Annotated in this window: 51 protein-coding genes and 1 tRNA gene (2 of these 52 cut by a window edge); 21 read left to right on the top strand and 31 right to left on the bottom strand. The window is 53.1% G+C overall.

The genetic code is table 11. From position 1 onward, the window contains the following. Window positions 1-206, bottom strand: the start of a protein-coding gene (locus tag BB497_12710) for an HNH endonuclease (protein AVI63498.1). 814 nt of this gene lie to the left of the window's left edge; 206 of the gene's 1,020 nt are visible here — the first part of the coding sequence; the start codon lies at window positions 204-206; its stop codon lies off the left edge, out of view. 118 nt (window positions 207-324) lie between these two features. Between BB497_12710 and BB497_12715 the strand changes: the two genes are divergently transcribed. Both BB497_12715 and BB497_12720 read left to right on the top strand, forming a co-directional pair. Next, window positions 325-603, top strand: coding sequence for a transposase (locus tag BB497_12715; GenBank protein ID AVI63499.1), 279 nt, complete (start codon window positions 325-327; stop codon window positions 601-603). A gap of 56 nt (window positions 604-659) precedes the next feature. Then, the gene (locus BB497_12720) at window positions 660-1,478 is read left to right on the top strand and encodes a transposase (protein AVI63500.1); all 819 of its coding nucleotides are present in this window, start codon (window positions 660-662) and stop codon (window positions 1,476-1,478) included. 66 nt (window positions 1,479-1,544) lie between these two features. On the opposite strand, the gene BB497_12725 is transcribed toward BB497_12720, so the two are convergent. From BB497_12725 to BB497_12795, 15 genes are all read right to left on the bottom strand, one after another. Then, window positions 1,545-3,647 carry a hypothetical protein gene (locus BB497_12725; GenBank protein AVI63501.1) on the bottom strand — a complete coding sequence of 701 codons (2,103 nt, stop codon included), beginning with the start codon at window positions 3,645-3,647 and terminating at the stop codon, window positions 1,545-1,547. Window positions 3,648-3,687: 40 nt separating this feature from the next. After that, window positions 3,688-6,909, bottom strand: a complete 3,222-nt coding sequence (locus BB497_12730) for a DEAD/DEAH box helicase (protein ID AVI63502.1) — start codon at window positions 6,907-6,909, stop codon at window positions 3,688-3,690. After that, window positions 6,906-7,943, bottom strand: a complete 1,038-nt coding sequence (locus tag BB497_12735; protein ID AVI63503.1) for an Appr-1-p processing protein — start codon at window positions 7,941-7,943, stop codon at window positions 6,906-6,908. Before BB497_12735 ends, BB497_12730 begins: the two co-directional genes overlap by 4 nt. A 9-nt stretch (window positions 7,944-7,952) precedes the next feature. Next, window positions 7,953-8,591, bottom strand: coding sequence for a hypothetical protein (locus BB497_12740; protein AVI63504.1), 639 nt, complete (start codon window positions 8,589-8,591; stop codon window positions 7,953-7,955). Beyond that, complete coding sequence (locus BB497_12745) at window positions 8,588-9,850, bottom strand: type I restriction endonuclease subunit S (GenBank protein ID AVI63505.1); 1,263 nt, start codon at window positions 9,848-9,850, stop codon at window positions 8,588-8,590. The genes BB497_12740 and BB497_12745 overlap by 4 nt, the downstream gene beginning before the upstream one ends. Continuing rightward, window positions 9,847-11,406, bottom strand: coding sequence for a hypothetical protein (locus tag BB497_12750; protein ID AVI63506.1), 1,560 nt, complete (start codon window positions 11,404-11,406; stop codon window positions 9,847-9,849). Before BB497_12750 ends, BB497_12745 begins: the two co-directional genes overlap by 4 nt. Before the next feature lie 324 nt (window positions 11,407-11,730). Next, the gene (locus tag BB497_12755; GenBank protein ID AVI63507.1) at window positions 11,731-12,405 is read right to left on the bottom strand and encodes a hypothetical protein; all 675 of its coding nucleotides are present in this window, start codon (window positions 12,403-12,405) and stop codon (window positions 11,731-11,733) included. Then, the gene (locus tag BB497_12760; protein AVI63508.1) at window positions 12,389-13,951 is read right to left on the bottom strand and encodes a hypothetical protein; all 1,563 of its coding nucleotides are present in this window, start codon (window positions 13,949-13,951) and stop codon (window positions 12,389-12,391) included. The genes BB497_12755 and BB497_12760 overlap by 17 nt, the downstream gene beginning before the upstream one ends. Next, window positions 13,944-14,360: a hypothetical protein gene (locus tag BB497_12765; protein ID AVI64354.1), complete on the bottom strand. Its 417-nt coding sequence runs from the start codon at window positions 14,358-14,360 to the stop codon at window positions 13,944-13,946. The genes BB497_12760 and BB497_12765 overlap by 8 nt, the downstream gene beginning before the upstream one ends. A 52-nt stretch (window positions 14,361-14,412) precedes the next feature. After that, a complete protein-coding gene (locus BB497_12770) occupies window positions 14,413-14,682 on the bottom strand; it encodes a hypothetical protein (GenBank protein AVI63509.1) in 270 nt (89 codons plus the stop codon). Continuing rightward, on the bottom strand, window positions 14,682-14,900 hold the full coding sequence (locus BB497_12775) for an AlpA family transcriptional regulator (GenBank protein ID AVI63510.1): 219 nt from the start codon (window positions 14,898-14,900) through the stop codon (window positions 14,682-14,684). Before BB497_12775 ends, BB497_12770 begins: the two co-directional genes overlap by 1 nt. Before the next feature lie 113 nt (window positions 14,901-15,013). Continuing rightward, window positions 15,014-15,610 carry a hypothetical protein gene (locus BB497_12780; GenBank protein ID AVI63511.1) on the bottom strand — a complete coding sequence of 199 codons (597 nt, stop codon included), beginning with the start codon at window positions 15,608-15,610 and terminating at the stop codon, window positions 15,014-15,016. Next, window positions 15,607-16,887, bottom strand: coding sequence for an integrase (locus BB497_12785; protein ID AVI63512.1), 1,281 nt, complete (start codon window positions 16,885-16,887; stop codon window positions 15,607-15,609). The genes BB497_12780 and BB497_12785 overlap by 4 nt, the downstream gene beginning before the upstream one ends. 160 nt (window positions 16,888-17,047) lie before the next feature. Beyond that, a tRNA-Ser gene (locus BB497_12790) sits at window positions 17,048-17,138 on the bottom strand. Between the two features lie 58 nt (window positions 17,139-17,196). Continuing rightward, a complete protein-coding gene (locus tag BB497_12795) occupies window positions 17,197-18,903 on the bottom strand; it encodes a K+/H+ antiporter (protein AVI63513.1) in 1,707 nt (568 codons plus the stop codon). A 151-nt stretch (window positions 18,904-19,054) separates the two neighbouring features. On the opposite strand from BB497_12795, the gene BB497_12800 reads away from it, so the two are divergent. Both BB497_12800 and BB497_12805 read left to right on the top strand, forming a co-directional pair. Next, window positions 19,055-20,203 (top strand): ABC transporter substrate-binding protein, encoded by a 1,149-nt coding sequence (locus BB497_12800; protein ID AVI63514.1) that lies wholly within the window; start codon window positions 19,055-19,057, stop codon window positions 20,201-20,203. A gap of 33 nt (window positions 20,204-20,236) precedes the next feature. Further along, window positions 20,237-21,661 (top strand): DNA polymerase III subunit epsilon, encoded by a 1,425-nt coding sequence (locus BB497_12805; protein ID AVI63515.1) that lies wholly within the window; start codon window positions 20,237-20,239, stop codon window positions 21,659-21,661. Here the strand turns inward: BB497_12805 and BB497_12810 are convergent. The 3 genes from BB497_12810 to prpE all read right to left on the bottom strand — a co-directional run bounded on the left by BB497_12810 (window position 21,642) and on the right by prpE (window position 25,209). Next, window positions 21,642-22,448 (bottom strand): alpha/beta hydrolase, encoded by an 807-nt coding sequence (locus BB497_12810; GenBank protein ID AVI63516.1) that lies wholly within the window; start codon window positions 22,446-22,448, stop codon window positions 21,642-21,644. The genes BB497_12805 and BB497_12810 overlap by 20 nt on opposite strands. Before the next feature lie 16 nt (window positions 22,449-22,464). Beyond that, entirely contained in the window at window positions 22,465-23,133 is a 669-nt protein-coding gene (locus BB497_12815) for a hypothetical protein (GenBank protein AVI63517.1), read from the bottom strand. A gap of 159 nt (window positions 23,134-23,292) precedes the next feature. Continuing rightward, complete coding sequence (prpE, locus tag BB497_12820; protein ID AVI63518.1) at window positions 23,293-25,209, bottom strand: propionyl-CoA synthetase; 1,917 nt, start codon at window positions 25,207-25,209, stop codon at window positions 23,293-23,295. Window positions 25,210-25,506: 297 nt separating this feature from the next. On the opposite strand from prpE, the gene BB497_12825 reads away from it, so the two are divergent. Then, a complete protein-coding gene (locus BB497_12825) occupies window positions 25,507-25,827 on the top strand; it encodes a transcriptional regulator (protein ID AVI63519.1) in 321 nt (106 codons plus the stop codon). 49 nt (window positions 25,828-25,876) lie between these two features. Here the strand turns inward: BB497_12825 and BB497_12830 are convergent, their stop codons facing one another. Then, entirely contained in the window at window positions 25,877-26,941 is a 1,065-nt protein-coding gene (locus tag BB497_12830; GenBank protein AVI63520.1) for a protease SohB, read from the bottom strand. 196 nt (window positions 26,942-27,137) lie between these two features. Between BB497_12830 and BB497_12835 the strand changes: the two genes are divergently transcribed. Next, window positions 27,138-27,449 carry an SCP-2 family sterol carrier protein gene (locus BB497_12835; GenBank protein ID AVI63521.1) on the top strand — a complete coding sequence of 104 codons (312 nt, stop codon included), beginning with the start codon at window positions 27,138-27,140 and terminating at the stop codon, window positions 27,447-27,449. A gap of 54 nt (window positions 27,450-27,503) precedes the next feature. Here the strand turns inward: BB497_12835 and BB497_12840 are convergent, their stop codons facing one another. From BB497_12840 to BB497_12855, 4 genes are read right to left on the bottom strand one after another with little or no spacing between them, the layout of a single operon-like run. Next, window positions 27,504-28,277 (bottom strand): NADH pyrophosphatase, encoded by a 774-nt coding sequence (locus BB497_12840; protein AVI63522.1) that lies wholly within the window; start codon window positions 28,275-28,277, stop codon window positions 27,504-27,506. Continuing rightward, window positions 28,270-29,007 carry a DNA polymerase III subunit epsilon gene (locus BB497_12845; protein AVI63523.1) on the bottom strand — a complete coding sequence of 246 codons (738 nt, stop codon included), beginning with the start codon at window positions 29,005-29,007 and terminating at the stop codon, window positions 28,270-28,272. The genes BB497_12840 and BB497_12845 overlap by 8 nt, the downstream gene beginning before the upstream one ends. Continuing rightward, window positions 28,995-29,474 (bottom strand): ribonuclease HI, encoded by a 480-nt coding sequence (locus BB497_12850; protein ID AVI63524.1) that lies wholly within the window; start codon window positions 29,472-29,474, stop codon window positions 28,995-28,997. The genes BB497_12845 and BB497_12850 overlap by 13 nt, the downstream gene beginning before the upstream one ends. After that, a complete protein-coding gene (locus tag BB497_12855) occupies window positions 29,467-30,267 on the bottom strand; it encodes a methyltransferase type 11 (GenBank protein ID AVI63525.1) in 801 nt (266 codons plus the stop codon). Before BB497_12855 ends, BB497_12850 begins: the two co-directional genes overlap by 8 nt. A 193-nt stretch (window positions 30,268-30,460) precedes the next feature. Between BB497_12855 and BB497_12860 the strand changes: the two genes are divergently transcribed. From BB497_12860 to BB497_12885, 6 genes are read left to right on the top strand one after another with little or no spacing between them, the layout of a single operon-like run. Further along, window positions 30,461-31,228 carry a hydroxyacylglutathione hydrolase gene (locus BB497_12860; GenBank protein AVI63526.1) on the top strand — a complete coding sequence of 256 codons (768 nt, stop codon included), beginning with the start codon at window positions 30,461-30,463 and terminating at the stop codon, window positions 31,226-31,228. 29 nt (window positions 31,229-31,257) lie between these two features. Continuing rightward, window positions 31,258-32,520 carry a lytic transglycosylase gene (locus tag BB497_12865; GenBank protein ID AVI63527.1) on the top strand — a complete coding sequence of 421 codons (1,263 nt, stop codon included), beginning with the start codon at window positions 31,258-31,260 and terminating at the stop codon, window positions 32,518-32,520. Window positions 32,521-32,561: 41 nt separating this feature from the next. Next, the gene (locus BB497_12870) at window positions 32,562-34,466 is read left to right on the top strand and encodes a hypothetical protein (protein AVI63528.1); all 1,905 of its coding nucleotides are present in this window, start codon (window positions 32,562-32,564) and stop codon (window positions 34,464-34,466) included. Window positions 34,467-34,486: 20 nt separating this feature from the next. Further along, entirely contained in the window at window positions 34,487-35,560 is a 1,074-nt protein-coding gene (locus BB497_12875; GenBank protein AVI63529.1) for a microcin ABC transporter permease, read from the top strand. Window positions 35,561-35,562: 2 nt separating this feature from the next. Then, a complete protein-coding gene (locus tag BB497_12880) occupies window positions 35,563-36,636 on the top strand; it encodes an ABC transporter permease (GenBank protein ID AVI63530.1) in 1,074 nt (357 codons plus the stop codon). Further along, window positions 36,629-38,227 carry a microcin ABC transporter ATP-binding protein gene (locus BB497_12885; GenBank protein ID AVI63531.1) on the top strand — a complete coding sequence of 533 codons (1,599 nt, stop codon included), beginning with the start codon at window positions 36,629-36,631 and terminating at the stop codon, window positions 38,225-38,227. Before BB497_12880 ends, BB497_12885 begins: the two co-directional genes overlap by 8 nt. 158 nt (window positions 38,228-38,385) lie before the next feature. Here BB497_12885 and BB497_12890 read toward each other — a convergent pair whose 3' ends face one another. Together BB497_12890 and BB497_12895 are read right to left on the bottom strand one after the other, a co-directional pair. Then, a complete protein-coding gene (locus tag BB497_12890) occupies window positions 38,386-39,090 on the bottom strand; it encodes a 16S rRNA pseudouridine(516) synthase (protein AVI63532.1) in 705 nt (234 codons plus the stop codon). Further along, window positions 39,090-39,905, bottom strand: coding sequence for an amidohydrolase (locus BB497_12895; GenBank protein ID AVI63533.1), 816 nt, complete (start codon window positions 39,903-39,905; stop codon window positions 39,090-39,092). Before BB497_12895 ends, BB497_12890 begins: the two co-directional genes overlap by 1 nt. 71 nt (window positions 39,906-39,976) lie before the next feature. On the opposite strand from BB497_12895, the gene BB497_12900 reads away from it, so the two are divergent. Then, window positions 39,977-40,885: a chloramphenical resistance permease RarD gene (locus BB497_12900; GenBank protein ID AVI63534.1), complete on the top strand. Its 909-nt coding sequence runs from the start codon at window positions 39,977-39,979 to the stop codon at window positions 40,883-40,885. Here the strand turns inward: BB497_12900 and BB497_12905 are convergent. Beyond that, window positions 40,856-42,514 carry a chemotaxis protein gene (locus BB497_12905; GenBank protein ID AVI63535.1) on the bottom strand — a complete coding sequence of 553 codons (1,659 nt, stop codon included), beginning with the start codon at window positions 42,512-42,514 and terminating at the stop codon, window positions 40,856-40,858. The two genes, BB497_12900 and BB497_12905, sit on opposite strands and share 30 nt — an antisense overlap. Window positions 42,515-42,810: 296 nt before the next feature. Between BB497_12905 and BB497_12910 the strand changes: the two genes are divergently transcribed. From BB497_12910 to BB497_12945, 8 genes are all read left to right on the top strand, one after another. Next, the gene (locus tag BB497_12910; GenBank protein AVI63536.1) at window positions 42,811-44,511 is read left to right on the top strand and encodes a sodium-independent anion transporter; all 1,701 of its coding nucleotides are present in this window, start codon (window positions 42,811-42,813) and stop codon (window positions 44,509-44,511) included. Between the two features lie 209 nt (window positions 44,512-44,720). Beyond that, window positions 44,721-45,881, top strand: a complete 1,161-nt coding sequence (locus BB497_12915; GenBank protein ID AVI63537.1) for a C4-dicarboxylate ABC transporter substrate-binding protein — start codon at window positions 44,721-44,723, stop codon at window positions 45,879-45,881. 90 nt (window positions 45,882-45,971) lie between these two features. Next, on the top strand, window positions 45,972-47,978 hold the full coding sequence (locus tag BB497_12920; protein ID AVI63538.1) for a C4-dicarboxylate ABC transporter: 2,007 nt from the start codon (window positions 45,972-45,974) through the stop codon (window positions 47,976-47,978). 28 nt (window positions 47,979-48,006) lie between these two features. Next, window positions 48,007-49,152: a C4-dicarboxylate ABC transporter substrate-binding protein gene (locus BB497_12925; GenBank protein AVI63539.1), complete on the top strand. Its 1,146-nt coding sequence runs from the start codon at window positions 48,007-48,009 to the stop codon at window positions 49,150-49,152. 201 nt (window positions 49,153-49,353) lie between these two features. Beyond that, window positions 49,354-50,823 carry a 3-hydroxyacyl-CoA dehydrogenase gene (locus tag BB497_12930; GenBank protein AVI63540.1) on the top strand — a complete coding sequence of 490 codons (1,470 nt, stop codon included), beginning with the start codon at window positions 49,354-49,356 and terminating at the stop codon, window positions 50,821-50,823. A 1-nt stretch (window position 50,824) separates the two neighbouring features. Next, the gene (locus BB497_12935) at window positions 50,825-52,018 is read left to right on the top strand and encodes a pimeloyl-CoA dehydrogenase large subunit (GenBank protein AVI63541.1); all 1,194 of its coding nucleotides are present in this window, start codon (window positions 50,825-50,827) and stop codon (window positions 52,016-52,018) included. 7 nt (window positions 52,019-52,025) lie between these two features. Next, window positions 52,026-53,144 carry an acyl-CoA dehydrogenase gene (locus tag BB497_12940; protein ID AVI63542.1) on the top strand — a complete coding sequence of 373 codons (1,119 nt, stop codon included), beginning with the start codon at window positions 52,026-52,028 and terminating at the stop codon, window positions 53,142-53,144. Between the two features lie 33 nt (window positions 53,145-53,177). Continuing rightward, complete coding sequence (locus BB497_12945) at window positions 53,178-53,957, top strand: enoyl-CoA hydratase (GenBank protein AVI63543.1); 780 nt, start codon at window positions 53,178-53,180, stop codon at window positions 53,955-53,957. Here BB497_12945 and BB497_12950 read toward each other — a convergent pair. From BB497_12950 to BB497_12965, 4 genes are all read right to left on the bottom strand, one after another. Beyond that, entirely contained in the window at window positions 53,939-54,910 is a 972-nt protein-coding gene (locus BB497_12950) for a 2-nitropropane dioxygenase (GenBank protein AVI63544.1), read from the bottom strand. The genes BB497_12945 and BB497_12950 overlap by 19 nt on opposite strands. A gap of 73 nt (window positions 54,911-54,983) precedes the next feature. Beyond that, window positions 54,984-55,910: an electron transfer flavoprotein subunit beta gene (locus tag BB497_12955; protein AVI63545.1), complete on the bottom strand. Its 927-nt coding sequence runs from the start codon at window positions 55,908-55,910 to the stop codon at window positions 54,984-54,986. 29 nt (window positions 55,911-55,939) lie between these two features. Then, window positions 55,940-56,689, bottom strand: a complete 750-nt coding sequence (locus BB497_12960; GenBank protein ID AVI63546.1) for an electron transfer flavoprotein subunit beta — start codon at window positions 56,687-56,689, stop codon at window positions 55,940-55,942. Window positions 56,690-56,840: 151 nt separating this feature from the next. After that, window positions 56,841-57,671, bottom strand: partial view of a hypothetical protein gene (locus BB497_12965; GenBank protein AVI63547.1) — the 3' portion only. It continues 573 nt past the right edge of the window; only the last 831 of its 1,404 coding nucleotides appear in the window; the start codon falls outside the window, past its right edge; the stop codon is at window positions 56,841-56,843.

The following is a 57,671-nucleotide window of genomic DNA, read 5'->3' on the forward strand; positions in this document are numbered from 1 at the left end:
TGCTTGTCGTTACCCTGAAGATGCTCACAGATATGCTTGGCATAGGGCACGGCCAGTTGTTCCAAGGTAACTAATTCATGGTCACTTGGGGATAGGTCAATGAGAGCTTTAGACAGAGCAAACTTATATGAAGCGACATTTCGGCCAAAAAGAATAACTGAACGCCAGTAGTTTTCGAGTGTTGGTTCCGATGTATAGAAATCCATTTCGTCTCCACGAAAAACGTTGTAGAAGATTCACTAGCTCATCCAACATCAACAACTGAATCGCCCCAGGTTTCGTAGACACCTCCAGGCCTTATACTAAAGGTATCTAGGAGGAACCATGAGCTATCCCCGCTACACTGAAGAATTCAAAATCGAAGCCGTCAAGCAGGTGGTAGAGCGCGGCCATCGCGTGGCCGAGGTCGCTGAGCGGCTAGGCGTGTCAGGTCACAGCCTGTACATCTGGATCAAGCGCTACGATAAGCCGGTAGAACAACGGCAAGAAGATGATGATCTCCAAGCTGAAAACCGTCGTTTGAAGGCCGAGCTCAAACGCGTATCAGAAGAGCGAGACATATTAAAAAAGGCCACCGCGTACTTCGCCAGGGAGTCCGACTGAGGTACGCGTTTATTCAAAATTATGCGAGCCAATATTCGGTACGTCGCTTGTGTCAGATGATGGCAGTGCACCCCAGCGGTTACTACGCATGGTGTAAAAAAGCGCTCTCTAATCGAGCGCGAGAAGATGAGCGCTTGCTGGGATTGATCAAGCACTCCTGGCTTGAAAGCGGCGGTGTATATGGCTATCGCAAGGTCTACCAGGACTTGCGTGAAGCTGGCGAAGCTTGCGGGAAGCACCGTGTGGCGCGTCTTATGAGTAGGGAAGGTTTACGTTCTCAGACAGGCTATCGACGACGCCCTGGCGGCTATGGCGGTGGAAAACCGGCTGTTGTATCCCCTAACCATTTAGACCGTCAGTTTGAAGTAACAGCGCCAAATGTTACTTGGGTGACGGACATCACGTACATCCGCACTTATGAAGGCTGGCTTTACTTAGCGGTAGTTATCGACCTGTTTTCTCGTCAAGTGGTTGGCTGGTCGATGAAGTCTCGCATGACTACGGAGTTGGTACTGGATGCTTTGTTATCAGCAGTCTGGCGACGCAAGCCACAAGGAACGGTGATGGTGCATTCGGATCAAGGAAGCCAGTTTAGCAGTGGAGACTGGCAAAGCTTTCTGAAAGCGAATCACTTGGTAGGCAGCATGAGCCGACGTGGTAACTGTCATGACAACGCCGTTGCTGAAAGCTTCTTTCAACTTCTAAAGCGAGAGCGAATCAAGCGACAGATTTATTCAACACGCGAAGCAGCTAGATGTGACGTGTTCAATTATATTGAAATGTTTTACAACCCAAAGCGCCGACACGGCACAAGTGATAACTTGTCACCGGTTGAGTATGAAAGGCGTTACTTTAAGAGCCTAACGGGTGTCTAGAATATCCGGGGCGATTCAAACCCAGTAAAACGCCGCCATAGAAAGACGGTTTTAGAAAACATAAGTTTAAGCCGTGCCATCCATCTGCTGCTCAAGCGCTTGTCGCACAAGACCTATAACATAAGGAAGATCACTAGCTGATGATAAAGGAACTTCTATATCCCCATTACCCCATCGCCCTATACCTATAACATCACGCCCTAAACCACGAGGATCTTCCAGGTCAGTGGCAGCAATATTTATTGAAAGCAACAAGCGCTTTGCTTGTGGAATCACATCAACGAAATTCGTCTCGGCTTTAAAAGCAATGTAAAGCTTTTTAACGTCTTGATAGACACATGGGTCGAGAGCTAACACCTCTGTGGCAAAAGTATCATATAGCTCGCGCATAGCACCTCCAGTTAGCTGGGGGTGATCATCCAATGTATATTCAGTGTCTTCAGTCTGTGATGGTTTTCGATAAGCTTCTAGAAGTTGATCACTAACAGCTGGTACAGGCCACACTGAAAGAGCGGATGCTGACAATCGAGTCGCTCTTTTCTGGATAGTGTCTTGATTCCAAGTCTCAAGGTGACGTAAGTCACTATTAAGATGAAGTGGACTATGAGCAAAACCTATCGGTTTGCCTGCTTTATCTTTTGCGTCTCGCTTCTCAAGAAACGGCTTATCCGAATAGGAACTGTTATAAGCGGTTAATGTTAGGTTACCCAACGTATGCAGATAGAACTCCTGGACACTTTGCCACTGTGGCCCAAGTAATGCCTGCCATTCTTGAGATAACTCACTGTTCTGAGGCATCACATGCTCAACAGTAAATTCATCTATCAACACGATTTCCTTTCGACCGTGGTTTTCTAATTTTCTCAGCCAATAACGTAAGTTTCGGAAATGATAAAGATCACGTTCTTCTAGGGCTGTTTGAAACTCAGCGTTGCTTGGAAAACGGCGGTATGATGGAAGCAACATGAAGGTCGCCTCTATGCTTTCCAAGTAGCGATCTTTTCGTATGTTATGTGTAAAACGGGCAAATGTCCGATTCATAGAGTTTGTGGGGATTCCACAAACTGCACGACGAAAAACATAGCTCTCAATCAACCTCACAACTTTTTCTAATTCTTCTGCAGAAAGTAGCCCGTTGTGCTTATAGTCGTGGTACACCTCTAGTAACAAAGGGTACGCAACGTCAACCTTCAACTCTCGCAAATCTTTAAAGACCTGTCGCAGCTTGGGAATTGACTCATTGCCCAAGGCCATAGCGCAATAATGCTTGGCGTAAGTATGCACCTCTTTGATCAGATCACGGATAGAGCCGTTGTATCCTGCCGCGTACTTTTTGAAAGCCGCATACACCTTATTGATATTGGGAATATCATTAGTGACCGTCGTCAGATAATGACGCATGAAGCTATCAAAATGACGAGCATACGCTTTTTGACCGAATCCATCTTCCATAGCTCGCCAGTAATGGCTATAAAGCGCCTCCTGCTCATGAGGCTCTTGCCCCATCAATACAAAATTACGAATCAGATCTGCTTGACTAAGATCTAAGCCAGTTGAGTTCATACTTTCGAAGACCAACTGAGGGTTATCTCGCTGGCGCTCCAAGGCAACTGCCACAATCTCTAACTTCGAGAGTCCAAGATAGACCGCATCTAATTTAGCTGGGTTAGCTTCAAACCACTCCTTGAAAAAATTATAATTATTTATTACGCATGAACTACAAGGATCTGGCATTGGTAATTCATCAATAAGTGAAATCAGCGTAGGCCGGTCAATATCTGACAAAACCACCTTGTAAAGCATTTCACCGTTTTCATTGGGATTGATCAAAAAACGGCGGCGTAGCGCTTCGGCCTGATCAGGCGACAAGTTTTTAGCAAGATAGTGGTAAAGCGCTAACAGCATCAAAGTAACAGTGGTCAAACGTTGCTGACCATCAATGACCATTAGCGGTTCTTGCTTAACGAGAATGGACTGAGCCCGCTCCACGTAAACAATGGTGCCTAAGAAATGCGTAGCTGCTCCCTCATCGGCACCCACTGCCAACACATCTCTGAGGAGCTGCCCACATTGAGCTTCACCCCAAGCATAATTGCGCTGGTAAATAGGGATGCGAAACTGTCTTGGCTTCTCTAGCACCTCTAGCAAATTGGCTTCAGTTGCCTTCATGCGTTTTCCTTAACCTAATAGATATTTTCAAAAATTTGCGCTAAATATAAGACGAATACACACTCTGCCCGCCGCCGTAGTAGCTGGTCATCAAGTGGTGGAACGCTGCTTCACACTTTTCGTTGTAGACGTGTTCATCGAAGCTCGATGGCAGTCCCTGGTCGAAAACAATTTCCAGGGTGCGGCGAACATCGCCTTTGGCCTGGGCTTTCTTCTGCCAGTCCAACACCAGCTTTTCCTGCTTTAGGGTTTCCAGCAGCTCCCGGCACATGGCCTTCACCTTCGCTACCTCTTTGTCGCTCATCTCTGGGGCTGGCTTGGTAATAATGTCAAATAGCGCCAGCTCTTCCTCGGTGAGCCCTTCGCGGATTGCCCGCTGGTCTTCCTCCTGCAGTTCCTCAGTGAACGCCATCAGTTGGCGAAAGAACGCCTCGATGTTCACGCTGCCTGAGTTGTACTTCTCGATCAGCGCCTGCAGCTTCTCCATGAAGTCGGTGCGGCTGGGGTTCTTGGCCACCATGCTTTCCAGCTTCTGGTTCAGCAGCGCCCGCAGCTTTTCAGACTCGGTACGTTTCTTGCCTTTGTTGAAGCGCTCCTGAAGTTTGTCAAAGTCGATCTTGCTGAGGTCAAACAGTTTTTCCTCGTCGGTATCCTCGATGAGGTAGGGTACCGGAGCCACGGACTGATCCAGCAGGTCGTCTACCTCCCGCATCACCTGGGAGATATCTACTTCAGGCTCTAGCGCCTTGATTTTCTGCGCCAGCACCGAGAGCAATACCGCATCGGGCGCCAGCTCGTTGGCGGAAGGATCGGGCAGGATCGCTCTATAAACCCTGGAGGTGGCTCTGGCGAGCCCCAGGAAGGCCTTCTTGGTCTCCTCGCTCTCCAGCAGCTTTTCCACGCCATCGTCCAGCAGGGCCACCTTTTCAAAGCCCCCTGCCGCCTTGATCGCCTCGGGGTTAATCTGCTTCTCAGTCAGGAAGGTGATGGCCTTGGCCAACAGGTGCTTGAGGTACTCCACCAGCTCGGCCTTCTGCTGGATTGGGCTGCTATCGTCCTGTGACGGTTGATCGCCGTAGGCAGCCGGCGGCTCACCCACTTTAGAGGGGGCAGCGCCGCCATAGATGGCCAAGGCCTCCTGCAGCTTTCTGAACACTCCCGCATAGTCCACGATCAGACCCGCTTCCTTGCCGGGATACTTGCGGTTGGCCCTGGCGATGGTCTGCATCAGGGTGTGGTTTTTCATCGGCTTGTCGAGGTAGATGGTCGAGCAGGACGGCACATCGAAGCCGGTGATCCACATAGCGCAGACAAACACCAGCCGCAGCGTGCTGTCGGGATCTTTGAACTGCTCGTCGAGATCTTCCTCCACCATACGCTTGCGGTGAGGCAGTATGTCGAGCCCCTTGTCTGCTAGCTCCTTCACCTCGTTCTGACCCTGAGAGACCACCACCGCCATGTCGGTCGTCTCCAGCACCTTGATCTTGTGCTTCAGGGCCTCCTGCTGCTCCTCTGGGGCAGAGGTCAGGTCAGCCTGAAGTCGGGCCAGGTAGTCCTGCCAGTGGGCCTGTACCTTGTCGTACATCTTCACGGCGGTAGCCTTGTCGATGCAGACCATCATCGCTTTGCCTTGGTGGCCCCTACCAACGAAGTGCTGCACCAGATCCTCGGCGATGGCTTCCAGGCGGTCATCGCGGGTGATCAGGTGGTACTCCCGAGCAAAGACCCGCTCGACTTTCTTCTCCTGATCTTCGTTCAGCTCGGCATCTTCCAGTAGCCGTGTCAGGTCATCGTTCAGGTTCTCGTTGATCAGCTGCAGCTCGGGGATACGGTTCTCGTAGTAGAGCGGCACCGTTGCCCCATCGGCAATGGATTGCCCGAAGTCATACACCGAGATGTAGTCGCCGAACACCTCCTTGGTCTTCTCCTCCCCGGCCATCAGCGGTGTCCCGGTGAAACCCAGGAAGGCGGCATGGGGCAGCGCTGTGCGCATGTTCATGGCCAGGGTGTCGTACTGGGAGCGGTGGGCCTCGTCGGTGATGACGATAATGTCTTGCCGGTCGGAGAGCTTGGGGTAGGTTTCACCCTGCTTGGTGCCGAATTTCTGGATCAGCGTGAAGACATAGCGGTGATCCTCGCTGAGCAGCTGCTTGAGGTGAGCACCGCTTTCCGCGTGGGCTTCCACCTCGTTGACCGCTCCCGTGGCAGCGAAGGTCTTGTAGATCTGCTCATCCAGCTCGTTGCGGTCGGTGACGATCACGAACGTCCAGTTGCCGGGGATAGTGCGGTGGATCTTCTGAGTAAAGAACACCATAGAAAGCGACTTGCCCGAACCCTGGGTATGCCAGAACACTCCCAGCCGTCCCGCCTCACCGGCAGGTCGATTCTTGATCCTTTGCAACTCGGCGATAGCCTTGTTCACCCCGAGGTACTGGTGATTTTTGGCGATCTTCTTGATGGTGCCGCCTTGGGCTTCCTCAAACACCGTGAAGTTCTCCACGATATCCAGCAGCCGTACTCGCTCGGCAATACCCCGGATGGCGGTCTCCAAGGACACCACCCCTTTCTCGCCCTCGTCGTTGATCCGCTTCCACTCGAAGAGATGCTCCCAGGGGGAGAAGGTACTGCCCACCACGGTCTCGCTGCCGTTGGAGAGCATTACCACGGCGTTATAAGTAAACAGTTGAGGGATCACCGAGCGGTAGTCGCTCAGATTACCGTCAAAGGCTGACTTGAGGGTTTTATGGCTGGTCTTCAGCTCCACAAACAGCAGCGGCAATCCATTGATGAAGCCGACCAAATCAGTACGCCGAGTGTGCAGTTCACCCCGCACCCAGAACTGAGAAGTCAGCAGGAAGTCATTCTGCTCTGGCTGGCTCCAGTCGATCACCCTTACCGTCTCGATAGCGGTGCCGCCATGCTCATCGGAGACCTCAACCTTCACGCCATCTTTGAGCAGCCGATAGACCTCCAGGTTAGCATTTACCGCCAGCAGCGTGGCACGGTCGCGGGTCAGCTCTTCAATGGCCTTCTCCAGCGCATCGGCGGGCAACTTGGGGTTGAGCTTTTCCAGCGCTAGACGCAGCCGAGGCACCAGCACCACATCCTGCTGGGTCTGCCGCCCCTCGCTCGATACCGTTCCCGACCACTCCCCGTAGAGATTGGCGGTGTCCCAGCCTAGGTCAGCAAACAGCTTAATAGCAGGCTGCTCGACCAGGGCATCCTCAGAGTAGGCGTAAGCGAGAGACGGAGGTGGTGTCATGCAGAAGCCCATCCTTGTTGTTCAATGCGCGCATAGGCCTTGTGAATATGTTTTGGCTTCATCAATTGCTTTTTGCGATGGCTCCAAGACGCTACGCGCTCGCTGATGTGTTCCAGGCTGCTGGCGTTATCAGGCTCATGGGACACTACCCAATGAATCGTAGACAGCAGTTCCATGCCATAGGGGGTTTCAAAGCCTTCTATTAGCGCCTTGACGCGCTCAAGGTGGTGCTCGGCTTCTGAATTGTTTGCCAAAAATGCTTGCGCTTCTTCCAAAGCACCGGGCATTAGGCGGATTTCAGCATTACCGGAGCGGTCACCATAGCCCCTAATAAAATGCCCTTCCATCCGTTGTAACGCGTGGTTTAGGTTATCTGCATAAGGCCCCAGGTGGTGCGCGGTGAATTGCAACTGCATGGGTTCACCAGCGGCCTGCAAAAAGTAGGCAAGCTTCTGTACTTCCAACAAGCTATGGCGGTAACCCTGGCGGCCATAAAGGTCTAGTAACCGGATGAGCAGTGCCCGTCCAGGGGTCATCTTCGGCCGTTTCGTGCGCACTGGCATTTGCTCAACCGGTGGGGCTCCCTTTGGCTCGAACATCAGCACGCGGACATCCGGCAGTTCTGCAAAGGCTTGCTCAATGCGCGGTTTGATGTCTGCCCAGTTAAGCCCACCTAGCCCCGCCCCTAGCGGGGGTATAGCAATAGATTGAATACGGTAGTGTTCAATCTGCGCGACCAGATCCATCAGGCCCGCATCAATATCCTCTATCTTCGACTTCCCTTTCCAGTGCCGTTTTGTCGGGAAATTGATGATGTATTTAGGGTTGACCATGCCGCCCGTTTCGAAGACCAACATTCTGCCGGGTAACATGCGCCCTTCTTTGCAAACGCGGGCATACAGCGAAAAGTTTTCCGGGAACGCTTGCTTAAATTGCAGGGCGATACCTTTCCCCATAACACCCACGCAATTCACGGTATTGACGAGGGCCTCGGCATCGGCTTCCAGCAAATTGCCTTGTGTCGTTTCAATCATAATGCCACCTCAGTAATACCAACCGGCTTTGACGGCCACCGGAATGTTCAGCCCTAAACGTTGGATCAAGGTTTCGGCTTTTTCTTTTGTGTGCTCGTTCATCACCCCTATTCCTATAATGAGTCCAATAGGGAATCTTTCATGAACAAGGAACTCAGCCTGCCTGCGGCGTTTACGGTCGGGGTCTTCATCAGTATCTGCCCAGTAACGGGCACGCATCAACGGCCAGTCGATTTCGTCCAGCTGAGCCAGGTCATCATAGAAATCGGTAAACTCCATAATCCCGTGGCCGTCTGTGAACACAAAACCCAGTTCAGCGGCCTCTACTCTCTGGATGCTGGATACTATGTGGACAATAGATGGCTGGCCGCCAGTGAATCCCTCAACATTGCCTTTTGACAGCGTGAATAGCATGGGAGAACGCGGCCCAAAGTAAAACGGCACATAGTCATGCAACACACCACCAGGGCCACACGGCACCGGGGTATGATTTCGCCGATCCTGTATCGTCATATGGGCAATGTTGGTGTAACCCGTATCTTCCTGCTCCAATGCACGCTTGGCTCGTAGCTCACCGGCCGCGAGGATCTTCTGCAGATTATCAAGGGCGGTGATATGGAAGATATGCGTCGGGTCAGGGGGTGTCATGCGGCTTCGACCTCCTTGTCGTTGGGCATGGGAATATCGGATACGTCGATCTCACCGGAGACCAGCTTGGGCAAGAGAAGATCGCGTTGGCCGCGAAGGTTAATATTCTTGTCTGAAAGCACTCGTATCTGCTTCCAGAGAGGGCCAGCGATGGACTCAAAGCTCTCTATGTAGTGAACATTAGGCTGTAACATCTTGATTGTTTGCATATCTTTCTTGGTGACTGCTTTGAATATGGCGCCATTACCAATCGAGTCTTCTTCCTCGAAGATTTTTCGGAGCTGTGACAGCAAGAATACCTGATGACCCGCCTTGCTGCGGAGTGCAGAAACACCGCGTCCAATGACAATTTTCTCTTTCGAGATATTGATCCTTCCCACTGGGGCGCGAACACTGAAAAGGATATCCCCCTCCTCAGCGACTCTGTTCTCCACAGTGCAGTAAAGCCTGTTGCTGGGAAAGTAGTTTCCGAAGTCCGTGACACCTTGGTGAAATGGAAGTCCTTCCCCTCTGTCGTTGTAAAACTCTGACTTGGGTGATTGCCCCATCGTCAAATCAACAACTTCCTCTAGGTTGGCTATCCCCCACCCCTCAGGAATCCTCCCAAGCTCACTCTCCTTAAAACTCACCTCCTCATGCCCAGGGAAGCGGAAGTGAACGAACCACTCCTCGTACAGTCGCCGGGCCATTTCTTCAAGAATCTCGATGCGGCGGGTGTTGTTCTCGATGAGATCGTCGTAGGCGGAGAGAATATCGACAATCATTCTCTGTTTCTCAATTGGAGGAAGTCTCACAGAGATTCGTTTGATAATGTCTTGGTTCAGCGAAGCCATAGTGGCGCCGTGTGAACACTGCTGCATCATCCAAGACTGATGTTCATGGGTAAGAAATGTGAAAGAAAGGTACTTAGATAGCACACTGTTTTCACTATTAATTCTTAGCCTAAGGCAATCGGACCCCTGAAACCAGCGTTCTTGGCCTGACCGGATGTAGACATGTCTCTCAACAGCTCCTTTTCGCCCAAAGACAATATCACCTTTACGGAGCAGGTGATTGGAAAGCCTTTTGACTACTTCTTCAGGAATGTACTCAAGTTTATCGGGTCGAATGCTACCGAATCCGATGTTTCTGACGTTGATAACGGGCGTCCCCTTCTCAACATAGTCGCTGGCTCTGAGCTGGGTTCCGAAAGGGCCGGTTTTGACCTCGGCCTCTCCACTTTCGACAAGGTCACCAACAGTGATATTGTTCCAGCTCATGATGCTGCCTCTAGAATACCAGCAACATTGCTTCCAATTATCTCTTCAAGCTCTCTTGCCTCCGCGTTCAGCACCTCCAGCTCCTCAGCCAGTTCCTCCAGCCGCTCTGTAAAGTCCACATCCTCTGCTTCTCTCGCCGCAGCCCCAACATAGCGCCCAGGGTTCAGCGACCAGCCCTGCGCCTCGATCTCTTTACGAGTCGCCACTGTGCATAGGCCAGGGATATCGGCGTAGCCATCGCCCAGCCCCTTCTCAGCCAGCAGTGTTTCACTACCCTGATCCAGCTCGATGTCTTCACCACGGTAGAGGCGCACAATGTTGGCCAGGAACTCGATCTGTTCCGGCAGCCAGTCGCGGTGCGCCCGGTCGATCTGGCGGTAAAGGTGGCGGGCATCAACGAACAGCACCTTGTCACCCCGCTCAGTCTCGCTCTTAGCCCGGTCGAAAAACCATAGGGTGCAGGGCAGCGTGACGGTATAGAAGAAGTTCGGCCCCACCGAGACGATCACATCCACGGCGCCGGACTCTATCAGCTTCTGGCGGATGACCTGCTCGCTGCCTCGGGCATCTCCCGCCGAGTTGGCCATAACAAAGCCAGCTCGGCCAGTCGGCTTCAGCGAAGCGTAGAAGAGCTGGATCCAGAGGTAGTTGGCGTTGTCGGTTCTGGGCATCCCGAAGGGGAAGCGTGGGTCGCCCTCCAGCCGCTCCTTATCCACACCAGAGACGTTGAACGGGGGGTTAGCCATCACAAAGTCGAAGAAGCCTTCACCGTTCTTGTAGACCGCGTGGTGGGGGTCTTCGTAGTAGGTGTTGGACACCCGCACATCGCCGGAAAGGCCATGCACTGCGAGGTTCATCTTATTGAGGTTGACGGTGGTCTGGTCTTTCTCGGTACCAAACACCGATATTTCATCCACCGCTGATTTGTGGTGGCGTTGCACAAATTCAGCCGAATGTACAAACATACCACCGGAACCACAGGCCGGGTCGAAGATGCGCCCGTGGTAGGGCTCAAGAATCTCGACAATCAGCTTAACTACCGATTCCGGGGTGTAGAAGACCCCGCCTTTCTGGCCTTCCTTCAAGGCGAAGTTACCCAGGAAGTACTCGTACACCTTGCCGAACGCATCACCGGAGAGATCCACCGGGCCGATCTGCTTGAGCAGCTCCTGGAGCACCCAGTTTTCAAGGCGGGTATAGGTTCGCGGTAGAGCACCTTTTAGGTCTGTGTTCTCCTCCTCGATAGCCTTCATGGCATCGTTGATGATTCGCCCGATGTTGTCGCCATCCGTCAGCGTTAGAAGGTAGGAAAAGCGAGCCGTTTCAGGAAGGAAAATCACGCCTTCTGCCAGGTAGTCGTCCTTGCTCACCTTACGGCGGCCACCAGACCCCACTGGCCCCAGCTTTTCTTCGGCGGCGGCATACTTCCTATCGGCGTATTTCAAGAAAATAAGGCCTAGCACGGGGGCTGAGAACTCGGCAGGCTTCAGGCCGGTGTTGGCCCATAACTGGTCAGCGGCTGCCCACAGCCGTTTTTCTGCGCTTCCATCGACCAAGGTGATGCTCCCGTTGGTATTACCGTTTTCGTAACGTATTGAATTAGGATTAGCTTACTACAGGCACCTGAGGTTTTGCAGCGCGGCGCATGTCTTTTCATCAGCATGGATGCGGCTTTAAAAACATCGGGGCTGCGATAGGCATTCAGGTGTTCGTAGCTTCACCATATTGCAGGTCGGGATATGTCCCTAATTTTCCACTCACCTTATTTTTCACCCCCCTAGTGGGGTGTCCCGTTTTGCTGAAAACCCGCGAAGATTAAAACGTAAAAGCTTATCAAAGGGCATTTTCACCTCATTTTTACGTTTTACTAAAGCAAAAGGCTAAGGAGTGGTTTGTGGGGGGATAGGAGGCCCCCAAGGGCATGGCTCCTGTTGTGGGGGAGATTGTATCAATAGGCCGTTAGAGGCTGGCGCTGGCGTTGGTGGCAACTTTGGCCATAGCGCTTTAGCAGCTTCGAGCGCCGCCGGATTTGTAAGTAGCTGGCGGCACTGAGCTATGGCAGTAGCGATGTCTGGTGACACCTCAAAAGCATCATCCAGTGCAGCGGCCAACTCTGCTACCGCTTTCTGGCTTTGTTGAAGCATCGTGGTGCGCGCCAGCTCTTTTACCCCTCCTAAATCGCGACCAACCATAAGCAAGTTGGTCAGCAAGGTTTCCACGTTCGCAGCCGTTGTCGCCTCTTCTACAGGTGGCAACGCTATCCCCACCCCTCCCCTATGCGGGTTTTGCGGATTTGCGGAAAGGCTTGAAGCTGAGGCCTTCATAAGCTGCGGATGCACTGCGGATACATTGCGGACTTTCTCGACTGTGGGTGCATCCACAGAACTATCCGCAGTTATCCGCACTTTGCCCGCAAACGGTGCGCTATCACCAACGCATTGGTATCGCTGTATTTTTTGGGATGCATCCTCAAATCCGCTAAATCCGCAGCTCCCCTTATTGGCATATTTACGCTGTTCGCGTAACTGCCTACCGCGCTCAATGGGATTGAACATGGTTCACAACTTTCCATTCAGTCGCAGTGTTACGAGCACTGTATTTAGTAGCGCGCAAGTACCCCGCCAGCACCAGCTTATCAAGCAGCAGCCGGGCTTTTTTGGCGCTACGATAGGCGCTTGGAAGTCGCTTGAAATCATTTTGATGCAGCGTGCTACCGTGGCTGCTGATCCAGCCCAGTAAATCACGGGCTTGGCGTTCCTGTTGATCTTGCTGTGCTTCATTGGTGCGGTTCTTCATCGTCTCGAGGTAATACGTAACCAATTGCCCGGCGCGTTCGATGTGGGTCACGCTGATCGCGTCGGCCCCTTCTACTACGGACATAATGGCGGCCAGGCGGGCGGCGTTCTCAGTGGCTTTGCTGGCGAAGGCGCGTATATCGTGGAAGGCCCCGTCGGGAGCTAACTCAGACTCGATGCCGTCGTGAAGATCGCACATCACTTTAAAAGGCTCGCCTTCGATACGTAACAAGCGGGGCTCGAGTTCGCCGCTGTCGTTAATGGGTAGCTCCTTACGTGCCAGCTCGTCGATACGGCGGCAGTACGCTGCAATATCCGGGTCGGTGTCCACGCTGGCGCTAGGATCACGGTCGGCTAAAAACCTGGTACCAATGAGGCTTGGCTCCCGGCAAATCAAAAACCGAGGCAGAAACCCCTGCCCTTGGAGTAACGGATCGCCCAGTACCTTATCGGCAATGATTGGTTGCATCATCAGGTGGGTAGATAGGCGGCGTCCTGCCAGAAAGCCAGATTCACCTACCGTCCCACGTGTACGTGTTAACGGTGCTCCATCCCATAGGTGGCAAAGCGCTTCAATGGTGCGCCCCCTCGCCTCCTCACTCATGCCGTGCCCACCGAAAAAACCGATAGCTTCATCACTATAAAGACCAGCACTGGGATGGTTAGCCTTCAAATGCTTATACATCCCTTCTGCTGTTGGCTCCGAGAACGTTAAATTTGGCATAGGTGGCGGCTTAGGACGGCATTCATCGTGCGCCGCCAACTGTTCTGACAAGCGGGCTTGCTGCTCTTCGCTCATGGCCTGCTTACCCTTAACTTCGTTTGCGGCAATGATCGACTTACGGCACATTTCCCAGGCTTCATCCTCGGCCCTGAATGTTGTCATTACCTTGTCGAACTGTTCCCGCTGCTCCGCTTCGATAGTACGAATGGGGGCCAGCGCAATCTTATCAACACTAGATTTACGCTCCCCACTCTCTCCTTCAGTCATCAGGAAAAGGGCTACTGGCCCGCTGCCAATATTCCCCCGGGCAACATCAACGTGACCTTGCACTACTAACGAGGCCGCACTGAGCACTGACTGGCACGCCATCCCGATTGGTACTTGAACGTGATAGGCCAGGCGTTTGGCAGCAGGGGCAAGTACCGGCCCCAGGGCTTCAACAGGATACGACAGAGGCTTAGGTGAAAGCGGCAGTGGTTCGGGTGATAGGTCGAGATTGCCTTCATCATTAGAAGGCGTCTCTATCATTTGGTGTGCTTGGTCATCCAACCATGACGCACCAGTAGTATCGTGATTAAACATTGCAGCCCACTTCCTTAGCCGCACTTCGTAAGCGGCCTGCTGCCGTGGCCAAACGGTCGAGGTCAGCACTGCTCAAGCAATCCCCCCGGTGAGTAGAATTAGCAGCGAGCAGTACGATAAGTGCCTCACGGGCAATGGCAGCGAGCACGTCACGAGGAACCCAACGCTCCCCTGGACGCTTGCTGGCGCGATAGACATCGCGCTCACGCTGAGGAAACAGGTCTTTCAGCTCTAAGCCAACGGCGACTAATACGTCCGCTATGGGGCACTCAGCAAAGCACTTCATTAGAAGGGTGCCATCTGGCGTCTCACGAATCGCTAGACTTGGTGAGCGGTCATGGTGAGCGGGACAGGAGGCAATCCAACGACCTGGACCGTTTTCGCGCACCTTTTCCAACCGCGCCAGCATGGCATGAACGTCAGGGCGTGTATTTTTGATGCTGCGGTTATTATTTTTCTGATTAATCGTTCGCATGCTCACCTCCAGGACACAGGTGTTGCTCTTCGAGATAACTCACACGCGCTTCTAGCACGCCGGTCAGCTCCTTCAGAGCCAATAAAAGGCCATGCCTGTAATAGTCGTTTAGAGGTATGTCAGTTTCAGAAAGAAGAGCTAGCAAGCAGCCTTGCGCCGTGCTGATGCGGCTCATTACTCGATGATCACCCATAACCAATATGGAATGACACACAGCTGTTTCATCTTTGTGAAATTGAGAAGAAGACTTAACCATTACGACACCTCCTGCTGTGTCGCTTCCCACTCTCCTAAGTCTGCCAAGCGCCAGCGGGTAACGTTTGGGCCTAGTTTAATGGGCTTAGGAAAATTGCTTTCCTTAGCCCAGCGATAAATGCTCGCCGGATGAACGCCATAGCGGTTGGCAACTTGCTTGGCATTGAGAAATTCGACGCCGGACTTAGAAGTGGTCTGGGGATTCGTTTTGGCAGCCATGATGATTTACCTCGTCGTAGTGGATGACTGGGTAAATCATGGCGTAGTGGCGAGTAGCAGCTCGACCGGGCATGATCAAAAAAACTATCACGACCCAACTTTTGCAACCTGACTCATTTTTTGAGCAAAGGGCGAATCCAGGGCTGTTTAGTCAGTTTTTCTACCCGATCAAAAGATAGGCCTGAAACATCGGATACAAGGCCAACGGCATTCAACCGACTATCGCTTTCCTTTGCTCTTGATATCGGCAGTTCACATCTTTTAGCAGCCAAAACCAGCGACATGCAGGTTATTTCCCTAGTATTGTCTTTATGAGTTCTAAGACCTGTACGTTTCTTGGGAGGACTAATTTCACCTCGCAAATGCATGATCAAGAAAGTACGAACCGCCCCCTCTATTGGCTCACCTTTTTCTAAGAGGTCAGCAGCACGATGTAACAAAATTTTGTATGCGCCCCCATTCTCCTGCATCACCTCCAGAGGATTGCGACTTGGCATTGCCCAAGCTGCACGCAATATATCTTTCATCAACTCAACAAAAGCCAGCTCTCTTGGGTCAGGAGAGGGAATGCTTTTTAACTGATTGAAGCGGTTTGTGAACTCTGGTTCATGCCAGAGGGAAAGCTCTGAATAATCATTTTCCAATTGCTGTTTAACGTATTTCACAAAAGCTTCAGCATTATCGTATCGTTCTTGCCTGCTGGCGCTCATAAACCAGTTACCTCCCCCCTGATCGGTGCAACATTGCCAGTGCCAGCCGGTGCAGGCGTAGTAACGAAAGCGGCCCATTGATCCATGACACGGGCACGCTTGGAGTATAGGTCGCTACGGCGGTAAGCCGCCTCAGTGCCGTTGCGGATGCTGTGCGCCAACGCGGCCTCTGCCACTTCGTGTGGGGTACCTGTACGCTCTGCCATCCAATCCCGGAACGTTGAACGGAAACCGTGAACCGTTGCCCGGAGATCCTCCTTCATGCGGCGGAGTAAAGCGGTCATGGCTGCATCAGACAGCAACTTGCCTTGCGGGCTTAGAAAGACGTGTTCCCGAGACTGGGGCTGCGCTTTGAGCAAGGCCAGTGCTGGCGCAGATAACGGCACGCGGTGTTCCTTGCCTGCTTTCATGCGGCTGGCGGGTATGGTCCAGGTGGCGTTGGCCAGATCTATTTCATCCCAGCGAGCGCCACGGGCTTCACCAGAACGGCAGCCGGTAAGTATCGTGAACGCTAGGCACTTGGCCGCGTCCCCGGTGCGCTTCTCTAGGGATTGCCAGAACGTGGGCATAGAATCTATCGGCATGGCGCGGTGGTGTTCCACCTTGGCCACCTTCGAAGGCGCGGGCAACACAGTATCGAGGTTGCCTTTCCAGCGCGCCGGGTTATCGCCACTACGATGGCCATGAACCGTTGCCCAGTTCAATACGGCTTCGATACGCTGGCGAACGCGGGTAGCGGTTTCCGTTTTGGTTTCCCATATTGGCACTAGCACTTGTTTGACGTGTACCAACTCAATATCTGAAACGGCCATCTTGCCCAGCATGGGGAAAGCATAGGTGTCTAGCGTGGCTTGCCACTGCTTACCGTGCTTTTGGTTACGGCTCTCTGCCTGCTTAATCTTGATAACAGCAGCGGCGGCATCGGCAAAAGTAATACGCGCAAGCTCAGCAGCGCGGCGGGACTGATCGGAGGCTCTGCGCTCAGTAACCGGATCAATGCCCGCATCCAGCTTTTCACGAAAAGCGCGAGCCTTCTCGCGGGCTTGCGCCAGCGTCACGCCGGGGTAACTCCCTAGCCCCATATCACGACGCACCTTGAACGGCTTGCCAGATGCAGCTACGCGAGTTTCGCCAGTGGAATAACGCAGCACCCATGACCGCGTGCCTCCCTTGGCCACTTGCAGATATAGGCCAGGCACTTCACCAGCAGCATAAAGCCCGCGCTGTGTGATCCGCTTCACTTCCAGCGCGGTTAACGGTTTCGTTTGTCTTGGCATAACAGGCCTCTAACCTCTACCCAACATCCCACCCAACATAGATTCTGCGCTTGTGTGCGATGCTATGCAACCCGATAAAACACCATGCGAACGTAAGTTATTGATTTTAAAAAGTATGGACGAAAAAAAGCCCGCTATTAGCGGGCTTTTTTAAACGTTGTGGCGGAGGGACAGGGATTCGAACCCTGGATAGGCTATTAACCTATGCCGGTTTTCAAGACCGGTGCATTCAACCGCTCTGCCATCCCTCCGGCTTATGGGTGCGTATACTAACAGTATTTCCTTCGAAGTCAATGCCTTTAGGGTGAATTAGTACAATCTTAAACCTACCCGGGTAATGCTGCCGCCTTCCATAGCACTGACGACCCAGTGAATGCCATGCCAATCGACGTCATCACCTACGACGGGGTGTCCACCCACTCGCAACGAGACAAATTCGGCCAGCGTCATATCCTGCTCCCCCGGGCTTAACGTTAAGCCGTAAGCCTGGGCAACATCCTGCATTTGAGCGCTGCCATCTAAGGTAAAGGTACCGAAGAAAGCGCGCTCTTGCTTAAGCTTAGCATCGCCATTGAACAGTCGATTCAGCGCTACCAGGTCTTCTGAACGCCCGATAACACAAATCACGTCATTGAGTTTGAGCCGCGTACTGCCTTTGGGGTGAAGCATGGCATGATCGCGAAACAGAGCAGAAATCAGAGCGCCGGACGGAAAGCGTAAAAGCCGAATCGGCACATCTTCTAAGTCTTGGTTTTCGACCACATAGACAAACATTTCAAAATCATTTTCCGGCAGTATGCCAAGCGGCCCACGACGGTTGGGGGTAGTCCCTACAGGCACTTCTACCTTTAACCAACGCGCCATTAGCGTGAGTGAGCCGCCCTGAATGAGCAGCGACATTAACACCACTGCAAATGCCACATTAAAGTAGAGCGAGGCGTTTTCGACGCCGCCAATCACCGGAAAAATAGCCAATACGATAGGAACAGCCCCTCTCAATCCTACCCAGGCAATGAACCAGGTTTCTCGCCAACGAAATTTGAAAAAGGGCTTAATCGTAATCAGTACGGCCAAAGGGCGAGCAATAAAAATTAGCGCCAATGCGACTAAACTAGCAGGCAGTGCCACTTCCCAGAGCTCGCTTGGGGTAACCAACAGCCCCAGCACCAGGAAAAGGCCTATTTGGCTTAACCATGCCAAACCATCGTGCACAGGCAAAATAAAGTTGAGGTGGCGGCCTGGTTGGTTGCCAATCATCAAACCGGCTAAATAGATAGCTAAGAAACCACTTCCACCTAGCACACTGGTTAAACCAAAGACACTAAACCCAAGCGCCAGCGCTAGCATCGCGTAAAGCCCTGGCGCAAGGTCAAGCCATCGCAAAAGCTTAGCGCTTAACCAGCCCCCTCCTATGCCGATTAACAAGCCAATACCGAACTGGGAAATAAAGAACAAGAGTGTATCGAGCGAACCGCCAATATCGCCGACCAGTAACTCAACCAGCATCAACGTTAGAAAAATTGCCATCGGGTCGTTGGTGCCCGACTCGATTTCAAGGGTTGCACCCACCCGCTCATTCAAGTTAACACCACGGCCGCTTAGCATTGAGAAAACGGCTGCCGCATCGGTGGAGCCAACAATCGCCCCCACCAAAAGCCCTTGAATCAGCGTTAGATCAAACACCCACATGGCAATCAAACCCACAATGGCGCTAGTAATAAAAACGCCGAACGTTGCGAGAGAAAGCGCGGGCCTGAAGCCTACACGGAATGTTTTCAGGCGGGTGCGTAAACCACCATCTAACAAAATCATGGCCAGGGCCAAGTGGCCAATCGTAAAGGCCATTGAATAATCGTCGAACACGACGCCTAACACACCCTCCTCACCGGCCAACATGCCAAGCCCAAGGAAGATAAGCAGTAACGGGAGGCCAACCATTGATGAAAGGCGGCTCGCTAAAATGCTAAGCGCCATGAGCGAACCACCAACTAAAAAGAACGTATAAATTGCGTCCATGTGTCTCCGTCTCTACATCAATGCCGCTCTATTATTGCATGCCACCGTTGAATTTACTGTGACATATTACCGGGTTGATTCGCGATGGGGCTGGTCAGATGCTTAACCTCACGGCTACACTCCGCCGTCACGATGTCTGGAGTTATTGTTTATGTTGCAACATTTGCCTCACCGATGGTTAGTCGCGCTGGCACTCACACCGCTGGCATTAGTAATTTTATTATTATTTTCAGATTCAGTTGCTTACGCCAATGAAGCAAGCGTCGAAGAAGTTGAAGTGCTGCACCTTGAAAGCGAGGTAAAGGTTCCAGAAGCGTTATTGCAGTCTATGGCTGAGGAAAACGCCGACGAGGAGGTGCCAACAATGGCTCTGACCCCACCGCCGCCGTTAGACCCTCCTCCTTTAAAGCAGCTTACGCTCATGCTGGACTGGTACTTAAGCCCTCAACATGCAGCCCTAATTATTGCCCAAGAGCGAGGCCTTTTTGCCGCACAGGGGCTCGAGATTGAACTACAATCCCCCGCAGACCCCACCATCGCGATTAAGCTGTTAGCTGCTGGCGACGTCGATCTTGCGCTAACTCGACAACCCTTGCTGCATTTGCATGCCCACGAAGGGTCGCCGATTATCCGTATTGGCACCCTTTTTGAAACACCACTGACCGCAGTTATTGTATCCGGGGCCCAACACCAGGGCGAGGATCCCCACATGCATCTTGCGGAACTACACTATGGCTTTTCTACCCGTGAAGGTCGTGATGCGGTACTACAACAATTACTACCCCGCTCAGTCCAGCAAATAGATGACTTCATGCGGCCAGAGAGCGTGCGTTTTGGCACCACTACGGCACTACGAGAAGGAAGAGTGGATGCCATCGCGGATGGTTTTTTTCACTATTTACCCCCTCAGCTTGCAACAGAAGGCATTGCAACCCATGTCATCCAATACCACGATTTAGAAATACCCCGCCATGACGGGCTCATCATATTGGCCAATAGCGACACAGCTATTCGTCGCGCCCCCACGTGGTCTCGCTTTCTAATCGCGCTTGAAGAAGCCAGTTATTGGATTATCGAAAACCCTGATGCCGCCTGGTCGCTATTAGCCACAACCTATCCGGTCGTTGATAACACCATTAACGCAGCTGCCTGGGAAGATTTGCTCAGACGGATGACCTTGAGCCCAGCCGCCCTTGATACACGACGCTATGCGGCGTTTGAAAGTTTTTTACTGCAGGCTGAACTTATCGACGTAGCACTGCCCGTGTCACGCTTAGCGATTGACCCCCATTCAATGTAATTTAGTAAGCTGAATTTTTTGTGCTGGAGCGATATGAGCGAAGCACCGTTAATTTTCATTGATGTAGAGACCACCGGCACACGAGCCACCCGTGACCGCATCACTGAAGTGGCAGCGTTGAAGGTAGTTGATGGCAGCATCACTGAGCGCTGGAGCAGCTTGATTAACCCTGGATGTAAAATTCCTGCGCACATCAGCCAACTGACAGGAATTAAGGACGGCATGCTCACTCATGCCCCCTCGTTTCAGCAGGTAGCAGCTGAGTTTCGCCAGTGGTTGGGGGATGGCCGTTTAGTCGCGCACAATGCACGCTTTGATTACAGCTTTCTGCGCAATGAATTTAAGCGTTCAGGCATCGACTTCCGCGCCACGTTAATCTGCACATTACGCGTTTCAAGACGCCTTGCCCCTCAGGCAGCTCAGCACAACCTCGCAGCGCTTGTGGAGCGCTATGCAATAGCGGTGGACCGCCACCATCGGGCAGAAGATGACGCGTTAGCGCTATGGCAGCTGTGGCAAGCGTGGCAACGCCTCTATGACAAGGCTACCTGGCAGGCTGCCCTTGGCGATGAACAGCGCCACCGCAGCTTACCCGCCCATTTAGATAGCACACAGCTTGAAGGGTTACCCTCAACGCCTGGCGTCTATCTCTTTTACGGTCATAACCGACTACCCCTTTATGTTGGCAAAAGCATCAATTTACGCAGCCGCGTGCTGGGCCACTTTCAGCGCGATTACCAAGATGACAAAGAAATGCGCCTAGCCCAACAAATACAGCATGTTGAGTGGGAAGAGACGGCAGGCGACATGGGCGCCCAACTTCGAGAGGCTCAGCTGATTAAGCAACTGATGCCCATAATGAACCGACAACTTAGGCGCCAAGGAAAATTAAACACCTGGCACTGGCCAGCCAAGCAACACGCTCCCACTTTGATTAATGGCAGCGCCCTGGGGCAGCCCCAATCAGGTAGCTTTTACGGACTTTTTCGCAGCGCCAAAGAAGCTAAAGACACACTGCGCTCTCTGAGTGAAACGCACCAGCTATGTCCACAGGTACTTGGCTTAGAAAAAGGTAAGGGCCGCTGCTTTGCCAACCAGCTGGGTAAATGCAAAGGTGCTTGCTGCGGTAAAGAGGGAATGAAAGAGCACACTCAACGTGCACAGGAAGCAATGGAAAAACTCCAGGTTGGCACTTGGCCATGGCCTGGCCGAATTGTGATCCGTGAGAAAGGCCAAAACACTCGGAGCAATGCGTATCATGTGGTAGATCACTGGTGCTACCTAGGTCGCACAGGAACGTTAACTGCGGCTAGAAAGCTTATCGCTTCAAACCCACAGTTTGATGCCGACACTTACCGTATCCTAAATCGATTCCTACGCAACCCAGAGCAACACTGTCTAAAAATCACCCAGCTTGAGAATCAGCCGGCCTCAATGCCTAAAACTGCGCCGCGATAAAAACCTCAACCGCTTGCTGAAATGCTGCAGGCTGATCAGCATGCAGCCAGTGGCCCGCTTCTTTGAGGGTTACCACTCTTGCCTTCGGTAGCATTTCCCGCAGTGCTGGCAGCATATCATCGCTGACGTAATGAGAATCAGCGCCACGCAGCACCAGCGTTGGGCCATCAAAAGCACCCTCGCCGTCTGGCACACCAATAATGGCTTCATAGCCCCTCTGAATCTCATCTAAACCAACACGCACACTCATACTTCCTTCATCGTTGCGCACTAGGTTCGTGGCAAGAAACAGCCGGGTAGGACGTGAATCAACGTGTTCGGCAAGCAACGCATCCGCTTCGCGACGGTTAGTAGGTTTCCCTGTTTTTACACGCTCAAGAGCAGCAAACACATCATCATGACCATGCTGATAAGCCACCGGTGCGATATCAGCCACCACCAAGGACGCGCAGCGCTCTGGTGCAACACGGGCTAACGTGATAGCGACTTTGCCGCCCATGGAGTGCCCAAGAACATGCGCACGCTCAATCGAAAGCTTGTCCAATACTGCCAGCACATCTTGGCTCATGGCTTTATAACTCATGCCCTCTACATGGGGTGAGCGGCCATGGTTACGCAGATCAACTGCAATTACACGGCGAGTCTGCTGCCACACTTTGAGATGAGAGCGCCAGTTATCAGCGCTGCCCAACAGGCCATGGATAACCACTAACGGAAGCTGGTCATGACTGCCTTGCTCGGCAGGCAGGTCAATGACATGAAGTTCAACGGCGGCAAGTTCGGTCATGCGGGCTCCTTAGCCATTATGCAGTTCGAGGGGGCGCATCTGTTTGGCCTGTCCACACCACCAAGTGACGGGTAAGCCAGGCTAACAATAAGCCGTAAAGTGGCAGGAAAAAGAGTAGGCTGATACCTAGCTTAATCACATAATCGACCACCGCAATCTCAACCCAATGATTAGCCATAAAGGGGTCTGGGCTGTTGTAAAAAGCCGCAAAGAAAAACGCGAAGGTATCGGCTAAGTTGCCTAATACCGTTGAGCATACTGGCGCTACCCACCACGCCCATTGGCGTAAACGATCAAACACCTGCACGTCTAGCAACTGCCCTATCACATAGGCCAGGAAGCTAGCCAGCGCGATACGTGCCACAAACAAATTCCACTCGCCCAAGGCTTCTAGTCCAGCAAAGCTGCCCCGTGGAAAAACAACCGATACCACATACGAGACTACCAACGCGGGAAACATAACACGCAGGACAATTGAACGTGCTGGCCTTTTACCAAATAACCGTACGGTTAAATCCGTCGCCAGAAAGATAAAGGGGAAACTGAATGCACCCCAGGTGGTATGAAAACCAAATAACGTAAACGGCAGCTGAACCAAGTAGTTACTTGCAGCAATAATGCCAATATGAAAAGCGATCATCACCACCAAGCAGCGGCGGTATTGGGTATCAGTTAATGCAAACATTCAGGATGGCCTTTTTTTAATCACATGAGGGGTTAGGGAACCCTCAAAAAAGCGTTTTAACGCTAACGGGCGCGCATTATACGCTTTCCGCTGAGCAATAAAAAAGCCGCTCGACGAATCGAGCGGCTTGGGCAGTTGCCGTGCCACAGTTTCACAACATTAAGCGTCCAACGGTTTAGCCTGTTCAGCAGCACCTACTGAACGTTCGCACATGGCGGTGTGCACATCACTTAGGCTGGTTGGATCATCGATTGTTGAAGGTATGCCAAACGACTTACCATCAGCAATATTGCGTAACAGCTTACGCAATATTTTCCCGGAACGCGTCTTAGGCAAACGGCTAACCACCAACACTTGCTTAAAGCACGCAATCGGCCCAATACGCTCACGCACCAAGTTAATCAGATCGGCTTCGAGTTGCGCTTCATCGCCCTCAAAGCCATCTTTGGTAATCACCAAGCCAATCGGAAGCTGACCTTTCAAGTCATCGTGGATACCAATGACTGCGCATTCAGCAACGGCTGGGTGCCCGCCTACCACCTCTTCCATTTCACCCGTCGAGAGACGATGCCCAGCCACGTTAATAACATCGTCGGTTCTGCCCATGATGAACAGATAGCCATCTTCATCAAAATAGCCGCCATCACCGGTTAAGTAATAGCCAGGGAACGCCGCCATGTAGGCGCTATGGAACCGCTGTGGGTCGCGCCAAATACCGGTTAAGCACCCTGGCGGAAGCGGTTGCTTGATCACCACACTTCCCTGCTGCATGGGCGCAGCGGTTTCACCATCGCGATCTAAGATTTGCACATTAAACCCAGGCACAGGGTACGTCGCAGAACCTGCTTTGGTAGGTGTAGCCTCTATACCAGGTAAGTTAGCGGCAATGGGCCAACCTGTTTCGGTTTGCCACCAGTGATCGATCACTGGCACATCTAACAAATCATCTAACCAATGGAAAGTCGGTGGATCTAGCCGCTCGCCAGCAACGTACAGATGCTCAAGGCTACTGATATCGTAATTTTCCAGTAGCTTAGCGTCTGGATCCTCTTTTTTAATCGCCCGAAATGCCGTTGGCGCGGTGAAGAAGCTCTTAACCTTATACTCTTGGATTAATCGCCAGAAGCTACCCGCATCCGGCGTTTTTACTGGCTTCCCTTCATAAATAATCGTCGTGCAGCCTCTCAGCAGCGGCGCATAAACAATATAGGAGTGCCCGACGACCCAACCGACATCCGAGGCGGTAAACATTACATCGCCCGGCTGCAGCGCATAAATCGCTTCCATGGAGTAGGCCAGCGCCACCGCATAGCCGCCAGTATCACGCACGACGCCTTTGGGCTTACCCGTCGTACCTGAGGTATAGAGCACATACAAGGGGTCAGTTGCCTTAACAGGCACACACTCAGCAAAGGGAGCGTCTGCTACTAGCGCTTGCCAGTCATGATCCCCCTGCGCTAAGTCGGCCTGAAGGGCATCACGCTGGAAGACCACACACGCTTCAGGCTTAAAGCTACTTTGGGCGATAGCCTGATCAATAATAGGTTTGTAAGGCAGCACCTTATCAACTTCGATTCCGCAAGAGGCCGCAATAACCACCTTTGGCTCTGCGTCTTCAATTCGAACGGCTAACTCATGGGGCGCAAAACCACCAAACACGACAGAGTGCACCGCGCCCAGCCGAGCACAGGCATACATGGCAATTAGTGCTTCAGGCACCATCGGCATGTAGATCACCACTCGGTCGCCTTTAGCCACCCCGAGCGTTGCAAGACCGCCTGCGAACTGGGCCACTCGGTCACGTAGCTCCTGGTAGGTAATAGTTTCCTTTGACTGAGTTACGGGGGAATCCCAATAAATAGCCGGCTGGCTACCGCGTCCTTGTTCCACATGATAGTCAATGGCGGCATAGCAAATATTCAATTCGCCATCGCCAAACCAGCGGGCATGCTGCTGATCATCATAGGAGAGCGTCTGAGTGGGAGGCGTGTACCATGGAAGCCTTTTAGCCTGTTCAGCCCAAAAGGTTTCGGGGTGCTCAACCGATTGCTGGAAGATGTTCTGATAGAGAGTCATAGTGGCCTTGCCTGGACTTTGTCAACGAAATGGATCTGATTGTTGACACTTTATAAAGTTAATCGCTTGACCACCCTCATACTATGGGATAAATCGCGACCAAAGCCGTATAAGCCCACACAGATTGTCGACAAACCAAGAAGACACTACCATTGATTAACCGTTAAACCAGCTTTTGGACAAAACACGCTAAATTACTGATCATTGAATAAACAATTCTCGCGGTATGCTCCCGACGCGAAAATGCCTATAAAACCATAACAACGCTGTGTCATCAGTGTAGGCAAGGAGAAACTCATGTCTGCTTCCCCAAGCGCCGCCTCACGCCTCTTAGAGCATAACGGCCATGCCATTGAGGCAGGTACTAATTTGCTTAAAGCCCTTGCCAATGAAAAGCGTCTGCAAATCCTTTGCTTATTAGCGGAAACAGAGCTGTCGGTAACCCAAATTAATCAGCAACTTGCTCTTAGCCAGTCGGCACTCTCACAACACCTTGCAATCTTGCGGCGCGACCAGTTGGTTAACACCCGCAGGGAGTCCCAAACCATTTATTATTCACTTAAAAGTGATAGCGCCAAGGCCATTATTGACACCTTGGCGCACCACTACGCAGCGTAACTCTATGGCGCCTTAAACCGTGGTTGAAGCAGGCTTAGGTGGGCGCCTCCTAACGACGCTGCCACCCCGCCGAGTCAATTAGCCCTAGCGCTTTGACGGCGGCTTGCTCTACCCCGGCTGAAACCGCTAAGCCGATTTTACGACTAATAGTTTTGGGTGGTTCAAGCTTAACGTGATAAACCTCTGCTTCGGCCATACGCTCAACTAGGTACGCCTCGCTAGTCCCAACGCTATCCACTAGCTGCTGCTCAAGGGCCTCGCTCCCGTACCAGATTTCACCCGTCGCCAGCTTGTCGATATCCATAGCAGGACGATGCTGGGAGACGAAGTTTTTAAACAGTTGGTGAGTGTTTTCCAGATCATCAATAAACTTCTCGCGCCCCTCTTGGGTATTTTCTCCCAGGACGGTCAAGGTGCGCTTATATTTACCAGCGGTCAGCAGTTCCACATCAATATCGTGGCGCTTAAGCAGCCGGTGAATATTGGGCACCTGCGCAACAACGCCAATAGAGCCAATGACTGCAAAGGGGGCTGCTTTAATGTGACTAGCGGTACAGGCCATCATGTAGCCACCACTAGCAGCCACTTTATCGATACACACAGTAGTCATTAGACCCGCCACGCGTAGCCTGTCTAACTGAGCCGCTGCAAGCCCATAACCGTGAACCAAACCACCTGCGGACTCAAGGCGCACAATCACTTCATCTTCTGCCGTTGCGACCTCGATAATCGCTGAAACTTCTTGAGCGAACTGCTCAGTTTGCGACGCTTTCAAGTCCCCATGAAAATCCAGAACCCACACTTTCGGTGAATGCTGTTGCTCGCTTTTACCGCTTTTACCGCTTTTACCGCTTTTTGCCGCTTTATGTCGCGCTTTCTCCTCTTGGCGAAACGCTTTGATGAGCTTTTTACGCGCCCCATGCTCTGTGGTGGTCACACGTAATCGGCGCCCACGGGAGCGACGCTGATCATTTAACGACTCAACGTTCAGCTTAAGGCTGCCATCGTCAGATTCCTTGCTGCGCATGATCAGCACCAGAACGAACCCAATTAGCGCTATCACAATGACCGCCTGAACCAGGAAGGTGCCTATCTCTACTACCCACTCACTCATATGCTGCTCCCAATACTGTGTTTAAACGCTTAAAAGCTTTACCGTGCCCACCCTTAGGCCTAAGAACGTATTGCACTCAGCCTACGGCGCTTGATTAAAACAATTGTTTGAAATAATCTCATGGTCAACGTGCTGATTCACCAACACTCTTGGACAGCAACCCATAACTCACCCATAAGCCATTAGGAATTTTACTATGTCATCAAATACCCTTGAAAAGTTGCAAGCCCGCTTCAACCCAGAAGCTGCTAAAGGCATGGACGAAGTGTTTCAGTTTCATTTCACTGATGCGGGAAGCCACTATTTGAATATTCAAGACGGCACCTTAGATGCCCAAGAAGGTGAGCACGACGACCCTTCTGTCAGCCTAACCATGAGCACTGAAACCCTAAAAGGCATCATGAGTGGCGATATAAACGGCATGACGGCTTTCATGACCGGCAAGCTGAAAGCGACCGGTAATGTCATGCTCGCCACTAAACTCACAACGCTGTTCCCCAGCAAGTAATCCGTACACCGCCTTAAAACATCGTCTTCGGTGGGCGTTAATCGGCCAAAGTGATTAACGCCAACGGGCCAAGTGAGTTTCAACGAGCTCACGGGAAATAGAGTAAGGCGGCGGCAGCGCAGGTAGCTGACGCGGCGAGAACCACGCGGCATCGCTAATTTCCACGCCATCAATGCGAATACGCCGCGTGGTCGCTTCAGCAAAAAAGCCAAACATCAACGAATGCGGAAACGGCCACGCCTGGCTCTGGTGGTAACGGAGCTTATCTACGTGGACACCAACCTCTTCGAATATCTCTCGATGCACAGCCTCTTCAGCAGACTCGCCAGGCTCAATAAATCCCGCAAGCGTTGAATAGCGGCCAGGAGGAAAGCGCGGGCTACGCGCCAACAACATCGCTTCGCCGCTGGTCACTAGGGTAATAATACACGGTGAAATACGCGGATAATTGCGGTGCCCACAGGCGTGACAATGCATAGCAAACTCGGCTTCAAGTTTGGCGGCCTTCTCGCCACAGCGCCCGCAAAACCGATGGTTTTCAAGCCAAGCACCCACCTGTAACGCAGTAGAAAGCAAGCTGAACCATGAAGCTGCCAACTGCCCTAGCCATTGCCGGCCATCAATCCAGTCTTCGCCCGGCGTGCGCTCAACCAGCAGCGCAACAGGCTCATCGTGCCAATAGCACAGCGGCTGCATCTGCTCACTCCAAGGCTGGAGGGGCTGAAGCGGGGTTAGCTCACCGTCGAGCAGTGCCGGGGCAATACGGCTGCGGGATACACGAATCACGCGGCCTTCACGGGCATGGTGGGGTATTTCACGTTTAAGCATCGGCTTGGGTTTCCTCAAACCAGCGCAGGTGATGAGTTTCACACTTAGCCTGGTGGGCTGCCTGCTCGTCAGCACTCGGGCGAATCACCCGTAGCTGACCAGGGGTAAGTGAAAGCCGCTTAACCGCTAGACCTTCAGTTGCCTGCTGCTGTTGCTGTTTATTTGATGAGGTATCAGCATCCAGGATGAGCGCTGTTTGGCCGCCGGTCATGGCCAAATACACTTCGGCGAGAATTTCGGCATCTAACAGTGCACCGTGGAGCACCCGGTGGCCGTTGTCGATATCGTAGCGCTTACACAGCGCATCCAGATTATTGCGCTGGCCCGGATGCTTCTCGCGCGCCATCACCAGCGTATCCAAAATACGGCAATGTTCCCGAACAGGGCCCAGCACTGGCGCTTTATGACGCTGACTGAGCATCGTCAATTCATGGTCGATAAACCCAACATCGAAGGGCGCGTTATGAATAACCAGCTCGGCCCCATCGATAAATGCCCAGAAAGCCTCGGCGATTTCTGCAAATACTGGCTCATTAGCAACTTTGGCGTCATCAATGCCGTGAACAGCGACAACTTCAGCGTCAATATGCCGTTCGGGATTGATGTATTGATGGTAAGTGCGGCCAGTAAAGCGCCGGTTGATCATTTCAACAGCACCAATTTCTACCAAACGATGGCCATCTTTTGGATCAATGCCCGTAGTTTCAGTATCTAAGATTACTTGGCGCATGCAGCTCTCCTTTGGTGCTCATCAATTGCTTCGTTGGCCAAGGCATCTGCACGTTCGTTACCGGGATGACCGCTATGCCCTTTCACCCAGTGCCACTCCACCTTGTGCCGCTGAGTTTCTTCGTGAAGGGTTTTCCAAAGTTCAGCGTTTTTTACCGGTTGCTTGGCGGCGGTTTTCCAGCCTCGCTTAATCCAGTTATATATCCACTGAGTAATGCCCTGACGCACGTATTGAGAATCCGTCCAAAGCGCCACTTCACAGGATTTGTTGAGGGTACGCAGCGCCATAATAGCGGCCATTAACTCCATACGATTATTTGTCGTCTCGGCTTCGTAGCCTTTAAGCGTCTTCTCGTGCTGACCACTAGAGAGCACCACTCCCCAACCACCTGGGCCTGGATTTCCTCGGCACGCCCCGTCGGTATAAACCGTCACCTGAGGCAGCCCCTCGGCTACTTGCTTACTCACGCTCTCTATCCTTATTTTGACGACGTTGATCTGATGACTGATAGCGCGCCGAAGCGCCGGTTCGTGTCGCACCTAACGTGGAGGATGAAACGGGGGCGCTTAGGCCAAACTTAACTCGCTCGATAGGCGCATGGCGCTGGCGCCGCTGCGCTTGGATCATGTAGCTTTCACCAAGGGGAAGATTATGTCTTCGCCCCCAAGCCTCCCAATGTTCGCCGCACTTGGCGTTCACTAGGCCTCGAAAGCAGCAATAGTCTACGCGCTCCACCTCAAAGTCGACAAACGCCAGCCAGTCTCGCAGCCGATTTGCGGTGCGCCACTGCCCATTCCACGGAAACTGAGGCTGCTTTTTACGCCAGCGCTGAGCGACCCCGCTGAGGCTAACAGGGTTAAAGCCAAACAGTACTAATACACCGTTATCAGCCGTCACTCTCGCTGCCTCTTGAAGGGTGTAGTGAGCATCAGGTAGATGCTCCAGCCAATGATGTACCACCACGGTATCTAAACAGCGGTCCGGCAGCGCCAGTTGGCCTGGCGGGCACACCAGCGTAGAGGGCGACTCTGCCAGGGCGCGGGTAGGCGCCCATCGCATCATGTGGGGAATCGCTGACATGGTCATTAATGCCGGCCCCATACTCATCTCTAAGCTATGCCCCCCCTTGCGCCCTTCAACAACCGGGCCTAAGCAAGCGCGCTGCACATCCCATAGTGAACGGCCAGCTTCGGTTTGCCAGTACGCCTGACTTTGAGCCATCCGCTTAGCGAGCATCGGTGCCATTGACGAATTTGACATGAACAGCGCTTCCCTCCACAGTAGCTATCTTTTAGCGACATTGGCGCCGATCTTGCGCGCGTCAAATAAACGGTCTAACAGTTGCTCAGCACAGCATAGTTATGTGCAGTTAGTGTGCAGATTACTAGCACCAATTTATTACTACTTATTCGTTATTAGAACTTTAACATTCGAACTTCAAAGGATCTCGCCCATGATGAGCGTGACACCGATTCCCGCCCTTAGCGATAACTATATTTGGCTATTGAGACAAGATACCAGTCAAAGCGTTTGCGTAGTGGATCCTGGTGAAGCGGCGCCGGTTATCGAGATTCTGGAGCGAGACTCTCTAAAACTAGACACCATATTAATTACCCACCATCACCACGATCATACCGGTGGGCTGAATGAACTGATTAAACGCTACTCGCCCCGTGTTATCGGTCCTGCTAACTCATCCATCGAAGGTATTGATGTGGCAGTAGGTGAAGGCGACGAAGTAAGAGTCATGGGGCGGCTGTTTGAAGTAATTACGACACCGGGTCACACCCTGGACCACATCAGCTACTTTACACCGGGCATTCCTGCTTTACTGTTCTGCGGCGACACGCTGTTTTGTGCAGGATGCGGCCGCCTTTTTGAGGGTTCCCCTGAGCAAATGTTCGCATCGCTGAAAAAGATTACGGAACTCCCTGAGGATACACTGGTCTTTGCAGCCCATGAATATACGCAAGCAAATCTAACGTTTGCGCGTGCTGCAGACCCTGACAATAAAGACGTTGAATACGCCTGGCAGGAGTGTGAAAAGGCGTGGGCACTCGACCGGCCCACCTTACCCAGCACGATAGGACGCGAGCTGAAAATTAACCCCTACCTGCGTGTGAGCACCGACAGCGTTCGCCAAGCGGCAGGAACACAGGGTTCTAATGATGACGATCTCGCCACATTCACCACTCTTCGCGAGTGGAAGAACCGTTTTTAAGAAAACTATCGTAAAGAAACGTACCGACTATGACTTATCGAACGATTCGCCAGCGCCTGCTGTTAAGCGCGGGTAGCACCGTAATAATGGGCTTTTTTATGGCAGCGGCAGCAAATTCACAGGCCTCTGCTACCGATTACACAAGCACTTACAGGTCCGCTACGCCGGGTGAATCTTCCACCACCTCGCCGGCAACAGCCACCCCGGATACCACAGTGCAGCCTGCAACTGCCCAGGCCACGCCGCAGCCTTCCACTTTTCATACCCATTTCTGGGATGCCTTGGTATTAGAACCAAAGGATGCGTGGAGTTCGTTACGCGCAAACTTTCAATGGCAAGAAAAGCAGCTATCTACCGAGGCTCAAGCCAGAGTCGATAAGTGGATTGAGCATTATCAGGCAAGCCCGCAAAATATTGTGGCCATCACTGAGCGGGCTACGCCCTGGCTAGCGTGGATCAATCAGCAGGTTAAAGAGCGTGGCTTGCCGGGTGAAATTGCCCTTATTCCTTTTGTCGAAAGCTCCTTTGACCCGAGTGCACGTAGCCACCGAGGAGCTGCCGGGCTATGGCAATTTATGCCGCGCACGGGCGATGCGCTCGGTTTAGTGCGCAACGGTAACTACGACGGTCGGCTGGATGTCGTCACTTCCACCGAAGCAGCACTGGATTACCTAGAAATGCAGGCCGATGAGTGGTACCAAGGTGATTTGATGCTATCGCTGGCGGCCTATAATGCGGGCGCAGGCACGGTTAATCGCGCTCAACGGCAAGCGCAGGGCCAAGGGTTACCAGGCGAGTACTGGGATCTTGCCCTCCCCAATGAAACCATGCAGTACGTCCCCAAGCTTAAAGCCATCGCCACCATTATCAATGACCCTGAATTTTATGGCATCAGCCTGCCGGAAATTCACTCCGATCCCGCCTTTGCCAAGGTGCAGTTAGAGCAGCCAGTGAGTCTTGCTCAAGCATCGCGGTTATTAGATGTCAGCCAATCCGCGCTGGCCGAGCTAAACCCTGGTCTGCTGAATGGCAGTATCGATTTGCATAGTGCACAAACGTTATTAGTGCCCGAAGAAGTCGATACACAGGTATTGGCGCAGCTTTCGCAATCAGGCAGCAGCGAGCTTGCCACAACGGCGACCCCAGATGTGCACCGCGTTGAAAATGGTGACAACCTGTCAGCCATTGCGGCACGCTATAATCTTAATCAGCAGGATCTAATCAGATGGAATGCACTAACCCGACCTGAATCCATTCAGCCAGGGCAACTACTTAGCCTCTCAGGGCGTTAAAGCTGGGTATCCAATGGCTGTGTTCACAAAGGATGTTACTCATGTCACGCAGTGTGTTGTTTGCCAAAGCAATGATGCTAGCCAGCTGCTTTATGCTCAGCATGCCACTCATTGCCTCGGAACGTGAGGCGAATACCGGCACACCGCCACTTGTGGTAAATGAGTACGTCTCTACCCCTATTGAAACCAAGCACGGGCTGTCTCTTTACGACAGCCCCGAACTGCCAGTGGACTTCGCCTACTTTCCTCACGTCAATCCGTCGGCGCCCAAAGGCGGCACTATCACCCATACCGCCGTAGGCGGCAGCTTTGACTCGACCAACCCCTTTATTATCCGCGGCACCCCTGCCACGGGCATTTCAAACATCTACGATACGTTGATGGCCAGCAACCCTGGCGAACCCTTTAGCCTGTATGGGTTATTGGCAAAAGGCGTTCGCTTAGACCCTAACCGAGAGTGGATTGAGTTTGACCTTCGTTCTGAGGCACGTTTTCAAGATGGCGAGCCGGTTACCGCCTATGACGTGGTCTTCTCGTTCAACCTATTACGCGATGAAGGTAACCCTTTTTATGCTAGTTATTACGCGGGGGTAGAGCGCGTCATCGCCCAAAGCGAGCACCAGGTGCGCTTTGAGTTTAACGATACTGAATCACGTGAACTGCCGTTAATTGTGGCGCAACTCCCCATCTTTCCCCGTCACTACTGGGAGCCGCGGGATTTCACCGCACCTACCCTTGCTGCCCACCCCGGCTCTGGCCCTTACCGTATTAGTAACGTAGACCCTGGTCGACGCATCGTATTTCAACGAGACGAAAACTACTGGGGTAAAGACCTACCAGTTAATGTCGGCCGCTACAACATTGACCAAATTGTGTATGAGTACTACCGAGACCGTGATATTGCTTGGGAAGCTTTTAAAGCAGGTTTGACAGATTTTCGCGTTGATGCTCGGGCGGCCACCTGGGCCATCGGCTATGATTTCCCTGCTTATCGCGATGGATTGGTGAAACGCATTACCGTGCCCGATGTAAATCCTTCGATGATGCAGGCGTTTGTGTTCAACCTGCGTAAAGAGAAATTCCAAGATCCACGCGTGCGTGAAGCGTTGAGCCTGACCTTCGATTTTCCGTGGCTCAATACCAATATTTTTTACGACACTTACCAGCGCACTGAAAGCTTCTTCCAAAACTCTGAAATGGAGGCTGTCGGGCCACCCTCAGAGGAAGAGCTGGCATTGTTAGCGCCATTTCGAGATGAGCTACTCGCCTCTCACCAGTCTGAAAGACTGTTTACCGAACCACTGCCTGTTGCCCACCCCACTGAGCTACGTGAGCGTTTGAGGCTAGCCTTGGACTTGTTACGTGAAGCGGGATATGACGTCGTTGATGGCGTGCTCGTTAATAATGACACCGGTCGCCCGTTAAGCTTAGAAGTGCTGCTTTATGATTCTGGTTTGGAGCGGGTGGTACAACCCATGCTTCGCAATATGGCACGCCTAGGTGTTCAAACATCGCTGCGTATAGTGGATATTAACCAATTCCTTAATCGTCAACGCAGCTACGATTACGACATGGTGATCAGCCACTTTCCACAGTCAAACAACCCTGGTAACGAACAGCGCGATTACTGGACAAGTGCCGCCGCAGAAGCACCCCAGAGCCGTAACCGTATGGCATTAGCGCACCCTGCCGTTGATGCACTGGTTGAACAGCTCATCCGCGCAGAGGATCGTGAATCACTCGACACCGTTGCCCACGCCCTTGACCGAGTACTTCGCTGGGGATTTTACGTGATCCCCCATTACCACTCGGGGGAAACCCGTATTGCCGTGTGGGATAAATTTGGTTATCCAGAGCCCTTCCCTGAATATGCCATGGATTTAGATGCCTGGTGGGTGGATACCGACCGCGAGGCAGAACTGCAGCGCCGTCACCGACGCCGCTGAACCTGTTTAAGGAGTACTCCGTGGCACGCTATACCCTGCGTCGTTTGCTACTGATGATACCGACCCTATTCGGCATCATGTTGCTCAACTTTATGATTGTCCAAGCAGCCCCCGGCGGCCCCATCGACCAGATGCTGGCACGCTTTGAGGGTGCTGATGCCATGGCCAGCACACGCTTGGACATGGGCGGTGCCGATGTCCAAGTAAGCGATGATTCCCGTGGTGCGCGGGGTATCGATCCACGTTTTATAGAGCAGCTGGAGCAGCAGTTTGGCTTTGATAAGCCCGCCCATGAACGTTTCATCGGCATGATGGTGGACTACCTTACCTTCGACTTCGGCACTAGCTTCTTTCGCGACCGACCGGTGATCGAGCTAATGATTGAGCGCCTGCCGGTGTCCATCTCACTAGGGCTTTGGACGACGTTACTGGTTTACTTAATTTCGATCCCTCTTGGTATTCGTAAAGCCCTTCGGCATGGTTCGCGCTTTGACGTGTGGACCTCAGGGCTTGTGGTAGTGGGGTACGCTATCCCGGGGTTTTTATTCGCTATTTTGCTGATTGTGCTGTTCGCAGGGGGCACCTACCTGGACTGGTTCCCGCTGCGTGGCTTAACCTCGCCCGATTTTGCCGACCTATCACCCTGGGGCAAAGTAAAAGACTATTTCTGGCACATCACGCTTCCCGTTACGGCTGCCGCCATTGGTAGCTTCGCGACATTAACCATGCTAACCAAAAACAGCTTCTTGGACGAAATTCACAAGCAGTATGTACTCACTGCCCGCGCCAAAGGCGCTGATGAGCATCGTATTCTTTACGGCCACGTATTCCGTAACGCGATGCTGATTATTATTGCTGGTCTGCCGGCCGCCATGATCGGTATTTTCTTTACCGGCGCACTGCTCATTGAGGTTATTTTCTCGCTGGATGGGCTGGGCTTGTTGGGCTTTGAGGCCGTTATGCAACGGGACTACCCCGTTATCTTTGGCACGCTGTTTCTGTATACCGTCATCGGCCTGATACTGAAGCTAATATCCGATTTAACCTATGTGTGGGTCGACCCGCGCATCGACTTTGCCTCAAGGGAGTCGTAAAGATGGGCTTTATCTCCTCTCGGCTATCGCCTATCACCTTGCGCCGTTTAGCGGCTTTCAAAGCCAACCGACGCGCACGCGTTTCGCTATGGTTATTTGGCGTGCTGTTTATTCTCAGCCTGTTCGCAGAACTCATTGCCAACGACAAACCTATCGTGATGCAGTACGACGGCCAATGGTATATACCGCTGCTCGTCGCCTATCCAGAAACAGAGTTCGGCGGTTTTTTACCCACACGAACCGACTACCTAGACCCCTTCATTCAGCAGCAAATTAACGAAAACGGCTGGGCTTTGTGGCCCCTTATCCCGTTCTCCTACCAAACGCTAGACATGCAGATGACCCAACCCTCCCCTGCACCGCCCGATGGCCGCCACTGGCTGGGCACCGACGACCAGGGGCGCGATGTGTTAGCACGTGTCATTTACGGGTTTCGGTTATCGGTGGTCTTTGCCTTAGTGCTCACCGCAGGCTCACTGGTTCTGGGTGTGCTGGTAGGGGGCATTCAGGGTTACTTCGGCGGCAAGGTGGATTTAATTGGGCAACGCATGACAGAAATATGGTCGGGGCTGCCGGTGCTTTTTTTACTGATTATTCTTGCAAGCTTTGTGCAGCCCGGTTTTTGGTGGCTACTGGGCATTATGCTGATGTTTTCGTGGCTGGGGCTGGTGGATATCGTACGCGCTGAGTTTTTGCGCGCCCGAAATCTGGAATACGTGCGCGCCGCAAAGGCGATGGGCCTGCCCTCTCGGCTAATTATGTGGCGGCATGTGCTACCTAACGCGATGGTGGCTACCCTTACCTTTATTCCCTTCTTATTCACTGGCGCTATCGGGACACTCACCGCTCTCGACTTTTTGGGGTTCGGCCTGCCCCCTGGGGCTCCTTCCCTCGGGGAACTGGCGGCACAAGGCAAAAACAACCTACACGCCCCTTGGCTAGGTATTACTGCCTTTATGACGTTAGCCTTTATGCTCTCGTTGCTGGTATTCATTGGCGAAGGCCTAAGGGATGCCTTCGACCCACGCCATGTGAAGCAGCACCCATCATCCGCCCAGGAAACCCAGCATGCCTAATCAGGTAAACACCGCTAAGCCGCTACTACGCTTAAACGAGTTTTCGGTTTCCTTCGATGGCAACGTGGTTGTCGACTCCCTTTCGCTCACTGTGAACGCGGGTGAAACGCTGGCCATTGTGGGTGAATCGGGCTCAGGCAAGTCGGTTTCTGCATTGGGTGCCATTAATTTACTACCCAGCAACGCCACTGTTCATGGTGAGCGGTGGCTAGAGGACATCGACTTAAATCAACTAACTGGCAGGGATTGGAACGGGGTGCGGGGAAACCGGGTTGGCTTTATTTTTCAAGAGCCCATGACCTCGCTTAACCCCTTACACCGCATTGGAAAGCAGATCGGTGAAACCTTGCGGCTTCACCAAGGGCTTAGCGGCCAAGCAGCTCGCATGCGCGCCAAATCGCTATTAGAGCAGGTCAAACTACCCCGCTCGGAAGAGTTGCTTGATGCATGGCCTCATCAACTTTCCGGTGGCCAGCGCCAGCGGGTGATGATTGCCATGGCAATTGCCAACAATCCAACACTGTTAATAGCCGATGAACCCACTACCGCCCTCGACGTCACCGTACAGCAGGAAATTCTAGCCCTGCTCAAAGAACTGCGTGACCAACATGGCATGGGTGTGTTGTTTATCAGCCACGATTTGAATCTCGTACGCCGCCACGCGGACAGGGTTTGCGTCATGTATCAAGGTAAGCTGCAGGAAGCCGGTAGCGTTACCGAGGTATTTAACAATCCGCAAAGCGACTACACAAAAGCGCTGATTGCCGCGGAGCCCGAAGGCCGGCCAGCAGCCCCGACCGATACCACACCGCTATTAACCACGCACCAGCTTAGCGTTAGTTTTAAGCGGCCTAAAACGGGGCTTTTTCAGCGCCAGCCACCCGCTTTTGAAGCCCTAAAAGCGACAAATTTAACTATTGCCCCTGGTGAAACCCTGGGCATTGTCGGGGAATCTGGCTCTGGCAAGACCACCCTTGCCTCGGCGATCATGCGTTTAGTGACTAGCCAAGGTGACGTCTCATTGGGCGATGCCACGCTAAGCCAACTCTCCGGCGATGCGCTAAGGCGCCAGCGTCATCGCTTACAAATGGTGTTTCAAGACCCTTACGGCGCACTTTCCCCGCGCATGTCCGTGTTTGATATTGTTAGCGAAGGTGTGCGGTTTCATTACCCTACTCTGTCGACCACAGAAGTCACCGAGCGGGTGCACCGAACGCTACGCGAAGTGGGCCTACCGGAAAGCTGTGCTGCGCGGTACCCTCACGAGTTTTCCGGCGGACAGCGACAGCGCATTGCCGTGGCGCGCGCCATCATTTTAGAACCAGAGTTGCTGGTATTGGATGAGCCAACCTCAGCGCTAGACCGTACCGTGCAGAAGCAGCTAGTGACGCTACTTCGCGAACTTCAGGCACGCCGCCAGCTAAGCTACCTGTTTATCAGTCACGACCTCGCCGTGGTTCGCGCCATGGCACACCGGATCATGGTGCTCAAGGATGGTGTCGTGGTTGAACAAGGGAACTGCCTTGAAGTACTTGCTACCCCTAAGCACGCTTATACCAAAGCGCTTATAGAAGCCGCCCATCTAAGCTAGCGTCTGCTTAACGCTCAGTTTTTGGCACTACTTGCTAACAGATGAACAGCCCCTATAGACCAGTACAAGATAACGGTATAAAAATGCTCATTGCTATTAAAACGCCCCACTGCAAAGCCATGCCAATGGGGCGCCGGAAAACTTTCGTCCATATAAGGCTAGAAACTAGCAATCTCTTCGGGCGTAAGCTCTCGCCATTCACCCGGCGCTAAGTCATCCGGCAGTACCACGTCGCCAATCGAACGTCGGTGCAGCGTGGTCACGTGATTACCTAAGGCAGCAAACATTCGTTTTACTTGGTGATAGCGCCCTTCGGTTATCGTCAGTTCGGCTTGTTGTGGCGTAATAAAGCGCAGCGTGGCGGGCTGAGTGGGTGTCTCTTCACCGTCTAGCATGATCCCTTCGGCCACCTGCTTCACCGCCCACTGAGCCGACTCATCCTCAAATGGCTCAGCCAAATCAGCAATATACACCTTCGCACAGCGATGGCGCGGAGAGGTCACCCGGTGGGACCACTGCCCATCGTCAGTCAACAATAACAGGCCGGTGGTGTCGACATCTAGCCGCCCTACCGGCTGTAGCCGCTCCACTTTCGGCAGGTCAATCAAGTCAATTACCCGTGGATAGAGCCCACGCCGAGCGGTGCACTCGACGTCCACCGGTTTATGCATCATCAGGTAACGCAGCCCGACTAATACCAGCGTTTCACCGTTGAGTTTTACTTCATCGTGGGCAGTATCTATCTGGGTCGCTGATTGCTTGATGAGTTCACCATTTAAGGTAACTTCTTCATTTTTCAGCGCCCGCTTGGCTAAGCTGCGGGTTAATGGAGTTGTTTCACTCAAGAAGCGATCAAGGCGCATTATTGACCCACTCCTGGCAGTAATGAAAAGCGGTCGGCATCTTGCCAAGCAGGAAATTTTTCACGAAAAGCATCTAGGTCCGTTTTATCTAGCGTCCCCGTTTCAATAAACGGAGCATTTGCGGGTTGGTCGATCAGCGGTTCCCCTTTGAAATCGACCAGCATGGAATCACCACTGTAGGCGAGTCCTTTAGCATCTTGACCCACTCGATTAACACCTACCACGTAGGCAAGGTTTTCAACCGCGCGAGCTTGAAGCAATGTACGCCAGGGTTGGCGCCTCGGGGCAGGCCAGTTGGCGACACACAGCAGCGCATCATACTCGAAATGCTCATCGTCTGCTGGCTGCTGACGCATCCAAACGGGAAAGCGTAGGTCGTAGCAAACGCTCAGTAGTAGCTTGAAGCCCTTTAATTCAACTAGCTGACGCTGCTTACCCATATCATAACGCTCGTGCTCACCTGCCATACGGAATAGGTGGCGTTTGTCATAATAGCGAAGGCTGCCCTCCGGCGTCGCCCAGACCATTCGATTGTAGTACTCGCCCTGGTCAACAATAGCGACGCTGCCGGTCATGACGCAGCCCCTCGCTTTGGCTTGGTTTTGAAGCCAAGAAACGCTCTGGCTCTCCTCCATTGGCTGGGCCATTTCCCGAGAGTTCATAGTGAAGCCCGTGGCAAACATTTCGGGCAACACAACAAGGTCGGTATCACGACTGTCCAGTTCCCCCAGCAACTTTTCAAGGTGTGTGTGATTTGCCTCGGGGTTTTCCCAGCGTAAATCACACTGTACTAGGCTCGTTCTCAGCTGACTCATGCCACCTCTCCTTTCGTCAGTGTCTTCGCTTATTGTGTGCTAGATTAGCATTTTAAATTAATGAGGCTGCTATGCTTCCACCTTCTTCCCGGGATCCCGAGGCGGTTAAAGGCGTTATGTTTGGCTTAACCGCTTACACCATGTGGGGCTGCTTTCCACTATTTTTTGCTCTGTTCCAGGGAATTCCTGCCTTTGAAATCCTTATTCACAGAATCCTCTGGTCGTGCCTTTTTTTAGTGGGCTTGATCAGCCTATTGCGGCGCTGGCCACCGGTGGTTGCGGCACTGGTAGAGCCTAAACGCTTAGGACGTGTATTAGCCTGCGCGCTGCTGATTGCGTTTAACTGGGGAATTTACATTTATGCCGTGGAAAGTAAGCAGGTACTTCAGGCCAGTTTAGGCTACTTTTTAACCCCATTGGTAAACGTGGCCCTTGGCATGCTGGTACTACGCGAAGTCATGGCGCGCCTGCAACTGGTGGCCCTTGGGTTAGCCAGCCTTGCTATTGGCATACAGTTTGTAATGCTTGGAGAACTTCCCTGGATTAGCCTGCTACTAGCACTAAGCTTCGGTAGCTATGGGCTATTTCGTAAGCAGGTCCCGTTAGACGGGCTTTCTGGCCTGTTTGTGGAAACGCTCCTGCTGTTTCCCCTTGCACTTATGGCGCTCACTTGGCTTAGCTGGCAAGGGGAGTCGCACTTTATCCATGATGCGCCGATGTCGATTCTACTGGTCATTAGCGGAGTGCTTACCGCGCTGCCACTGATGGCTTTTGCGGGAGCCGCACGCCGCTTACGACTCGCCACGCTTGGGTTTTTAATGTACATCAACCCGAGCATCCAGTTCTTGATTGCATTAACCGTTTTCGGTGAACCGCTTGGCCTTATTCAACTGGCAACCTTCTTGATGATCTGGACAGGCCTTGCACTCTACTCCTGGTCTTCCTGGCAATCACGCCCGCGTCAACCGAGGGTCAATTAGCGTTGGTTGGCTAGCGGGGGGCAGTACAGGAGTATCACGGTGGGTGACTTCGTCATGTACCGGGCAATAGCCAACACGGAAACCGCCCCAATGCTTGCCATTCACATAAATCGGCACTGAAAGGTCATGCATAATTTCTCCAGTGTCGCGCTTGTAGGTTTGTAACAGCAGCGGATTTTCATGGGCCCCACAGCGGCTGCCCGTTGGGTCATCGAAAATACGCTTACTACGACAGTACTTTAAGTCGTGATCAATATCGCCGGTGGGCTTCCGACTTACCGCCGCGTTGTGGGTAGGCACATAGCCTTTACGGTCACAAGCAATGGCGTAGCTCAGGCCAACTTGGGAAAGCAGCGGCTCTTGCAGGCTGTGCAGATGTTGATCGGTAAAGTCGTCAAACCCCGTATGGTAAAGCGGCGGCTGAGTGCCAGGGATGAGGCGATACTCCGGCTGAAATAACGCGTCCTGTGATAGCTGGCCACTCTCGATCCCTTTTTCAAATAACTTGCCTATTTGGTCGGCGGTGCGGCGCGCAGCGCTAAATACTTGCTGGTGCCGTCCTTCTAAACGCTGCTGTGCTAGCTCACCATCAACACCCTCTGCGGCATCCATTAATGCACGGGCTTGGGTGGCTAAATCGTGCATATTTCTGTTGCCTTCATCTACATCGTCTTCTAACTGGCGCAGGCTGTCCGCAACCGTTTGACTGTGCTCTCTGGTGCTGGCCATGGCTTCTGCCACGCTGGTAATTTCACGCTGCACATCGTCAAACTCCTGGGTAATTGTCGCCAGGCTGCCACCTACTTGCTGCAGTCCTTGTGAACGCTCGCGGATACGAGTCATTAACGACCCCATGGTAGCGACAACGCTATGCCCGCTTTGGTGCATGTCCTTAACAAGCTCATCGACGCTTTGGGTAGCCGTTGATGTTTTTAGCGCTAAATTACGCACTTCCCCGGCCACCACGGCAAACCCCTTGCCATGCTCACCTGCCCGCGCTGCCTCAATAGACGCATTAAGTGACAGCAAGTGGGTTTGTTCAGCAATGCCTTCAATCATGGAGGTGACATTACGCACGCGTTCAATTTTATCGTTAAGCGCCGTCAACATCTCAAGCGCTTGATCGGAGCGCTCGGCGACACCCGCCATATCAGTAATAATGTCAACCAATTCGCTATGGTTCAGGTGGCTCGACTGTCGAGCACTCTCAGCAAGCGAAGCCACCTGGGTAGCACTGGCGCTGACCTGCATAATGGCCGCGTTAATCGCACCCATGCTGGACGAGGCATCCCTGGCCATTACTTCTTGCTTGGATAGACGTTGATCCATCAAGTCGGCGTAGTGAGAAACCTCAGCCGAAGCAATGGCGGTTCTGCTGGCGCGGTTCATAAGCCTATAGGCCATCGCCCGCAAAGAAGCGTAGTCTCGCAGCGGTTTTAAACTACGCGTTGGCATTGCTAAACGGTTCTGATCGGCAGAATAAACGCTTTGCAACGCGCTGAGCATTAAGCCTGCGCCAGCCAATACAGCGCAGGCGACCGCGAGGTAGGGCAGCATATTTGCCTGTGACGCCAGCCAAACGGAAAGGCCCAGCAACCCCAACGGTACTAGCATAAAAATTAGTCGCATAAGAAACACTCTTTTTTAATTGACGTTATTGAGTAACGAAGCAATGCGAGAAAAAAGCAAACCCACCCCTATCCTCTAAACGATGCCATTTGGGGATTACTTATTTCCAAGCCAGCTTAACGGGTAATGCTAATGAAAGAAGTAGCACTTCGGGGGGAGATAACGGATTAGAAAAGATGATGCCCACAGCGAAAAAAACGATTATTAAGGTATAACGCGTTAAACTAATCAGCCATATTTCAACGACATTCCCTGCCAGCAGCTGTTGAGCACAGTAGGAGCATGCCTAGGAGCTTATGTTAAAGCGCTATTTACCTATTCTGACCTGGCTTCCTCATTACCATCGGCGTCTGCTTGGTGCCGATATCCTGGCGGGGCTAATCGTTACGGTGATGGTCATACCGCAGTCCCTGGCATATGCCTTGCTCGCAGGCTTGCCTGCCGTGGTTGGTTTGTATGCCAGCATTTTACCGCAGCTGGTCTATACGCTGTTAGGGACCAGCCGAACCTTAGCCGTGGGGCCGGTGGCTATTATTGCGTTAATGACCGGCGCCGCGCTCAGCTCTGTGGCCACCCCTGGCAGTGATGCGTACCTACAAGCAGCACTGGTGCTCTCGTTGCTCTCCGGGGGACTGCTGGTAGTGATGGGTGGGCTTAAAATGGGCTTTTTTAGCAACTTTTTAAGCCACCCGGTGATTTCAGGCTTTTTAACCGCCTCAGGTATTCTTATCGCTGCCAGTCAAGTGGGTAGCTTGCTCGGCATATCTAGCAGCGGTTTTACCTTGGTCGAGCGCCTGATGACCCTGCTGCCTAACGTGTCCAACGTTAACCCTTACACCTTTGCGATAGGAGGTGGCACTCTGGTGTTTCTGGTCACCTTGCGTCGTTTTGGCAAACAGGGACTTTGCGCCCTAGGTGTACCCAATTCGCTTGCTGATTTAACGGCCAAGGCGGGTCCTGTGTTTGCTGTCATCGCCACCACACTGGCCGCTTGGCACTGGCAATTAGCGGATGCGGGCGTGGCCGTGGTAGGCCATATTCCTAGCGGCCTGCCCGCCCTGAGTTTTCCCTGGGGGGATTCGTCGCTGTGGCGGGCGCTGTTAATTCCAGCGCTGTTGATTAGCTTAGTTGGGTTTGTGGAGTCGGTATCCATGGGGCAAATGCTTGCCGCTAAACGGCGCCAGCGTATTTCACCCAACCAAGAGCTAATCGGCTTAGGAGCTGCCAACTTAGCCGCTGGCGTTAGCAGCGGCATGCCAGTAACGGGCGGCCTTTCACGCACCGTCATTAACTATGATGCAGGCGCCCAAACGCCTGCGGCAGGTGCATTTGCCGCCTTGGGCATTGCACTGGTCACGCTGTCGTTTACCGGCTGGCTCTACTACCTGCCGATTGCCACCTTGGCCGCCACCATCACCGTGTCAATTTTGACGCTGGTAGATATCCCCATGCTACGCCAGACGTGGCGCTATTCACGCAGTGATTTTGCGGCCATGGCGGTCACCATTCTGCTCACGTTAGTTGAAGGTATTGAGGCGGGAATTATTGGCGGTGTAACGCTATCTATTGCCCTCTTCCTATATCGCACAAGTCGCCCCCATAGCGCGCTGGTGGGTCGGGTGCCCAATACTGAGCATTTTCGTAACATAGAGCGCCATGATGTAGAAACAGTCAGCACTGCGGCGCTTTTACGTATAGATGAAAGCCTCTATTTTGCCAATGCCCGCTATTTAGAAGATACCGTTTATAATCTAGTCGCCAGCCGCCCAGAGCTTGAACATGTCGTGCTCATTTGTTCAGCGGTAAACTTAATTGATGCCTCAGCCCTAGAAAGCCTAGAGGCCATAAATGCACGATTAAAAGACTCCGATGTAAAGCTCCACCTCTCCGAAGTAAAAGGGCCCGTCATGGATCAGCTTAAAAAAAGCGACTTCCTTGAAGCGCTTACCGGGCGCGTCTTCCTTAGCACCTACGCTGCATGGCGAGAATTTAGCTAATTTCTCCGAACTTACTACCTTGAAAAGCCAGGCAAATGCCTGGCTTTTTTGCGCAAAGTTCATGCTATTTAGGGTCGCTTGTTAGAACAGCGTTGACATATCCCTATGGGCTTACCTACTATCAGTCGACCACTTAGCAAAACCAAATACCGCATAGCAAAACATAAAGTAACTAAATGTAACCACAACCACAATAAAGGAGCATTTAAATGCGCCCACTCGCTCACCGATTACTGATTGCCGCTTTACCTTTATCACTGCTAGGCGCTGCAGTAAGCCACGCCAGTGAAGTTGACCTGCCACGCACCATGGCATGGACCGCCTACGGCACTAACTCCAGCGGCTATGCCCAAGCGGTTGCCATCGGCAACATGCTACAAAACAAATACGGTTCATCCGTGCGTATTTTGCCCGGCGACAACGATGTGTCTCGTATGACACCGCTTAAGCAAGGCCGAGTGGATTTGTGCGCCTGTGGGATCGCCAGCTACTACGGTGCGGAAGGCGTAATGATGTTTGCCGACCGCGACTGGGGGCCTCAGCCGCTACGCGTCATTACCACATCCACCGCTTCCTTTGGCCTATCCCTTGCGGTCGCCGGTGACTTAGACGTTGAAACGCCTGCTGACTTAGCAGGCAAACGCGTTGCCTATATTCGGGGTGACGATGCACTCAACAAAGGTACCGAGGCATACCTTGCTTTTGGTGGGCTAACCTGGGACGACGTTGAGCGCGTTGACTACCCCGGCTATGGCCGCTCTTTTGACGGCATCATCGCCGGCGATGTTGACGCCTCGTTCACCACGACAGTCACACCGCCTGCTCAGCAGCTTGCCAGCAGCCCCAGAGGTATTAGCTGGCCAGTGCTCGACCCAGAAGATGAAGCAGGCTGGGAGCGTATGGCGGCAGTGGCACCCTATTTCCGCCCCCATGAAGTCACCGCTGGTGCCGGTGGCATTAGCGCCGACAATCCCGTTCCAAGTGCCAGCTACCCCTACCCGATTGTGGTTGCTAATCAAGACCTAGATGACAACGTCGCCTACGGCCTGATCAAAGCAATGCAGGAAAATTTTGATGACTATAAAGACAATGCCCCGGGGGCACTTGGCTACGCCTTAGAGGAGCAAGACCTTCAGTGGGTGATGCCATTTCACGATGCAGTCGTGGAGTACTACAAAGAGATCGATGTGTGGACGGATGAAATGCAGGCGCATCAAGATCAGCTCGTTGAGCGTCAGAACGTTCTCTTAAGCGCATGGGAAAGCTTTATGCAGGATGCACCCAGTGATGCTGAGGCATTTGCTGCTGACTGGATGGAAGCACGCGCCACTGCGCTGAACGATGCTGGCTTCGAACCCATCTTCGAATAACCGGCTTGGGGGGCGGCGCTTGCCGCCCCTGCTGATGGATGAACCTCTTCATAACAATAGACACTCAGCCATGACCACAGATACCTCGCCATGACCAAAAATACCGCGCCCGCCTCTACGCAACAAGTGAAAGAAAAGATCAGCCAAATTCGTCAGCTTCCGTCGGCGATACGCTGGATTCCAGCCACTGTCACCGTCGCTTTAATGCTGATGACGCTGGACTACTTATTCAATATCGGCTGGCTTACCTTTGTGACGGGTCTGGAGACGCAGTTCTATTACGCTGTCGTTGCCTTGCTTTTGCCGCTGGTTTTTTTGCTATGGCCTATGCGCAGCAGCCTACAAGATCGCCCTATTCCCTGGTACGACTACTTACTTAGCGCCATAACGCTCACTGTCGGCGGCTATTTTGTTTATAACGCGGTACCTATTTTAGAACGCGGTTGGGCGTTTGCTGCACCTGACCTCGCTATCTACGCCAGCTACGCCTATTGGCTGCTGATTATTGAAGCAGCTCGACGTGCAGGTGGCTTACCTATCGCCATTATTGCCGGGTTGTTCTCACTCTACCCATTGGTGGCCGATATTGTCCCCGGCCCAATTCAAGCGTTTCCATCGACCCTTGAACAAACCGCCATGTACCACACCATGAGCACTGAAAGCATCATGGGCGTACCGCTGCAAGCATTTGCGGGCCTAGTGATCGGCTTTCTGGTATTTGGCGTGGTGCTGCAGAAAAGCGGTGGCGGTAAATTTTTTATTAACCTGGCCTTTGCACTATTAGGACATGTCCGCGGTGGCCCTGCCAAAGTATCGATTTTCTCAAGTGGCTTAATGGGCTCAATGAGCGGCAGTGTGATCAGCAACGTGCTGACTACCGGTGTTTTGTCGATTCCGGCGATGCGACGCATTGGCATGACCCGCTCTTTTGCTGGGGGTGTAGAAGCCTGCGCCTCTACCGGCGGTGTATTAATGCCACCCGTTATGGGTGCCACCGCCTTTGTTATGGCAATGTTTTTGGATATTCCTTACTCCACTATTGCTCTTGCCGCAGTTATTCCTTCGGTACTCTATTTTTTGGGATTATTTATACAGATCGACGCTTACGCGGCGCGTAACGATATTAAAGGCTTGCCTGTGGTTGAGCTGCCTTCGCTTTGGCAAACCCTAAAAGAGGGCTGGTACTTTATCTTCGTGTTCGCGCTCTTGGTGTGGATGTTACTGGTGATGCAACGAGAAGCCGTTGCACCCTTTTACGCAACAGCGCTACTGCTGGTTCTTAACCAACTCTCAAAACATAACCGCTGGGGCTGGAAGGATGTTGGCGATACGTTGTCGTCTGCCGCCAAGCTGTTTGCTGAGCTAATTGCCATTTTGGCGGGTGTAGGCATGCTGGTGGGCGCGCTTTCCATGACCGGCCTTTCCGGCACCATTGCCAACGACTTTATCAACATCGCCGGTGGCAGCGTGCCACTTCTGCTGATCATGGGTGCCGTAACCAGTTTCGTGCTAGGTATTGGAATGACGGTTACCGCGGCCTATATCTTCCTGGCGGTGGCGCTAGCCCCGGCACTCATTCAAGGCGGAGGCCTTGATCCCATGGCGGTACACATGTTCATCCTCTATTGGGGCATGTTGAGTTTTATTACGCCACCCGTGGCACTCGGTGCTTTTGCCGCAGCGACCGTGGCTGGCGCTCGGCCAATGGCAACCGGCCTACAGGCCATGCGCTTAGGCAGCGTGATTTACTTTATCCCTTTCCTGTTTGTCCTTAATCCCGCGCTGATTATGCAGGGCGAGCCGTTGACGATAGTGGCCGTGTTTATCCAAGCGGTGATTGGCATCATTCTATTTGCATCAGCGATGCAGGGTTATCTGATTGGGATCGGCCGTCTCGGCTATGGCGTACTACAAGAGACCATCATCCGCGGCCTGATCTTAATCGCGGGACTGCTGCTGGCCCTGCCCGGCGGAGGCATGGTGCCGCTAAGCCAGCTTGAACTGCTTGGCATGGCCGTCGCAGCGCTAATTCCTGGCGTGCTACTAGCGCGCTTAAGCCAGCGCCACCATCAGCGCTCACATTCAGCTAGCGCTTAATGTGAGCAACGACAACCTGAGGAGTTTTATGCACACAAAAACAAAAATCTCATTTAAATTAAGCGGAGTAGCGATTGGTATTTTGTTCGCGGGCCAAGCGGTTGCTATGCCTAATGCGCTTAACTGGACTGCCTACGGCACCGGAACCAGTGGCCACGCGCAAATCATGGCCATCAGTCAGCTACTGCAGGAAGAGTACGGCACCCAATCTCGCGTTATTCCTGGCGAGAACGACACAATGCGCATGACGCCTTTAAAAACAGGCCGGGTTGACCTTTGCGCCTGCGGCATTGCCAGCTACTACGGTTCTGAAGGCGTTATGATGTTTGCAGGCCCCGACTGGGGGCCACAGCCTATTCGCGTTATTTCCACGTCCATAGCCACTTTTGGCTTAGGTATGGCTGTGGCAGGTGACGTTGAGATTGACTCAATCGCTGACCTTGAGGGTAAACGACTGGCCTACCTACGAGGAGACGATGCCCTCAACAAGGCCGCAGAGGCGTATTTGGCGTTTGCCGGTCTGACGTGGGATGACGTTGAACGCGTTGACTTCCCCGGCTACAACGCAGCCTTTGATGGCATAATCAGCGGTCGAGCCGATGCTGCTATCACCACCACCGTCACGCCAGCTGCGCAGCGCCTTTCTGCCAGCCCTCGCGGATTACAGTGGCCTACATTACCCACAGAAGATAAAGACGGCTGGGAGCGCATGCTCGACGTCGCACCCTACTTTCAGCCCCACGACGTTACTGCAGGGGCTGGTATTAATGCCGACGCCCCACTCGCCAGCGCAAGCTACCCTTACCCCATTATGGTCAGCAATGCCGACCTTGCTCCAGAAACTGCGCGCGGGTTGATCACCACGCTGACTGAATCATTTGATGACTATAAAGACAACGCCCCAGGTGCAAGCGGCTATGCGCTGGAAAATCAGAACATGACCTGGGTGGTGCCTTTTCACGATGCGGTTGTTGACTATTATCGAGACACTGGCGTCTGGACAGAGGCAATGGAAGAGCATCAAAAAGCACTGGTCGAGCGCCAGGCACTTCTGATGGATACCTGGGAAAGCTATAAAGCAGATGCCCCGGAGGACGAAGAAGCCTTTATAGCGGGATGGATGACAGCGCGTCGCGCGGCGTTGGAAAACGCCAGCATGAATCCCGTCTTTTAAAAACCCTTCTAAAAATGTCGCCTCAGTAGGCGGCGGCATTTTTTCTAATGCTAAAAGCAGTTATTTCGCAACCGCTTAATTCTGCATTGCGGAACACAATTCTACTATATTGACTAAGCTGCCCTGTTTCGTCATTATTCAATCATTATTCATTCCAATAAATAATCATAAGTTTCGCCATGCGAAACATTGGAGCAATTCATGTCTGTTCATTACCAGCGTCACGGCGATGTAGGCGTTATTCACATTGCCAATCCACCGGTTAACGCATTGGGGCACGCCGTGCGCAGTGGCTTAGTGAAGGCACTTGAAGAAGGTATCGCTGACTCGCAAGCCAAAGCGCTGGTAGTGTTAGCTGATGGCCGCACCTTTATTGCCGGTGCAGATATTAAAGAATTCGGCAAACCTCCCCAGGCTCCTTTGCTGCCCGATGTTATTACCCAACTGGAAGCCTGTTCTAAACCGTTAATTGCCTCTCTACATGGCACCGCCCTAGGCGGTGGCTTAGAAGTTGCGTTGGGCTGTCACTATCGTGTGGCACTGAAGGGCACTCGCGTTGGGTTGCCTGAGGTGAAGCTTGGCTTACTGCCCGGCGCGGGGGGTACACAACGGTTACCACGCTTGGTTGGCGTCGAGCGCGCGTTGGAGATAATCACTAGCGGGCGTTTTGTAGAAGCTGAAGAAGCCCTTGAAGCAGGCATTATAGATGCCATTAGTGATGCCCAAACGCCCCTGGAAGCAGGTTTAGCTGCCGCTGAGCAGGTGCTCACAGGCAGGCAAACGTCACGCATCACCGGAGAGCTTCCTGCCCCTGCGGCGAATCCACAGGCGATTGCCTCTACCCTGCAACAGTTAAACCAAGACGCTTCAGCGCTTTTTTCACCCTTTCGCATTGTAGAAGCGATCGAGGCCTGCGTGACTGCAGCGTCACTTCAGGACGGCTTGCGTCGCGAGCGGGAGCTGTTTCTGGCCTGCATGGACTCACCCCAGCGCGCAGGCCTTATTCACCTCTTTTTTGCCGCGCGCAGCCCCCACCTAGTGCCCAACGTTGAGAGCGCCAGCGCATTTAGCAACGTCGCGTTAATCGGACAGCATCCGCTATTTGAACGTCTGCAAAAAGCCGCCCATCGGGCAGGCATTACCTTAACCAGCGCGCCAAACAGTGACACTGAGCTATGCCTCGTTGCCCCGAATAGCGCCAATAGCGTTGCCACCGAATGTCCCGTTATCACGATGGAAGCCATTGACACTCATGGTGGCAACAGTAAAAACGGCGGCAAGGACACAGCGCTTAGCCTGATCGTTGCTGATAACGGCAGCATGGTTGAGCTGGTCGACCTAAGTGCAGGGCCACTGATCCAACAACAGGCTGCACTTACGCTGAAAGCACTTCGCCTAAACGTAGTGGTTAGCCAACAGCAAAGCCTGCTGAAGACAATGTATGAAGCCATCCAACAGGCGCCAGCCAGCGACAAGCAAACAGCCCTTGAACGGGTGAGCGTGGGTATTTCAGAACAGGGCTTCTGCTATCGCGCAAGCGACATTGATTTGCTGGCCGTGGAAGCGTTCGGCTACCCACGCCACCTGGGCGGTCCTCATCGTCAAGCTACCCTCTCAAAAATAGTCTCAAAGGCTGGCTCAACGGCTAATTCAACTGCTAAGGACGACTAACATGAACCTCACCTTTAGCCCCGAAGAGCAGGCGTTTCGCGAAGAAGTGCGGCGCTTTCTGGCGGATGCGTTACCCAGCGATATCAGCGAACGCGTGCGCCTAGGGCGTCACCTTAGCGCTGATGACCACCTGCGCTGGCAGAATATTCTCAGCGAGCAGGGTTGGCTGGCATCTAACTGGCCAAAGGAGCACGGCGGCCCAGGTTGGGGGCCGGTGCAGCGGCATATATTCGATGAAGAGTGCGCCGCTGCTCACGCGCCAACGGTGGTTCCTTTTGGCGTCAACATGGTGGCCCCCGTCCTCATGAAATTTGGCAGCACAGAACAGCAGCAGCACTACCTGCCGCGTATTTTGAGTAACCAGGACTGGTGGTGCCAAGGCTATTCCGAGCCCGGCGCTGGCTCTGACTTAGCAGGTCTGAATACCCGTGCCGTGCGGGACGGTGATCACTATATTGTTAACGGTCAGAAGACCTGGACCACGTTGGGTCAGCACGCCAACATGCTGTTCTGTTTGGTACGCACCGATCCCGATGCCAAGAAGCAGGCCGGCATTAGCTTTTTGCTGATTGATATGCAGACGCCTGGTATTACCGTGCGGCCAATTATTACCCTCGATGGTGCTCACGAAGTTAACGAAATCTTTTTAGACAATGTTCGTGTGCCGATTGAAAACCGCGTTGGTGAAGAAGGCCAGGGCTGGACCTGCGCCAAGTTTTTGCTTACCCATGAGCGCACCGGCATTGCCGGGCTCGGTCACGCTAAGCAGGCCCTGCGGCATTTAAAGTCACTGGCCAGCCGCATTCAGCATCGCGGCAAGCCGCTGCTGGCGCTGCCCAGCTTTCGTCAGCGGGTGGTGAAGGCCGAGCTTGAGCTAATGGCGCTGGAAGTCACCAATTTACGTGTGATTGCCGCTGCCCGTGACGGCGGCGCACCCGGCGCAGAAAGCTCACTGCTAAAAGTACGTGGCTCGGAACTTCGCCAAGAACTAAGTGAACTCACTCGGCGCGCGCTTGGCCCCGCCGCACTGCCCTTCTTTCCTGAGTTCCTGCATGGCGATGAACGCTTAGATGATGCCTACACGCAAAGCGCTGCGGCAAGTGCCCAGTATTTAAACCGTCGCAAGCTATCAATTTATGGCGGCTCCAACGAAATACAAAAAAGTATTGTCGCCAAAACAATTTTAGAAATGTGAGGTCACCATGGATTTTGCTTTAACCGACGAGCAGCGCATGCTCGAAGAGACGCTTACTCGCTTGGTGACTGACCAAGTATCCCCCGAACAGCGCCGTTCAATGCTCAGCAGCGCTAACGCTGAACGCTCCCCACTGTGGCACACCTTTGCTGAGCTGGGCCTGCTGCATATGCCCTTCAGCGAAGACGTTGGCGGCTTAGGCGGCGACGGCACCGACCTAATGATAATCATGCAGGCACTCGGCCGCGGCCTAGTGCCTGAAGCTTACTTAGCTGGCCTAGTATTACCAGGCCAGCTATTAGCGCTTACTGCCAACGGCGAACAGCAAAAACGTTGGCTCACTCCGCTGCTGGAAGGCGAGCATCAGCTGGCATTGGCCTGGCAGGAGCATGACGCCCGCTACGATGCGTTTGACGTGTCCACCCACGCCGCTCAACGTGACGGCCAGTGGCATATCAACGGCAGAAAGGACGTGGTTCTTAACCTGGGGGCCGCTGCAGCCACTTTGGTAATCGCCCGATTAGACAGCGGTAAATTAGCGCTATTTGTGGTGCCCCACAATACCGCAGGTACATCTTCGCACCTCTACCTGACCATGGACGACCAGCCCGCCGGTGATCTAACGCTAGATAACGTCACGCTGCCGCCAGAAAACTGCTTGAGCGAAGATGTCAGCGATGCACTGGCCGATTTGCTAGCCCTTGGCCGCGCCGCACTATGCGCGCAGGCTATTGGTGCCATGGAAGAGGCCTGCGACCAAACGCTTGCCTATTTAAAAGAACGCAAGCAGTTTGGTTTGCCGCTATCGACCTTCCAGGCGCTTCAGCACCGTATGGTGGATATGCACCTGCATCTGGAGCAGTCCCGCTCCATGGCCATTTTAGCCGCCACTAGCCTTACGCTGCCTGCCAGCGAACGGGATTATAAAATTGCCGCAGCCAAAGCTTATTGCGGTGAGTCGGCACGCTTTATTGCCGAGCAGGCGATTCAACTTCACGGCGGCATGGGCATGACAGAAGAGTGCTATGTGGCTCACTACGCTAAACACCTAGTAATGTTTGATCACTACCTAGGCGACAGTGACTACCACCTTGAAACGGTCAGCGATCTATTAGACGTCGCCTAAGGCGGCCTTAGAAAGTTGATAAAGGAGCGATACATGTCAGATCACCCCAGCCAGTTAGTGACTGTCAGCGCTATTGAAAACGGCGTAGTAGAAGTCGCCATTGCACGTCCTGAAGTACGTAATGCCCTTAATGAAGACACCGCCCTAGCGCTCAACAAAGCGCTGTCGGCGGTAGCCGCCAATGAGCAGATACGATGCGTCATCCTTAGCGGCGAGGGCAGCTCTTTTTGTGCCGGTGCTGACCTGGCGGAGTTTGAGAAGGCATCGTCTCAACCGGCTAGCGAACGATTGGAGACGCTCTTCTTACCTGCTCTACGCGGTTTGATGGCAATGAATAAGCCCGTCATTGCGGCAGTGTCCGGTGCAGCAGCAGGTATTGGTGTTTCTTATGTTCTCGCCAGCGATATGGTAGTAATGGGGCGATCAGCCTACCTGAAGCTTGCCTTTATTAATATTGGCTTGATTCCCGATGGCGGCGCCTGTTGGCATTTAGTACGCAAGCTTGGTCACGCCCAGGCCTTTGAAATGGCCGCCTTGGCGACGCCGATTTCAGCAGAGCGATGCTTGGAACTCGGCTTGGCCAATCGAGCGGTTGAAGATGACCAGGTGTTACAGGAAGCTCGCACGCTCGCAAAAATGCTGGTTGAACAGTCAACCCAGGCACTAAGCGCCACCAAGCGAGCGTTGCGTGAAGCAGCGCAACGCTCGCTAAGTGACACCATGGCATTAGAAGGCGAGCTTCAAGATCAGTGCAAAGCGTCTGAAGAGTTTCAGGCGCGGCTAGCCGCGTTTCGTCAAAGCCGCCGCAAATGAGATTGCGCTTTCTCCAAGGCCTTCTGGTAATCATCACGTAGCGTGGTCACTTCTTCGGCCACGCTATTAAGCGTTGCAATACCACCTACGCCCTGGCCCGCGCCCCAAATATCCCGCCATGCTTTTGCTTTACTGCTACCCCCTGAACCATAGCGCATTGAGGCTTTATCGCCTTCAGGCAGCGCATCAGGATCCAACCCCGCCTGCTCAATACTTTGCCGTAGGTAGTTACCGTGCACGCCAGTAAATAGGTTGGTATATACAATGTCTCCTGCCCCCGCCTCCAGTACCATCTGCTTATAGGCCGCTTGGGCGTTGGCTTCCTGGGTGGCAATAAAGCGCGTACCCATATACACAAAATCCACGCCTAGCGCCTGGGCAGCCGCTATTTGCTCACCGCTGGTAATGGCCCCCGCTAACACCAGCGGACCATCATAGAAACGGCGAACCTCAGCGACAAACGCAAAGGGGTTTAATCGCCCCGCATGACCACCCGCGCCGTGGCATACCAGTATCAGCCCATCGACACCCGCATCAATGGCTTTCTTGGCGTGCCGCAACGTGGTGACATCGTGAAAAACCAGTCCACCATAGGCGTGCACCTGCTCCACTACCTGATTAGGTGCATGCAGGCTAGTAATCACCAGGGGCACCTTAAACTCGGCGCACAGTGCAACATCGTGCTCTAGGCGATCGTTAGTGGGGTGCACAATTTGGTTAACCGCAAAGGGTGCTGAGGGCTTATCGGGGTGCTGCTCGTCATAGTCAGCCAGTGTTTGGGTAATGTGCTGTAGCCAATCACGGAGCGCTTCGGCGGGCCGAGCATTTAATGCCGGAAAGGCACCGATGATCCCTGATTGGCACTGGGCAATCACTAATTCAGGCCCAGAGACGATAAACATAGGGGAGCCAATTACCGGCAGAGTTAACGAGGCAGTTAGGCGCGTTAGCATAGGACAACTCACTGGTTGTTATTGTGTGAACTCATGACTAAAAAGGCCCCTTTCGGAGCCTTTTATGAACTGCTTACAGCTTGCTCTCAAGCTCAGGCAAAAGCTCAAACAGATCCCCCACCAGCCCGTAGTCAGCGACCTGGAAGATCGGCGCTTCGTCGTCCTTGTTAATGGCAACGATCACCTTGGAGTCTTTCATTCCCGCCAGATGTTGAATGGCACCGGAGATACCGACGGCAATATACAAATCCGGAGCGACAATCTTACCGGTCTGCCCTACCTGCATATCGTTGGGCACAAAGCCTGCGTCGACGGCCGCACGGGAGGCGCCAATAGCCGCGCCCAGCTTATCGGCAATGCCGTCAAGCAACTTGAAGTTCTCCCCGTTGCCCATCCCGCGGCCGCCGGAGATGACCACCTTGGCACCGCCCAACTCGGGACGGTCCGACTTCGCCAGCTCTTCTTTGATAAAGCTCGACTGGCTGTTATCTACCACTACGTCCACGGCTTCAATATTGGCGCTGCCGCCTGCGCCTACCGCGTCAAAACCAGTGGTGCGCACGGTGATCACTTTCAGCACATCGGCGCTTTTAACCGTGGCGATGGCATTACCCGCGTAAATAGGCCGCTTGAAAGTGTCGGCGCTGTCGACCGCTATCACGTCAGACAGCTGGCTAACGTCTTTGAGCGCTGCCAGGCGCGGCAGCACGTTTTTCCCGGTGGTGGAAGCGCTAGCTAGCACGTGGGTGTAGCTATCGGCCAGTTCAAACAGCAGCACGCCCATCGGTTCGGCTAGCTGGTGGGCGTAAACGGCGTTGTCGGCAACGCGCACTTTGCTGACGCCATCCAGTTGTGCGGCTGCGTCGGCAGCGGCTTGAACACCCTCTCCGGCAACGAGGACATCAATATCACCACCAATGGCTTTCGCAGCTGCCACGACATGGGCCGTAGCGCCAGCCAGTTGGCCTTCGTGTAAATCAGCAAGTACCAGAATGCTCATGGAATTAGCTCCTATTTAAAGCACCTTAGTTAAAGTACTTTGGCTTCGTTTTTTAGTTTGTCGATTAGCTCGTCTACGGAGGCAACCTTGACACCGCCTTTACGCTCAGCTGGCGATTCCACTTTCATTAGGCTCACCTTGGAAGCCACCTCGACGCCGTAATCAGCAGGCGTTTTCACATCCAGCGGCTTTTTCTTGGCCTTCATGATATCGGGGAGTTTGGCGTAGCGCGGCTCATTCAAACGCAGGTCTGTAGTAACAATCGCCGGCAGCGTCAGTGCAATAGTTTGCAGGCCGCCGTCAATTTCACGGGTAACGTTTACTTTGTCTCCGTCCACCGCCACTTCTGAGGCGAACGTGCCCTGCGGCAGGCTAGTCAACGCTGCCAGCATTTGGCCGGTTTGGTTGTTGTCGGTATCGATGGCTTGCTTGCCAAGAATGACCATGCCCGGCTGCTCTTCCTCGACCACCTTAGCCAGCAGCTTGGCAACCGCCAGAGATTCAACGCGCTCATCGGTTTCGATATGAATGGCGCGATCCGCACCCAGCGCCAGCGCCGTACGCAGCTGCTCCTGGGCCGCTTTGGGCCCCACCGTTACGGCCACGACTTCCGTGGCCACGCCTTTCTCTTTCAGGCGCACCGCCTCTTCCACAGCAATTTCGCAAAACGGATTCATGGCCATTTTGACATTGGTAAGATCAACGTCTGAGTGATCCGCTTTGACACGGATTTTGACGTTGTAATCAATGACGCGTTTAACCGCGACGAGTATTTTCATAAGGCCGGCTCCGGGCGATTAAATAGCACTTTATTTTGCATAGCAAAATACTGTTTTACTTTATAGAAATAACAATAAAAAAACGCCGACCAAAGGTCAAGCGCTTCCGCGTTTTTGCGCCTTTCAAACGGCACTTCTTAAACGCGACCTCTCAAAAGGGTGACCACATAAACCACGCTGCCAATAGCGGAATCGACGCGACCAAAAATCTGCCGTTCCAGCGGTAGCCGATGCGCGTAGCCGGTACGCCGGTAAAACGAGACAAAATCAGCATCGATGCTGTCATCGGCGACGACATTAGCGCCAACGCCCAGCCAACCATCAACGATGCGCCAATTAGCGCAGGCGATAGCCCTTCAATACCAAGCTGTGGTAATAAACCCACCAGCAATGTCACCGTGACAATAGGATTAACGCCTATTTGCGCTAGCCCCACCACCATCAGCATTGCGAGCACGGCGTTAAACGCTCCCCACTGGTTCAGCACAGTTAATAGCGGCGCCAACTGTTGTGTATCCACCAGCCCTACACACAGGTGCCCCAAGTACCCCGCCGCGCCAAGCACCACAATTTCATTGGCGCTGGGTGAAAGCAGCCATGGCAACTGACGATGCACTGTGCTGACGGCAGCAGGTAGCCCTGCATAACCAAGCCTGCGCCGCTGCCAGGCAAGCCAAACCAGCGCTCCTGTGGGCGCACCAATAAGCGCGGCAATCGGTAAGCGCAGTTCTAGTAGCCACGCGATACTAAACACCAGCGCGACAATCCCCAGCAACAGCACACTAAACTGGCCCAGCGGGCGCAATGAGGGTGCGGCTAGGTGGGTTTTACTGGCCTGGGTTTTATTGCCAGGAGGATGCGGCCCGGTGAGAAAATCCACGGCCCATCCCGCCAGAAATATCAGCACCGCCGCGCCCAAAATGTAGGGAGCAAGCTCCAGCCAAGTCACCTGGTGAAGACTCGACAGCACCACCGCCACACC

This window comes from Halomonas sp. GFAJ-1, assembly GCA_002966495.1.
Lineage (GTDB): Bacteria > Pseudomonadota > Gammaproteobacteria > Pseudomonadales > Halomonadaceae > Vreelandella.

What these genes read in the sequence shown, in the direction of transcription:
- BB497_12715 (AVI63499.1), top strand. Translation starts at nt 325, where the DNA reads ATGAGCTATCCCCGCTACACTGAAGAATTCAAAATCGAAGCCGTCAAG.
- BB497_12720 (AVI63500.1), top strand. Translation starts at nt 660, where the DNA reads ATGATGGCAGTGCACCCCAGCGGTTACTACGCATGGTGTAAAAAAGCG.
- BB497_12725 (AVI63501.1), bottom strand. Translation starts at nt 3,647, where the DNA reads ATGAAGGCAACTGAAGCCAATTTGCTAGAGGTGCTAGAGAAGCCAAGA.
- BB497_12730 (AVI63502.1), bottom strand. Translation starts at nt 6,909, where the DNA reads ATGACACCACCTCCGTCTCTCGCTTACGCCTACTCTGAGGATGCCCTG.
- BB497_12735 (AVI63503.1), bottom strand. Translation starts at nt 7,943, where the DNA reads ATGATTGAAACGACACAAGGCAATTTGCTGGAAGCCGATGCCGAGGCC.
- BB497_12740 (AVI63504.1), bottom strand. Translation starts at nt 8,591, where the DNA reads ATGACACCCCCTGACCCGACGCATATCTTCCATATCACCGCCCTTGAT.
- BB497_12745 (AVI63505.1), bottom strand. Translation starts at nt 9,850, where the DNA reads ATGAGCTGGAACAATATCACTGTTGGTGACCTTGTCGAAAGTGGAGAG.
- BB497_12755 (AVI63507.1), bottom strand. Translation starts at nt 12,405, where the DNA reads ATGTTCAATCCCATTGAGCGCGGTAGGCAGTTACGCGAACAGCGTAAA.
- BB497_12760 (AVI63508.1), bottom strand. Translation starts at nt 13,951, where the DNA reads ATGTTTAATCACGATACTACTGGTGCGTCATGGTTGGATGACCAAGCA.
- BB497_12765 (AVI64354.1), bottom strand. Translation starts at nt 14,360, where the DNA reads ATGCTGGCGCGGTTGGAAAAGGTGCGCGAAAACGGTCCAGGTCGTTGG.
- BB497_12770 (AVI63509.1), bottom strand. Translation starts at nt 14,682, where the DNA reads ATGGTTAAGTCTTCTTCTCAATTTCACAAAGATGAAACAGCTGTGTGT.
- BB497_12775 (AVI63510.1), bottom strand. Translation starts at nt 14,900, where the DNA reads ATGGCTGCCAAAACGAATCCCCAGACCACTTCTAAGTCCGGCGTCGAA.
- BB497_12780 (AVI63511.1), bottom strand. Translation starts at nt 15,610, where the DNA reads ATGAGCGCCAGCAGGCAAGAACGATACGATAATGCTGAAGCTTTTGTG.
- BB497_12785 (AVI63512.1), bottom strand. Translation starts at nt 16,887, where the DNA reads ATGCCAAGACAAACGAAACCGTTAACCGCGCTGGAAGTGAAGCGGATC.
- BB497_12795 (AVI63513.1), bottom strand. Translation starts at nt 18,903, where the DNA reads ATGGACGCAATTTATACGTTCTTTTTAGTTGGTGGTTCGCTCATGGCG.
- BB497_12800 (AVI63514.1), top strand. Translation starts at nt 19,055, where the DNA reads ATGTTGCAACATTTGCCTCACCGATGGTTAGTCGCGCTGGCACTCACA.
- BB497_12805 (AVI63515.1), top strand. Translation starts at nt 20,237, where the DNA reads ATGAGCGAAGCACCGTTAATTTTCATTGATGTAGAGACCACCGGCACA.
- BB497_12810 (AVI63516.1), bottom strand. Translation starts at nt 22,448, where the DNA reads ATGACCGAACTTGCCGCCGTTGAACTTCATGTCATTGACCTGCCTGCC.
- BB497_12815 (AVI63517.1), bottom strand. Translation starts at nt 23,133, where the DNA reads ATGTTTGCATTAACTGATACCCAATACCGCCGCTGCTTGGTGGTGATG.
- prpE (AVI63518.1), bottom strand. Translation starts at nt 25,209, where the DNA reads ATGACTCTCTATCAGAACATCTTCCAGCAATCGGTTGAGCACCCCGAA.
- BB497_12825 (AVI63519.1), top strand. Translation starts at nt 25,507, where the DNA reads ATGTCTGCTTCCCCAAGCGCCGCCTCACGCCTCTTAGAGCATAACGGC.
- BB497_12830 (AVI63520.1), bottom strand. Translation starts at nt 26,941, where the DNA reads ATGAGTGAGTGGGTAGTAGAGATAGGCACCTTCCTGGTTCAGGCGGTC.
- BB497_12835 (AVI63521.1), top strand. Translation starts at nt 27,138, where the DNA reads ATGTCATCAAATACCCTTGAAAAGTTGCAAGCCCGCTTCAACCCAGAA.
- BB497_12840 (AVI63522.1), bottom strand. Translation starts at nt 28,277, where the DNA reads ATGCTTAAACGTGAAATACCCCACCATGCCCGTGAAGGCCGCGTGATT.
- BB497_12845 (AVI63523.1), bottom strand. Translation starts at nt 29,007, where the DNA reads ATGCGCCAAGTAATCTTAGATACTGAAACTACGGGCATTGATCCAAAA.
- BB497_12855 (AVI63525.1), bottom strand. Translation starts at nt 30,267, where the DNA reads ATGTCAAATTCGTCAATGGCACCGATGCTCGCTAAGCGGATGGCTCAA.
- BB497_12860 (AVI63526.1), top strand. Translation starts at nt 30,461, where the DNA reads ATGATGAGCGTGACACCGATTCCCGCCCTTAGCGATAACTATATTTGG.
- BB497_12865 (AVI63527.1), top strand. Translation starts at nt 31,258, where the DNA reads ATGACTTATCGAACGATTCGCCAGCGCCTGCTGTTAAGCGCGGGTAGC.
- BB497_12870 (AVI63528.1), top strand. Translation starts at nt 32,562, where the DNA reads ATGTCACGCAGTGTGTTGTTTGCCAAAGCAATGATGCTAGCCAGCTGC.
- BB497_12880 (AVI63530.1), top strand. Translation starts at nt 35,563, where the DNA reads ATGGGCTTTATCTCCTCTCGGCTATCGCCTATCACCTTGCGCCGTTTA.
- BB497_12885 (AVI63531.1), top strand. Translation starts at nt 36,629, where the DNA reads ATGCCTAATCAGGTAAACACCGCTAAGCCGCTACTACGCTTAAACGAG.
- BB497_12890 (AVI63532.1), bottom strand. Translation starts at nt 39,090, where the DNA reads ATGCGCCTTGATCGCTTCTTGAGTGAAACAACTCCATTAACCCGCAGC.
- BB497_12895 (AVI63533.1), bottom strand. Translation starts at nt 39,905, where the DNA reads ATGAGTCAGCTGAGAACGAGCCTAGTACAGTGTGATTTACGCTGGGAA.
- BB497_12900 (AVI63534.1), top strand. Translation starts at nt 39,977, where the DNA reads ATGCTTCCACCTTCTTCCCGGGATCCCGAGGCGGTTAAAGGCGTTATG.
- BB497_12905 (AVI63535.1), bottom strand. Translation starts at nt 42,514, where the DNA reads ATGCGACTAATTTTTATGCTAGTACCGTTGGGGTTGCTGGGCCTTTCC.
- BB497_12910 (AVI63536.1), top strand. Translation starts at nt 42,811, where the DNA reads ATGTTAAAGCGCTATTTACCTATTCTGACCTGGCTTCCTCATTACCAT.
- BB497_12915 (AVI63537.1), top strand. Translation starts at nt 44,721, where the DNA reads ATGCGCCCACTCGCTCACCGATTACTGATTGCCGCTTTACCTTTATCA.
- BB497_12920 (AVI63538.1), top strand. Translation starts at nt 45,972, where the DNA reads ATGACCAAAAATACCGCGCCCGCCTCTACGCAACAAGTGAAAGAAAAG.
- BB497_12925 (AVI63539.1), top strand. Translation starts at nt 48,007, where the DNA reads ATGCACACAAAAACAAAAATCTCATTTAAATTAAGCGGAGTAGCGATT.
- BB497_12930 (AVI63540.1), top strand. Translation starts at nt 49,354, where the DNA reads ATGTCTGTTCATTACCAGCGTCACGGCGATGTAGGCGTTATTCACATT.
- BB497_12935 (AVI63541.1), top strand. Translation starts at nt 50,825, where the DNA reads ATGAACCTCACCTTTAGCCCCGAAGAGCAGGCGTTTCGCGAAGAAGTG.
- BB497_12940 (AVI63542.1), top strand. Translation starts at nt 52,026, where the DNA reads ATGGATTTTGCTTTAACCGACGAGCAGCGCATGCTCGAAGAGACGCTT.
- BB497_12945 (AVI63543.1), top strand. Translation starts at nt 53,178, where the DNA reads ATGTCAGATCACCCCAGCCAGTTAGTGACTGTCAGCGCTATTGAAAAC.
- BB497_12950 (AVI63544.1), bottom strand. Translation starts at nt 54,910, where the DNA reads ATGCTAACGCGCCTAACTGCCTCGTTAACTCTGCCGGTAATTGGCTCC.
- BB497_12955 (AVI63545.1), bottom strand. Translation starts at nt 55,910, where the DNA reads ATGAGCATTCTGGTACTTGCTGATTTACACGAAGGCCAACTGGCTGGC.
- BB497_12960 (AVI63546.1), bottom strand. Translation starts at nt 56,689, where the DNA reads ATGAAAATACTCGTCGCGGTTAAACGCGTCATTGATTACAACGTCAAA.